A 56,576-nucleotide genomic window follows, 5' to 3' on the forward strand; every position below is an offset into this window, starting at 1 on the left:
GAGCAACTCGCGGAACTGGTCGACTGGCTGGCCCTCGGCCTGGTCAACGTGGTCAACATGCTCGGCCCCGAGCTGGTGGTGCTCGGGGATCTGTTCACGTCCCTGCCCGCCGCGCTGATCGCCGACGTCGGCCGCGAGGTCCGGACCCGCAGCCTGGTCAGCAGGGCCGTTGGCGGGACTCGAATCGTGCCTTCGGTGCTCGGCGGTGACGCGAAACTGATCGGGGCGGCCGAACTGGCCTTCGAACCGGTGCTCGGCAAGATGTGAGCCGTCCAGGCGGTGCTTGTCCTCGCTTGGACAGCAGTAGGGGCGGGACTCACGCTCAGAGTCCCGCCCCGCACTACGTCTTGGCTGTGATCGTGGTCTCAGCCCTTCTGCAGCTCTGCCTCCAACTCCTTCAGGCGCGCCTCGTGCTCGCGCGCGTGGTGACCGCAGAACAGCAGTTCTCCTCCTGAGGGCAGGATCGCCCGAACCTGCGCGGCTGCCCCGCAGCGGTCGCAGCGATCGGCGGCTGTCAGTTCGGGGCGGGTGAGCGTGGTGTTCATGGTAAATCTCCCTCCGTCCCGGCACCGTGGTCGGTGCCCTCGTCAGGCTGCGACCACTGGGTCTCCCCTGGCTTCGGTTGCCGGCGGGATACCCGATGTTCGCTACCTCTACTCTTGCAGACGTTTTGGCGATCGTCAGTGTTCCCGCGCCCGAGAGAGACAGCCGTAACAATTGGTTCGCCCGGTTGCCGTAGTGGCTGTCCCGATATTCAGGATCTTGTGGTGTCCCGGCCGAGTGGCGTGGTACAAGCGCGCGCTTCGCCGCGGCGATGGGCCTTCGCCCAGCTCAGCTTGGCGTGGCGAGGCGGGGGACACGGCGGGCTGACACGTTCGTGTCGACTTACACGCTCAGTGAGGGCGATGGTGTGATGTACGTCGCTTTCTTGGCCGACGGGTATGCGTGCGGTGCTCGTTGCTCCCGGTCAGCGTGGCGATGATCGGTTCGCTGGCGGGCTCACCCTCCGAGTACGTGAGCCCGCCTGGCGACTCGGCTAGTTCACGCCGAGCAGGTCGACCACGAAGACCAGGGTCTCGTTCGGCTTGATCGCCGCGCCCGCGCCGCGTGCGCCGTAGCCCAGGTGCGGCGGGATGGTCAGCTTGCGACGGCCGCCGACCTTCATGCCCGCGACGCCGCGGTCCCAGCCCTGGATGACCCGGCCGCCGCCGAGCGGGAACTGGAAGGTCTCGCCGCGGTCCCATGACGCGTCGAACTGCTTGCCGGTCGAGTGCGAGACGCCGACGTAGTGCACGGTCACCGTGTGGCCTGCCTGGGCCTCGGGGCCGTCGCCGACGGTGATGTCCTCGATCTCCAGCTCGGCAGGCGGGTTTCCAGTGATCGGGCCGATCTCAGGCTTCGTCGCCACGAGGTGTCCTCCATAAAGCGTGCTCCTGCAAGTACCAGGACAACGTACTCAAGCGCCCTGGTCAGCGCTGAACAGGCTCGTCGAACGCGGCCAGTCCGGTGTGCCAGGCGCGGTCGAGGTCGGCTCCTGGCGGAAACCGGCCCTCGAGTTCGAGGATCACCATCCCGTGTGCGAACGCCCAGATCGCTCGTGCGCGATGTTCATCGCCGCCGACGACACGAACCAACGGCAGTGCGGCCCGGTCTTCCACACCATCGGGTAGCAGATGCCGGGGGAGTGGTCCGGAGTTCATCAGCCGGTACAGGTGCGGGTGCGCCAGTGCGTAGGCCCGGTATGCGGCTGCGAGCTCGGTCAGCGAACTCGTCGATTCCAGCGAGCGGGCGACCTCTTCCATGGCGACCGCGATGACCTGGGCTTCGACCGCGAGTTTGTCCGGGAAGTGCTTGTAGAGCGAGGGTGCGCGGATGCCGAGGCGGTCGGCGAGCGCACGCATGGTCAGCGAGGACGTTCCGCCGTGCTCGATCAGCGCGCGGGCCGCTTCGACGATCTGCGTGCGCCGTTCAGAGACGCCTGCTGCCATCGAGGTTCCTCAATCCATACCCGAACGTGCGATCCATGGCGATGTGGAGCAGCCACGCCAGACCGGCGGCGAACAGCGGGACCATATCCAGATCCGAGAAGCTGTAGCCGACCAGCACCACCAACGGGATCCACGGCCGGTGCACCGCGTTGTAGAACGGCACCGCTTTGGGTGAAAGTCTGCCGTCGCCGCCTGACCGCATGTCGATGAACATCGTCAGATCGGGTGCGATGAACAGGGCGAGCGCCGTGGCCCATGACCAGCCGCCGTGCTTGACCACCTCGAAGATCAGGAACGCGAGTAAGAACAGCGCCAGCGCCGCCCAGGCGACGCGGTGGGCGATCGGGCGGACGGGTGCGAGTACCTGCGACATGGCAACTCCCCAGATGGCTAACGTTGTTAGCTTCACGATAAGGCTAACAACGTTAGCCGTCAAGGCGATGAGAAAGCCCCCGGCCGCGGCCGGGGGCTTTCTCGGAAAAGAACGCCGATCACTCGAGGTAGTCGCGCAGCACCTGGGACCGCGACGGGTGACGCAGCTTCGACATGGTCTTCGACTCGATCTGCCGGATGCGCTCCCGGGTCACGCCGTAGACCTGGCCGATCTCGTCCAGGGTGCGGGGCTGGCCGTCGGTCAGGCCGAAGCGCAGCCGCACCACGCCCGCCTCGCGCTCGGACAGCGTCGCCAGCACCGACTGCAGCTGGTCCTGCAGCAGCGTGAACGAGACCGCGTCGACCGCGACAACGGCCTCGGAGTCCTCGATGAAGTCGCCGAGCTGGCTGTCGCCCTCGTCGCCGATGGTCTGGTCGAGCGAAATGGGCTCCCTGGCGTACTGCTGGATCTCCAGCACCTTCTCCGGGGTGATGTCCATTTCCTTGGCGAGCTCTTCGGGCGTCGGCTCGCGGCCGAGGTCCTGCAGCAGCTCACGCTGGATCCGGCCGAGCTTGTTGATCACCTCGACCATGTGCACCGGGATACGGATGGTGCGGGCCTGGTCGGCCATGGCGCGGGTGATGGCCTGCCGGATCCACCAGGTGGCGTACGTGGAGAACTTGTAGCCCTTGGTGTAGTCGAACTTCTCGACCGCGCGGATCAGGCCCAGGTTGCCTTCCTGGATCAGGTCGAGGAACGCCATGCCGCGGCCGGTGTAGCGCTTGGCCAGCGACACCACCAAGCGGAGGTTGGCCTCCAGCAGGTGGTTCTTGGCGCGCTCACCGTCACGCACGATCCAGCGCAGGTCGCGCCGCATCTGCGGGGTGAGCTTCTCGCTCTCCTCCTCGGCCTTGCGCACCCGCTCGGCCGCGTAGAGGCCTGCCTCGATCCGCTTGGCGAGTTCGACCTCCTCCTCGGCGTTGAGCAGGGCGACCTTGCCGATCTGCTTGAGGTACGCACGCACCGAGTCGGCCGAGGCGGTGAGCTCGGCGTCCTTGCGGGCCTGGCGGAGGGCCTCGGACTCCTCCTCGTCCCAGACGAAGTCGCCGCCGCCCTCCTTGGCGTCCTTGGGGAGCTTCTCTTCTTCCTCGTCCGGCTCTTCCTCGACCACCGGCTCGTCGACGAGTTCGGCGTCGTCGGCCTCGAGGTCCTCGAGGTCTTCGAGCTGGACGTCCTCGAGCTCGCCTGGCTCGTCGGGATCGCCTTCGCCGGACTTCTTGGCCGTGGCCGGGCTCGCCTTGGCCGCCGGCGCCTTGGTCGCGGTCTTCTTGGCAGCTCGGGGTTTGGCTGCGGTCTTGCGACCCGCCGACGCCTTGGCCTTGGCGCCCGCCGTCGCGGGCTCTTCGGCGTCGGTCTTGCCGGCAACCGAAGCGGTCTTGGTCGTCTTCGCCGCGCTCGCGGTGCTCGGGGAGCGTCGGGTTGCGGTCTCTGCGGCTGCCACGTACGCCCTTTCGAAACGGTCGACAACGGCAACACGGCGGGGGTCGAGTTGCCGGGAGTTCGGGGAGAGCCTCCGGGCTTTGCCGAAGGCGCTGTTCCATTGTAACGACGCCCGGCGAGTGCGGTGACACAACAAGGGCGTGAAGCCAGTTCCTACGGGTGCGAATAACCCGCGAATCAGTGCTGGACGCCGATATCCGCCGCCACGGCGGCGCCGACAATCCCCGCGTCGTTGCGCAGTTCAGCGGCCACTACTTTGGTACGAACGTCCAACAAAGGCAGCCACTTGTCCGCCTTCTTGCTCACCCCGCCGCCCGCGATGATCAGGTCCGGCCAGATCAGGTCCTCCAGCCTGCGCAGGTAGCGGGTGACGCGCTTGGCCCACTCCTCCCACGACAGGTCGTGCTCCTCCTTCACCGAGGCCGCGGCCTTGGTCTCGGCGTCGTGCCCGTCCACTTCGAGGTGGCCGAACTCGGTGTTCGGGACGAGCTCGCCGTCAAGGAAAACCGCGCTGCCGATGCCGGTGCCGAAAGTCAGCAACACCACCACACCACTGCGGTCGATATCTGATCCATAACGGATTTCCGCCATACCGGCCGCGTCCGCGTCGTTGAGAACCACGATCTCGTTCGGTTGCCTGCCGAGTCGTTCGGCGAACAACGCGTGCGCGTCAGTGCCGATCCATTTCTTGCTGATGTTCGCGGCCGACAACGCCTTGCCGTGCTTGACGACGGTCGGCAACGTCACGCCGACCGGTCCGTGCCAGTCGAACTGCTCGACGGTCTTGGCGACCACGTCGGCGATCGCGTCCGGTGTCGAAGGCTGCGGGGTGTTCGTCCTGACCCGCTCACCGACGAGCGATCCGGCCTGAAGGTCGACCACGCATCCCTTGATTCCGGAACCGCCGATGTCTACCCCGAAGCCGCGGGTGCCAGCCATCCCCGTGGTCCTTCCTTCTCGATTCAGTTCCCAGGTGATGGGGGGACCATAACCGATGTGGTCGGATGTACCCATGGTCCATCTGCGGGACACTTTGCGCCAAGTTGCCGTCCGGGTGGCGCGCGAGGCGGGCGAATTGATCGAGACGACGCGACGCTCCGCTGTGCGGGACGTGTCGACCAAGTCCAGCGCCACCGATCCGGTCACCGCGGGTGACCGCGCCGCCGAGCGACTGATCCGTGACCGGCTCGCCGAACTGCGACCAGGTGAACCGGTGCTCGGCGAGGAAGAAGGCGGCGCCGTGGCCGTCGACGGCGTGCGCTGGGTCGTGGACCCCATCGACGGCACCGTGAACTACCTCTACGGCTTCCCGTGGTACTCCGTGTCGGTTGCTGCCCAGTTGGACGGCATCACCGTCGCAGGGGCCGTTGTGGAGCCCGCAAGCGGCCGCGTGTGGTCGGCCGCGCGGGACGGTGGCGCCACGCTCGACGGCCAGCCGCTACGAGCCAGCGCGGTCGAGGACTTGGAGCTGACCCTCGTCGCCACCGGGTTCGCCTACCGGCCGGAACGCCGGGCCAGCCAGATCGAGGTGGTCCGCAACGTGCTCACCCGGGTGCGCGACATCCGGCGGACCGGATCGGCCGCGCTGGACCTGTGCATGGTCGGCGCCGGATGGGTGGACGCCTACTTCGAGGCCGGCCTCAACCCGTGGGACTGGGCCGCCGGTTCGCTCATCGCCGAGGAAGCGGGCGCCGTCGTGGAGTTGCCGGGCACGGGCGAGCTGGGCGACGCCGTGCTGGCGGCAGCCCCGGGCGTGGCCGCCCAGCTGCGCAAGCTGCTGATCGAGGCGGGCGTCTAGCAGGGTGCCCGGCGGATCGCGTCGATCCACGCCTGGTCGAGCTGCGGGCCCGCGCCCTCGACCGACTGCAGCCCACCGGACTGCGGCGGGTGCTGTGCGCCCCACTCGGTCAGCACACGCAGGATCTGCCGGGTCTCGGCCTTGATCGGCAGCTCGTCGAACTTGCGCCCGACCACCAGCTCCACCGACGCGTCCTGGCGGTTGTCCTTGACCAGTTCCATGCACGGGTCGAGCAGGCTCAACGTCCGCGCGGCGGCGACGCCCTGCGGGCCGAACCGGATCTGGCCACGGCACGTCATGTCCCGCGACGGGTACTGCGGGTCCTCGGCCGGTGCCCCGACCTGGGTGAAACCGAGCTGCTTCAAGCCTTCCGAGACCAGTGCCGCCTCGCCGCGCTGTGTGCTCGCGTTCAGCACCCTGACGCTGACCTGGTCGGGCGGTGCCGCCGAAGTCTGGTCAAGGCCGGTCTGATCGACGTGTTCCCCGGGTGGTGGTGGTGGTGCTGGCGGGGCGGATTCGCCGGACGCCGCGGTCACCGGCGCCCCGGGATCGCATCGCACCCCCTTGGCCTCCGGCTCCTTGCTGGCCACGTTGAGCCAGACCACGGCCGCCCCCAAACCGAGTAACAACAGCATGATCAGCGCAGGAAGAGGCCGCCGCTTGCGATATCTGGGGGCCTGCTCACCCCCGTTGAAGCTCCCCGCCGTCACGTGTGCCCGCCCTCCATCGCCGGCCAGATTCCCCTGCTGTATCTGTCGACTGGCTGTTGACTTTTGTTGCTGTGATCAGCCTAGGCGTTTCCGCCGGACTACGGGCATCGGGTCGAGTACATCCAGTAGCCGTTGCCCGATGCGACTTCATGATCGCGGACAGTGAGACACTGCAGGTATCCGACCATGACCGGGCTTTGGCGGCAAGTCCGTGCCGTCCCCCGATCGCCTGGTCGGACCGGTCCGGACGTGTGCGGCAGGGCCGCTGCGCGCAACCGGGAACACACCCGGATGGGTGATGCGTTGACTGAACGGGCGTGAGATGGGCTACCCTCTGCGCGCTCCGGTCGCCGAAGACTGAAGGCCGAATCGATTCGGTTGGCCAGAAATCCTCCCGCGACCAGGGGAGACGTCCGTCACTCCAATGGCGGGCACAAAATCGGGCCCTGGAACGTTGTCCAGCGGCACGAGTGCATGGTGATGATATGACCGCAGGGGTGAAACAAGATGGCGACCGACTACGACGCTCCTCGCCGCAGCGAGGCTGACGACCTCGCCGAGGACTCCCTTGAGGAGTTGAAGGCGCGCCGCAACGAGACGCAGTCCGGTGTTGTCGACGTCGACGAGTCGGATACCGCTGAGAACTTCGAGCTCCCCGGTGCCGATTTGTCCGGCTTGTCCGGCGAGGACCTGACCGTCAAGGTGATTCCGAAGCAGGCCGACGAGTTCACGTGCTCGCACTGCTTCCTGGTCCACCACCGCAGCAGGCTGGCCGAAGAGCGCGACGGCCTGTACGTCTGCCGCGACTGCGCCTGAGACCGGGCGTCGACCAAGAAGAACGAAGAGATATCCGATCCGGGTACCTGGCCTCGTGAGCCAGGTACCTGGCTGTGTCTGGATCGGCTGTCTGGGCAAGCGGGGCGTCCCGCTATGTCTGGGTGGCGTGCTGCCGCAGCAGCGCGGCGAGTTTCTCGGGGGAGCGGGTGGAGAAGATCCAGTACGGCGTGGGGTCGTCCGGGTCGGTGAGATGAACCCGCAGAGCGGTCGGTATCCAGCCGCGGTGCAGTACGAACGCGGCCGGGTCGAGATCACGTCCCAGCGCGCGGCGCTTGTCGTGCACGCCGAGCACCTCCACCTCGCCGACGAACTTCAACGGCAGGTGCGCGTCAGCGACCCACAGTTCGCCGTCGGCCACCTTGACCTTGGCGCGGCCCGCCCAGAACAGCAGGAACGCCATCAGCGGCAGCAAGATCACGTACGGCAGCCAGGACCGGATTCCCTGGTAGCCCAGGTGCACGGTGGCCGCCATCAGCGCCGCGCCGATCATCGGCATCGGCCAGCTCCACCAGGAGACCGAGAGCCGTTCGGAATGGGCAAGCGAGGTGTCCGGCACGCCACCAGGGTAGTCTCGCCGCTCGTGCCCAGCGTGCAGGTCCTGATTTCCCGGCTCGACCCGGGTGTGCCCATCCCGTCCTATGCCCGGCCCGGCGACGCCGGGGCTGATCTGGTGACCACGTCGGACGTCGAGATCGCGCCGGGTGAGCGCGCCATCGTCGGCACCGGGGTGGCCATCGCGTTGCCGGACGGCTACGCGGCTTTCGTGCACCCGAGGTCCGGCCTCGCCGCCAGAGTGGGCCTGAGCGTGGTGAACACGCCGGGCACGATCGACTCCGGGTACCGGGGCGAGATCAAGGTCTGTCTGATCAACCACGACCTGCGTGAGCCGATCCGGCTCAGCCGGGGCGACCGGATCGCACAACTGGTCGTGCAGCGGGTCGAACATGCGGTATTCCAAGAGGTGGAAGAACTGGGCGACTCGGCGCGCGGCGCGGGCGGGTACGGGTCGACCGGTGGGCATGCGGTTCTCGCGTCCACACGCGGGAAGACGGAGGAATAGTGGCACTTTTCGGGCGGCGCCGAGCCAAGAACGACGAGCCTGCCGAGGACTATGACGACTTCGACGGCGAGGACTACGCCGAGGAGGACTCGGCGGAGGGGGCCGTCCAGGGCGATTTGGCGTCTATGTCCGGACCGTTCGACGAAGAGCCGCCGGACGACGGCCTGCCGCGACTGGACCTCGGCTCCGTGCTGCTGCCCGTGCCGGACGGCGCGCAGCTGCAGGTGGAGATGGAGCAGCCAGGCGTGGTGAAGGCGGTGCACGTCATGACGCCGAGCGGCCAGATGACCGTCACCGCGTACGCCGCACCGAAGTCAGGCGGTCTCTGGGAAGAGGTCTGCGGCGACCTGGCCAACGAACTGAAGGCCAACGGCGCCCAGGTGCGCAGCGCGTCAGGCGAGTGGGGCCAGGAGCTGATGGCCAACCTGAACGAGATGTCGTTGCGGTTCGTCGGCGTGAACGGACCCCGGTGGATGCTGCGCGGCGTCGTCGCGGGCCCGCCGGAGCAGTCCGCGCAGGCCGCGCACGGCCTGCGGTCGCTGATCCGCGGCGCGGTCGTGGTCCGTGGCACGCAGCCGATGCCCGTCGGCCTGCCGTTGCCGATCGAACTGCCCGACGAGATCGCCCAGCACATCGCGGCCCAGGGCGGCTGACTCTCCGGCTCGCGCGCCGAGCCGGCCTTGGCGCGCGGGGGCTTCATGTTCCCGTCATGCCGGTTTCCGACAGCCGCGGATCTGTCCATCATGGCCACCAGCTGCTGATACTGGCCGCACCTTGTCCACGGGGGCGGGAGTTCAGGAGCCAGTGTGAGAACGTTGAAACAAGCGCTGCGCGGGATCGTCTTCGCCGTAGTGCTCGGCGTCGGTGTGACAGCGGTACCGGCGCACGCCACCCCGGCCGACCAAGCCCGGCAGACCGTCGAAGCGCTCGACTGGGCGCGGGTCGACGACTTCGCCGCCCGTCTCGGTGTCGACCACGACGAGTTGACCGGCGACGTGATCAACCCGGACGACTACCAGTGTTCGGCTGCGACGCCGGTGCGGACCTGGCTCGCCGGCCAGGTCGCGGACTGGACGTCGGTGGATCGCGGGTACGCCAACCTCGGGCAGCAGTTGGTCGTGCTTGACGCGGTGCTGTTCCCCGCGGGCACGAGCTTCGGGCTCAACGGCGAGTACACACAGGACATCACGACCGTCTTCCGCGATCTGAAGACGTTCTGGGACATCGACGGCAGCACGATCAAGGTCGCCCCGCTCAACAGCACGATCCTGCTCAGCCAGCCCCGGCTGTCCAGAGTGCTGCAACTGCTGTTCGGCCTGCCGCCGCAGACGATCGACCCGGTGGCCGCCGCGTTGGTCACCATCTACGACCAGCCGCAGTTCGACCACGGCAGGCATCCGTTCTTCAGTTTCAACGCGTTCGCTCAGCAAGGCGGACTGGAGATCCCGGGCGTCGGAGTCATCCCCGACGAGATCCTGATGGGTGACGGCGTGCTCGCCGGGTTCGCCGCCGTGGGCCTCGGCGACGTGAGCGCGAAGGCCATCTTCGCCCACGAGTACGGCCACCACATCCAGTTCAGGCGCAACCTGTTCGAGTCGGATCTGACCGGCCCGGAAGCCACCCGGCGGACCGAGTTGATGGCGGACGCGTTCGGTTCGTACTACCTGACGCACGCCAGGGGCGCGACGATGCAGTGGAAGCGGGTGCAGCAGTTCGAGCAGATCTTCTTCCAGCTCGGTGACTGCGGGTTCGCTGCCGTCAGCCACCACGGCACGCCCAGCCAACGGCTGCGCGCCGTCGAGTGGGGGTACAACGTGGCGGACAGTGCCCACAAGCAGGGGCATGTCCTGCCCACGTTGACCTTCGCGGACCTGTTCGACCGCACACTGCCGGAGCTTGTGGCGCCGGACGCCTAACGGTGTCGTGCGGCTGCCGCGACCGCGGCGCTGGCGCCGATGATCAGCACCACAGTGGTTATCGCCCAGCGCCGCTTCTTCTCCGTGTCCGGTTTCCTCGGCGCCGCAACGGGTTTGGCGGACGGCGGCGGGCTCTTGCGAGTCTTTGTCGTCGTCGGTGCCGGGGGCGGTGATGGCGGTGGCGGCGGCTGGATCACCTGCCGCACAGGCGGTGGCGGCGGAGTGGTCGTCGTCGGACGCGGGGTGCTTGTCCTTGGCGGAGTGGGCCGTTGGGACGGGGGTGGCGGGGGCGGAGGCGGTGGTTGGGGTGGCGGGGCTGGTGGCTCGACAACGGGCGGCGGGGTCAGGCAGCCGGCCGCGTCCGTGGTGTCGGCGGGCGCGAAGGCCGCCACCTCAACGGTGTTCTTCGGTGCGTTCAACGGAATCCGGTACAGCCGGCTCTTGCCGTGCGACCGGTTGACGATCGCGTACAGGATCCGGCCAGGAGCCATCAGCACCGCGCCGTACGTCCCGACCGGCAACCCGGAAGGCTTGGCCACCACACGGACCTTGCCGGTCAACGGATCGACGCTGACGACCATGCCGACGCTTGTCACGCCGTACAGCAACGCGTCCGAACCGAAATCCCAGTCGTCGACGTGCGCGAGCCACGACAGCCACTTCGTCCTGGTGATCTGCAAGTACGTCGGGCTCGCCGGGTTGATGTCCAACGACACCAGCTTCAGGCCGTCACGCAGGAACAGGGTCGACCCCGAGATGGCTCCCGCGGTCGCGTCGCCGATGCCGCGCACTTTGCCCCGGTCGACCGCCGTACCACCGCGATCGAGCGTCACCACGTGCGAACGGGTCGATACGCCGTACAACAGGTTCTGGCTTCGTGAGTAACCGATCGCGTTGAGCTCGTTGGAGAACTTGCGCAGCTCCGCCCCTCGGCCCTCCGGCAGCGCGAGCCTGACCAAAGTGGACATCGAGCCGTGTTTCGGGGTGTACACCTCGAAGGCGTCGCACTCGCCGTCGGCCGCGCGGGCGGAACCGGAGCCGGTCAGGCCACTCGCCATCACGATCGAAGCGGCCAACGCCAGACTGGGCAGTCGCATCAGTTCAGCCGGTCCAGCACGGCGGTGAACGCGTCCGGGCCGACCGCGGCGCCGCCGCTGAACGGGTTCTGCAACTGGTAGATCGCGAACAGCAGCAACGTGATCGCGGCCGCGAGGGTGCCGGAGATCAACGCGTGCGAGAGCACTTTCGGCCCGCCGTGCAAGTAGATCAGGCCCATCACCATCACGCTGCCGATCAGCAACGCGAACCAGACCACCGTGCTCACGCCGCCGCCCGCGGCCGCGTCCAGCCGGGCCTGCCTGGCTTGGTAGACCTCCCATAACTGGTCGGTGGCCGCGGCCTTACGGCTTTCCTGCCATGGGTCGTCCGGTGTGGTCGGCGCGTGGGCGATGGTGTCGCGCAATTGCTCGAGCTGCTGCCAGCCTGCCGTGCTGTTGACCGTGCCCCGGTCGCTCATCTGCGGCCATTCCTGGCTGACGACCGTGTTGGAGTACTCCATCGTGATCTGGCGGACCTTCGTGCTCACCGGTTCCTGCAGCGCTTCGGCCGACCAGGACACCGCGACCAGGTTGTTGGCTTCCCGCTGCGAATCGCCCTGCGCCGCGCTCACGCCGTCGAATAAGGAAATCAGCACGAACGCCAGCAGCACCGCGTGCAGACCCGCGACGATCGTGAACACCTGTCCGGCGACTTCGTTGTTCCCGCTCAGCCCGACGGTTGCCGGTATCCGGTGGACGAGGACCGCGACCAGTGCGGCGACCACACCCGCGCCAATGATCCACAACGCGCCGCTCAGGTAGATGCTCACGCCGCGGAAGGCTCGTGCAACACAGTGTGGCCGGACAAGACCTGCGCGTGATTACCACTCTTCGACCACTCCGGTTTCGCCGATTCGGAGCAACGCCGGTTAGCTCGGCTGCTCCAAACGCGTGATGCCGATGGCCCTGAGCCACGCGAGAACCGTCGCGCGGCCAAGCGATTCACGATCATTCCCCAAGGCGCGCAACGTTGTTGTGCACAGCCGGGCGTTGGGGATGGTCGATGCCCAACGCTGCGCGACACCGATCGGGTGGACCGGGTCGTCCGAACACCCAGCAATTCCCGTCGGCACGGTGATCTGGGCCAATTCGGTCAATTCGGGTGCGGGTCGCGTCGCCGCCACGTCCAACGAATCCGCCAAGCCCGGTTCGGCCCGTCGCCACGCACGGGACAACTCAGCCGCCAGCCACGGCTCGGCGTCAACTGTGGCGAGGGTCGCGTCGACACCGTACTTACGTACCGCCTGCGCGCTCAGCCGCGCCGAGACGGCAGCGGGTGCATTCCCGGGTGACCCATTCCACGCCGGGAGGGCGAGCAGCAACCCGGCGCATCGTCCTGGGTTGGCCAGCGCCCACTCCACCGCGAGGTGTGCTCCCAGCGAGATCCCCCCGGCGAGAACCGGCTCGCCAGAAAGGTCATCCAATGCCTTCAGATGCGTTTCGGCCAGCGTTTTCCCGGGTACCGGGCGGGGCGCGACCAACTGAATACCGATCGTACGAAGCGGACCTTCGAACACTGACCGGACAAAAACCTCATCCGAGGCCGTACCTGGCAGAAGAATCGCGGTCTGAATCGTGTCCGACAGGGAACGCCCAACCCCCACCTGACGTTGGTGTACTGACACGGTTCCGGCCTCCTGCCTACGGTTACGCTTGATTGTGCACGGGTCGGAGTCGGGGCCGATCCCACCATTGAGGAGCAGGCATGGGTGTCGACAAGGGGGACGGATATTTTCGCCGTCTTGTCCGCAAGCTGACCAGCGACGTCGAAGAGCTGGACGCCGATGACCTGTCCGCCAGCGTTGAGGCGAGCGGCGCCATCAAGGCGTGCGACTGCCGCTCCGGCCAGGAGGTGACGGTGCTGGGCAGGCTGCGCAGCGTCGAGCTCTCGCCGGGTGACGCGGTCGCCACGCTGGAGGCCGAGCTGTTCGACGGAACCGAGGGTGTGACATTAGTCTGGCTCGGCCGACGGCGGATTCCCGGTATCGAACCGGGCAGGACGGTGAAGGCGAAAGGCCGGATCGCGGTGCGGGACGGCCGCAAGGTCCTCTACAACCCCTACTACGAGCTGCAGACGACTACATGACTGATGAGACGCCCAAGCCAGAGTCCGAGAAGGCCGCGCGGGCTGAGCAGGTAGACCCGGCCGAGAAGCCGATGCCGACGCTCTGGGAACAGATGGGCGGGATGGTCGGGTTCATCTCGGCCTCCATCCCGGTCGCCGTTTTCGTGATCGTGAACTGGGCGACCAGCATGGGTCCGGCGATCTGGAGCGCGGTGGGCGCCGCGGTGCTGATCGCGGTGATCCGGATCATCCGCAAAGAGCAGTTGATGCCCGCGGTCTCGGGCATCTTCGGCGTGGCGATCGCGGCCTTTATCGCCTACCGGGTCGGCGAGGCCAAGGGCTTCTTCCTGTACGGCATCTGGGTCTCCGGCGTGCTCGGAGGGTCGTTCCTGGTCTCGATGTTCGTCCGGTGGCCGCTGGTCGGCGTGATCTGGTCGACGCTCAACGGGCACGGGCTCGGCTGGCGCAAGGACCCGAAATCACGGCGGGACTACGACATCGCGACCGCGGCGTGGACGCTGGTCTTCGCCTCGCGCGTGGTCGTGCAGCAGTGGCTGTACAACGCTGACGAGACGACGTTGCTCGGCGTCGCGCGTATCGCCATGGGCTATCCGCTCACCGCGATCGCGTTGCTGGTGACGGTCTGGGCGGTGCGCCGCGTGGACAAGCGCGACAAGGCTCGTGAGGAAGCCGAGAAGGCGGAGAGCGAGACCGTCGAGCGTGAGCTACGCGCGAAGTACGACACCCCGGCCCAAGAGTCCCCCTGAGGTATTACGGGATTAATCGGAGCCTCACCGGATGTGGCCGGGGCGGTGACTCCGCGACGCTGGCGCCATGAGGAGATCAGCCAGCAAAACCGTGGCCGGCCTGGTTGTCGTCACCGGCTTGCTCGCATCCGGTGCCGCCGAGGCGAGCACCGGCTTCGAGTACCAAAGCCTTGACGGCAGCGGGAACAACCGCGCACATCCGGATTGGGGCAAGGCAGGCGGGGCCTATCTGCGGGTGGGGCCCGCGCACTACACCGACGGGATCGGGGCGCCGTTTGGTGGCCCGAATGCCCGCTACATCAGCAATCGCGTGTTCAACGACGCCGGTCAGCGGTTGTCGTCCCCGCGTGGCGTGAGCCAGTGGGCGACCGCGTGGGGCCAGTTCGTGGATCACACTTTCGGTTTACGTGTGGGCGATCCGAGCGCTCCGCCGGGAGGCATTCCGTACGACCAGAAAGATCCGTTGGAGAGTTTTCCGAGTGGTCTGGATGTCGTGCCGTTCGGGCGAAGCAAGCCGATCGATGGAACTGGCGTGGACAAACCACGCGAACAGGTGAACGCGCTGGGTTCATACATCGACGCGTTCGCGGTCTACGGCACGGCCGACCGCCTGGAGTGGATGCGCGAGGGTCCGGTCGACGGCAACATGGCCAACAACAGTGCGAAACTGTTGATGCCAGGGGGAAATCTGCCGAGGCGGGACGCGCGTGGCGACATCAGCACGGCTCCTGGGGCGGACGACGGCGCCGGGCGGATGCGTGGCAACGGCATGGTCGCGGGCGACGGACGAGCCAACGAGAACACTGGTCTGCTGGCCGTGCAGACGCTGTTCGCCCGTGAACACAACAGGATCGTGGACCGGTTGCCGAAATCTCTACCCGAAGAGGTGAAGTTCCAGATCGCCCGGCGCGTGGTGATCGCGACGCAGCAGTACATCACCTACAACGAATTCCTGCCCACGCTCGGCGTGCACCTCAAGCCGTACCACGGGTACAAGCCGGACGTGAACGCGACGCTGGGCAACGAGTTCGCGACCGTCGGATATCGCGGCGCGCACAGCATGATCCACGACGACATCCGGCTGAAGGTGCCCGCTTCGCGCTACACCCCGGCGCAGCTGGATGCGTTGCGGGCCAAGGGAGCCGTGGTGAAACTGGTCGGTGACACCGTCGAGCTCACGATGACCGCCGCCGAGGCACCGTTCAACCCGGACCTGTTCGAGGAACTGCGCCTCGGGCCGGTGCTGCAAGGGCTCGGCCGGTATCCCGCCGCCGCGTCGGACGAGCAGATGGGGGAACTGATCCGCAGCATCCCGTTCAGCGTTCCGGGAACCACGATCATCTTCGACATCACCGCGGTGGACATCGAGCGCGGTCGTGACCACGGCATGCCGACGTACCAGCAACTGCGCGCGACATACGGCCTTTCGCCGAAGACTTCGTTCCAGGCGATCACCGGGGAAGCGACCGAGTCGTTCCCCGCCGACCCCGAGTTGGATCCCGGCAACGAGATCAACGACCCGGACTCGTTGGATTTCATCCGATTGCGCGACAAGAACGGACGCGAAGTCCCGGCGGGTAGCGAAGAGGCCGTGACCGGTGAGCGCAGGACCACCACGGCCGCGCGGCTGAAGGCCTTGTACGGCGACGTTGCCAAGCTGGACGCCTTCGTCGGCATGGTCGCCGAACCGAAGGCGCCCGGCCGCGAGTTCGGTGAACTGCAGACCGCCATCTGGCAAAAGCAGTTCGAGGATCTGCGAGACGGCGACAGGTTCTTCTACGGCAACGATCCCGTGCTCACGATGATCAAGCACAAGTACGGCATCGACTACCGGCAGAACCTCGGCGACGTGATCGCCCGCAACACCGACGTGCCGCGCTATGACTTGGCGGCCAACGTGTTCAGGGTGTCCTGAGCCCAGTCCTTGAACGTGGCTGGTGGCCGGCCGAGGACACGCTCCACGTGGTCGGTCACCACCGCGTTGCCGCCGTTGCGGACGATCTCGAAACCTTTGAGCATGAAATCGACCGATTCGGGGGACATACCCTGCGCCAGCATCGATACACGTGCCTGATCGGGTGAAATGTCGATGGTCGTCAGTGTTGTGCCAAGGACCTCGCTGAGGATTTCGACCTGTTGCGGGGTGCTCAACAGCTGCGGGCCGGTCAGCGTGTACGTCTGTTTGTCGTGGTCGTCGGTCAGCAACGCCTTCGCGGCGACCGCGGCGATGTCCCGGGGATCGACCACGCCGTTGGTGCCGTCGCCGCAGTAACTCGGAATCGGTTCACCGGCTTCGATTTGCGGCAGCCAGACCAACGCGTTCGACGCGAACGTCGTCGGCCGCAGAATCGTCCACATCAGACCGCTCGACCGCAGTGCCTCCTCGCCAGGCAGGTGCCAGCTGCTGGTCAGCTCGAAGCCAGGAGTGCCGGTGTGGATCGCGGAGATCTTCACGACCTTGCGGACGTGCTGTGCCACGTCCAGCAACGCCAAGTCGTGCTCGGCGGTCTTGCCAGGAGCGGACAACAGGAAGACCGTGTCGACGCCGTCGACGGCTCGTTTCAGCGAGTCGGCGTCTTCGAAGTCCGCACGAAAGCCTTGTCGCCGTGACATCACCCGGACTTCCGCGCCGCTGTCGACCAGTAGCGGTACCAGGTGACTGCCGATGGTGCCTGTCGCACCGGTAACCAGAATCATGGGTCTCACGGTGTCAAGAAGTCCGATCAGGACCTAGGAAGATTCGGCTATCGTCGCGAGCGTGAAGCCCTGGGACATCCACGCCGCGTGCGAGTTCTCCGGCAGACGGACGACGCTCACCCGGCTGCCGAGCACGAGTACATCGTTGGTCTTCGCGCTGTTGCCCAACGGCGAAAGTCAACTGGTCGTGATGGGTCCGCGCACCCGCGCGTCGTACTTCCCGCACAAGGACATCCCGCTCACCGTCAACGCTCAGTTCCACGCTGGCTGGGCAGGCATGTTGACCGGCGTGCCCGTCAACGAACTGACCGATCGTGTGATTCCGCTGAGCGATTTGTGGGGCGCGGACGGCACACGACTACACGATGAGCTGACATCCGACCCGCGAAATGCAACCGATCGGATGGAAAAAGCCCTAGCCGCCAGGATGTCTGACAACCCGGCGGGCTTGCTCGTCCGGGAGGCGACTCGATGGCTGGACCGGGAACGACTGCCGGAAACCGCGCGCCGCCTGAACATCAGCGAACGACACCTGCGCACATTGTTCACCGGTGCGGTTGGCGTGTCACCGAAGCGGTACGTCCAGGTGAACCGCGTGCGTTCGGTGCTTTCCCGTGCTGGGGCACGCAAAGGCGCGCAGCTCGCGGCCGAGAGCGGCTACTACGACCAGTCCCACATGACCGCGGAGTTCCGCGCCACCATGGGCGTTCCGCTGAGCACGTACCTGAAGGGCGACGTGCCCGCGACCTCAGCGTGCTGATCCCCTGATAGCCCGGGGCTGCCTATCGGCCACGGCGGCCGCGACCTAGGCCGGGCCCGTGCTGTCGGTGCGTGGCCTCCGGCCCGGATCGGTCGACGTGGCTTTCAGGTCCGGTTGGTCGACGTGGCCTCCGGCCCCCGATTCCACGCTACCGGACGGGTCGGACAAATCGCCCTCCGCAAGATCCACAACGCCGGGATTGTCCACAGAACGAGGTTGTCCACAGCCAAGCTCCCGCCGCGCTTCCCCTTCCCGAATCCCCACCAGTAGCGTTGAAAACAGGGGGTCCCCTCGCGGGCGGGCTCTGATTGGTGTGCGCAGGAAGGCTGGCGGTCTAGCCACTCGGATGGGCTCTGGTTGACGTGCGCGCCGAAGCGCTGGCGGTACCGCCACTCGAGGTGGTGTGCGCAGAAAGGCTAGCGGTCTGGCAACTTGCGGACGGGCTCTAGTTGGTGTGCGTGCAGGAACGCTGGTGGTCAGGCCACTTGGGGCGGCTCCGGTTGGTCTGCGCGCGAAGGTGCTAGCGGTTTGGCCACTCGGATGGGCTCTGGTTGATGTGCGTGCCGAAGCGCGGGCCGTCTGGCAACTTGCGGGCGGGCTCTGATCGGTGCACGCAGGAAGGCTGGCGGTCTGGTCACTCGGGGGCTCTAGTTGGTGCGCGCGCAGAACGTTAGCGGGCTGGCCACTCGAGGGCGGGCTCCGGTTGGTCTGCGCACGGGAGTGCTAGCCGTCTCGCCATTCGCTGGCGAGGATGGCGAACACGATCTCGTCGGTCCACTCGCCCTTGACGAACTCGTTCTCCCGGAAGTGCGCTTCCTGGCGCATCCCGAGTTTGGTCAGCACCCGCGCGGACGCCGTGTTGCGGCCGTCGATCCGGCCGATCACGCGGTGGACCTTCAGCTCCTCGAACGCGATCCGCAGCAACGGCCGCGAAGCCTCGGTCGCGAAGCCTTGGCCGTAGTGGTCCGGGTGCAGCACGTACCCGATCTCGGCCTGCTGGTGCTCGCCCGGCAGCCAGTTGAGCACCACGTCACCGATCATCGCGTCGGTGTCCTTGCGCACGACCGCCAGCATCAACGAGTCGCCCGGCGCCGTCAGCCTGGACATCTTGGCGATCCGTTCGTCCAGTTTGGCCTGGACCTCCACCCGGCTGAGCGCCTCGGTGTAGAGGTACCGGTTCACCACCGGCCGTGACCGGATGTCGTAGAGCTCGTCGAAGTCGGCCGGGGTGAAGACGCGCAGCCAGAGCCGGTCCGTCTCGATCTTGCCGGAAGGGGCGAACACCCTTCCGACATTATCCGATCATGCGCCCAGGGCAGTGCGGATTTCGTGTTCGACGTTCGCGGCCGCCACGAACAACAGCTCGTCGCCCGGTTCGAAGGTGTCCTCCGGCTGCGGCACGATCACGCGGCCGCCGCGCAGGATCGTCACTAGCGCCGCGTCGCGGGGCAGTGAGATCTCCTGGACCGGTTTGCCCGCCAGCGGGGTGTCCTCCGGCAGGGTCATCTCCACGAGGTTGGCCTGGCCCTGGCGCAATGTCAGCAGCCGCACGACATCGCCGACGCTGACCGCCTCCTCGACCATGGCCGCGAGGATGCGCGGTGTGGACACTGCCACGTCCACTCCCCACGCCTCGGTGAACAGCCATTCGTTGGCCGGGTCGTTCACGCGGGCGACCACTCTGCGGACCGCGAATTCGGTCTTGGCCAGCAGCGAGACCACGAGGTTGACCTTGTCGTCGCCGGTCGCGGCGATGACCACGTCGCACAGCTGCAGGCCTGCGTCCTCAAGGGACGACAGCTCACACGCGTCGGCCAGCACCCACTCGGCCTGCTCGACGGTGTGCGGCTCGAAATGGGAGGCCTGCCGCTCGATCAGCATCACCTGGTGCCCGTTCGCCACGAGCTCGGCGGCGATGGACCGGCCGACGGCGCCCGCGCCCGCGATCGCGACCCGCATCAGTTCTCCTCCTCCGGTGGCTGCGCCGCCGCGTTCGTGGCGTCGCTGACCGTGCCGGACAGGGCCGCCACGTAGATCACGTCGTCAGCCTGCACCACTGTCTTGGCGGCGGGAAGCACACCCGTGCCGAACCGCATGATGAACGCCACACGTGCGCCGGTGGCTTCCTCAAGGGCGCTCACGCGCTTGCCCGCCCACGACTCGTGCACAGGCAGCTGCAGCACTGCGACCTTGCCCGATGGCTCACGCCATGCGGACGCGACACCGTCCGGAAGCAGCGTTCGCAGGAAACGGTCCGTGGTCCACGGCACCGTCGCGACGGTCGGGATGCCCAGCCGCTCGTAGACCGCGGCACGCTTCTCGTCGTAGATCCGGGCCACGACGTGCTCGACGCCGAATGTCTCCCTGGCCACTCTGGCGGAGATGATGTTTGAGTTGTCGCCGCTGGAGACCGCCGCGAACGCACCCGCCCGCTCGATCCCCGCCTTGATCAACACGGTCCGGTCGAAGCCGATCCCGACCACCTGCGAGCCGTGAAAATCCTGGCTCAGCCTGCGGAAGGCTTGCACGTCCTTGTCGATGACGGCGACCGTGTGGCCAAGTCGCTCAAGCGCGGCCGCGAGCGACGACCCGACCCGGCCGCAGCCCATGATCACGACGTGCACGACCAGCCTCCTCGAAGATCTCTCGCCTCGTCGGGCAAGAACCTACCGTCCGGTGCTCCACCTGGGTGACGGGAGGACATACTCTGTGACCCCGTGTCGAAGTTCTCAACCGCAGCGAAGCGCCTCCTGGTCGGTAGGCCCTTTCGCAGCGACAGCCTTGGCCACACGCTGCTGCCCAAACGGGTGGCGTTGCCTGTGTTCGCCTCGGACGCCCTGTCGAGCGTCGCGTACGCGCCGCAAGAGATCTTTCTGACCCTCAGCATCGCCGGGATCGCCTCATTCGTCTACGCGCCGTGGATCGGTCTTGCCGTCATCATCGTGCTCCTGACGGTGGTCATGAGCTATCGGCAGAACGTGCATGCTTATCCCAGCGGCGGCGGCGACTACGAGGTCGCCACGGTCAACCTGGGGCCCAAAGCGGGCCTGACGGTCGCCAGCGCACTGCTGGTGGACTACGTGCTGACGGTCGCGGTGTCCATTTCGTCCGCTGCTGAGAACCTTGGTGCGCTTGTGCCTTGGATCGGGCACAACAAGGTGCTGTTCTCGGTCATCGCGATCGTGCTGCTGACCGCGATGAACCTCAGAGGTGTCCGTGAGTCGGGCACCGCGTTCGCCATCCCGACGTACGCGTTCATGATCGGCATCTTCGCGATGCTCGGCTGGGGCTTTTTCCGGACCCTCGCCCTCGGCGACGACGTCAGGGCGGCCAGTGCGGGCCTTGAGCTGCACGCCGAGAACGACCACCTGATGGGCTTCGCGTTGGTGTTCCTGGTGCTGCGGTCGTTCACCCAGGGATGCGCGGCGCTGACCGGTGTCGAGGCCATCTCCAACGGTGTCCCGGCGTTCCGCAAGCCGAAGTCCCGCAACGCGGCCACCACGCTGCTCCTGCTCGGCATGATCTCGGTGACCATGTTCATGGGCGTGATCTACCTCGCTCAGCTGACCGGTGTGGTGCTGGCCGAGCACCCGGAGACCCAGCTGGCCAACGCGCCTGCCGGATACCAGCAGCAGACCGTGATCGCGCAGCTGTCGCAGGCGGTGTTCTCCGATTTCGTGCCCGGGTACTTCTTCGTCATCGTGTTCACCGCGCTGATCCTGGTGCTGGCCGCGAACACGGCGTTCAACGGCTTCCCGGTGCTCGGGTCGATCCTGGCGCAGGACCGCTACCTGCCGCGCCAGCTGCACACCCGTGGCGACCGGCTGGCGTTCTCCAACGGCATCCTGTTCCTGGCCGGGTTCGCCATCCTGCTGGTGATCGCGTTCGAAGCGGATCCGACGAAACTGATCCCGCTGTACACCGTGGGCGTGTTCGTTTCGTTCACACTGAGCCAGAGCGGGATGATCCGGCACTGGAACCGCCTGCTGCGCACCGAGACCGACCCGAACGAGCGGCGCAAGATGCGGCGTTCGCAGGGGATCAACGCGTTCGGCCTGGCGATGACCGGGACCGTGCTTGTGATCGTGCTGATCACCAAGTTCCTTGTCGGTGCGTGGATCGCGATCGCCGCGATGACGGCCATCTTCGCGTTGATGACCGGGATCAAGAAGCACTACGACCGGGTCGCCGACGAACTGCGCGAAGCCGAGGAAGGCCGGCCGACCGTGATGCCGTCGCGCAACCACGCGATCGTGCTTGTGTCCAAACTGCACCTGCCGACCCGGCGCGCGCTGGCTTACGCCAAGGCCACCCGGCCGGACGTGCTGGAGGCGGTGACGGTCAATGTGGACGACCGGGACACGCGGATGCTGGTGAAGGAGTGGGAGTCCAACGGGTTCAAGATCCCGCTGAAGGTGATCGAGTCGCCGTACCGGGAGATCACCAAGCCGGTGTTGGACTACGTCAAGCGGATGCGCACCAAGAACCCGCGCGACGTGGTCACGGTGTTCATCCCGGAATACGTTGTCGGTAGGTGGTGGGAGCATTTCCTGCACAACCAAAGCGCGTTGCGGCTCAAGGGGCGGTTGCTGTTCCAGCCTGGGGTGATGGTCACCAGCGTGCCGTGGCAGCTGGCGTCCTCCGAGAAGGTGCACGACAAGGCCGTGATCGCGCCCGGATCAGTGCGGCGCGGACTGCACGGCGAGGACAACAAGTGACCGCCAGGGAAAAGCTGAACTGGAAGGGCCGCAGGCTCGACGTGGAAGTCGGGCCGGTAGCCCACGGCGGGCACTGCGTCGCCCGGTACGAAGGGCGCGTTCTCTTTGTGCGTCACGCGTTGCCGGGCGAACGCGTGACGGCTGAGGTAACCGAGGACAAGGGCGGCTCGTACTGCCGTGCGGACGCCGTGGAGATCATCACCGCGTCACCTGATCGGGTAGAACCGCCGTGTCCGTTGTCCGGGCCCGGAGCCTGCGGTGGTTGCGACTGGCAGCACGCTTCCGGTGAAGCACAACGGAAATTGAAGGCCGCTGTGGTGTCCGAGCACCTCAGCAAAGCGACCAACCGGGACATCCCGGTCGTCGTCGAGGAACTCACCGGTGGGCTGCTGGGCTGGCGTACTCGCGTGCGGATGGCCGTCGGCTTCGACCAGCTGCCCGGTTTCCACCCGCACCGCAGCCACGCGGTGATCCCCGTCGGGCATTGCCCCATCACGGTTCCCGGCTTGGTCGAGTCGGTCGCCGGCCAGGAGTTCGCCAAGGACAGCGAGCTCGAACTGGTCCGTGACGGCAGCGGGCGGATCCACGCCCGCCAGCTCAAGCTGGTGCGCGGCTACCGAGGCCGGATGCACTACCAGCGCAAAGCGGTCGCCGGGAACGGCGAGCCGGCGGTCGAGTTCGCCGCAGGCAGGCACTGGGAGATGAACGCGTACAACTTCTGGCAGGTCCACCCGGCGGCCGCGGACACGCTCGCCGCGGCGGTCGGGGAGTGGGCACAGGCCTCGCCGGGCGCGTGCGCATGGGACTTGTACAGCGGTGTCGGGATTTTCGCGTCCGTCCTGGCTGCTCAGGTCGGACCGGAAGGCCGGGTACTGGCCGTCGAGCAGGCCGGCCAGTCCTCATTGGACTCCGAACGGCTGCTCGCCGACCTGCCGCAGGTCACGGCGGTGTCCCGGAAAGTCGAGTTCGCGCTGCGGGAAGGGCTGCTCGACGGGCCGGACCCGGAGGTGGTCGTGCTCGACCCGCCCCGAAAAGGCGCCGGGCATGAGGTCGTCGACACCATCGCGGGGCGGCATCCCGCGCGCGTTGTCTACGTCGCCTGCGACCCGGCAGCACTAGGCCGGGACGTGGCCCGGTTCATGCTGCACGGGTACAAGTTGGAGTCGGTGCGTGCCTTCGACGCTTTCCCGATGACGCACCACGTCGAGGCAGTCGCTTTGCTTACTCCGGGCGACTGAACCAGTACTGCGGCCCGGGCTTCAGGTTCTGGTAGATGTGCTTGGCTTCCTGGTACTCGGCCAAACCGGCGCGGCCGAGTTCCCGGCCGACGCCGGAGCGCTTGAAGCCGCCCCATTCGGCCTGCGGCAGATACGGGTGGTAGTCGTTGATCCAGATGGTGCCGTGCCGCAAACGTGAAGCCACGCGCTGCGCCTTGTCACCGTCCTTGGTGAACACTCCACCCGCCAAGCCGTAGTGCGTGTCGTTGGCGATGCGGATCGCGTCGTCCTCGTCGGTGAAGCGCTCGACGGTCAGCACAGGGCCGAACGCCTCCTCACGCACCGCGTAGCTGCCCTGCTTGACGTCGGTGAGGATCGTCGGCAGGTAGTAGAAACCGTCCTTGAGACGCTCTTCCTCCGGCCGCCAACCACCCGTACGCAAAGTCGCGCCCTCGGTCATCGCCGCCGCGACGTAGTGCTCGATCTTCTCCAGGTGAGCGGCGGAAATCAGCGGGCCGGACTCGGCCTCGGGGTCGAACGGCCCGCCCAACCGGATCCGTTCGGTGCGCCGGACGATCTCGTCGACGAACTCGTCATGCAACTCGTTCTGCACGATCAACCGGGCACCGGCCGAGCACACCTGGCCGGAGTGCAGGAACACCGCGGTGATCGCGTAGTCGGCGGCGGTCTCGAAGTCGGCGTCGGCGAACACGATGTTCGGGTTCTTGCCGCCCAGCTCCAACGCGACCTTCTTGACCGTGGCCGCCGCCGCGGCGGCGATCCGGGTGCCTGTGGTGAGCCCACCGGTGAAGGACACGAGGTCGACGTCCGGATGCTCCGCGAGCGGCGCGCCGGCCATCGCCCCAGCGCCGAGCACGAGGTTCGCCACCCCATCCGGCAGACCGGCCTCCTGCAAGGTCCGCATCAGCATGATCGCCGTGCTCGGTGTGAGCTCGCTCGGCTTGAGCACGAACGTGTTCCCGGCGGCGAGCGCGGGCGCGACCTTCCAGACAGCCTGCAGCAGCGGGTAGTTCCACGGGGTGATCAGTCCACAAACACCAACCGGCTCGTACACGATCTTGCTGGCGATGTTCGGGTTGCCGGCGTCCACGATCCGGCCGGACTCGTTGGCGGCCAGCTTGCCGAAGTACCGGAAGCACGAGATGACATCGGCCATGTCGTACTCGCTCTCGACCAAGCGCTTGCCCGTGTCGAGCGACTCAGCGCGGGCGTAAGCGTCCTTGTCCCGGCTGATCAGATCGGCGACGCGGAGCAGCAGATCGCCGCGTTCACTGGCCGGAGTACTGGGCCACGGGCCGCTGTCAAAGGCACGCCGCGCGGCGTCGATCGCCGCCTCGGTGTCGGTGCCGTCCGCCTCGTCGACCGTCGCGACCAACGATCCGTCAGCAGGGCACCGGATCTCCCGCGTCGCGCCGGCGAACGCGGAAACCCACTCTCCGCCAATGAACAGCTCGGCCATGCAGCACTCCGATCTTGTCTCGCAGTGCATCCACCCTACGGGGTTTCCCAGCGATTCCCAGAACTCGCGAAGCCCAGTGCCGCCATCCGCAACAGCTAGTTGCCGTAGCCGAATTCAGCCTCATGGAACACGTCGGAGCCTTCGGTGCTCTCGTAAGTGACGCCGCACTCCTGGCTGAGCATGGCGTGGCCGAGGTTCGCAAACGTCAGCCACGCGGTGATCAACCCCCCGATGAGCAGGAAGACGCCCACAGTGCCCGCCCCCGCCCGAAACGCCCAAGCCACCAGCATGGCCACAGCCAAGGTGATCGCAGCGGTGAGTACGGCACGGATGAGGTACGTGCGCCGTTCGCGAGCCACGTCCTTGCGGGACGCGGCGTAGATCGCCACCGTCGCCCCGCACTGCCAGCACTTCACGGTCATGATGGCCGGTTCGGTGTCGTGCCGCTCAAGCGCGTAGACATCACCGCCCGGCGCGCTCAGATGCGTCACCCGCGCGGACACGTGCGTCGCGATCCGGAACAAGCCCCACCCTCGAATCTCCCCCAAACCGGACAATGGCCAGCAGCAGGATCCTCCGCCTGACCGCGCCGAAAGGGCAAGCGGCCAGCCGGCGGACTACTGCTGCCCTGGATGCGCAGGTGGCGGCGGCACGACGCCTTCCGGCGGCATGCTGCTCACCAGCCCACCCGCCTCAGCTTGAGCGGACAACGGACCTGGCGGTGGCGTGGCGGCAGGGGGAGCGCCTGGAGGCCCGCCGAAGGGACCACCTGGGCCGAAGCCTTGCGGACCGCCCCCGAAACCGGTGGGTCCAGGAGATCCGAGTGGGTTCCCACCCGCAGGTGTCCCCGGCCCGAACCCAGTTGGCCCGGGTTGAGGTGTTTCTCCTGGTGAGGTGGGTCCGAATCCGGTAGGTCCGGGTGGTGGCAGTGGGGTTCCGCCGGGTGGCGTGCCCGGACCGAACCCGGGCGCTCCTGACTGCGGCATTTCATCTGGTGGTGTGCCCTGGCCGAACCCGGTCGGGCCGGACTCGCTTGCTGACGTGGCACCGAATCCGGGTGGCGGCAAGGGCGTTCCGCTGGGCGGAGTGGGTGGTCCGAAGCCTGCTTGGCCTGGCCCTCCGGGCACTGGGCCACCCGCGAAGCCTCCAGCCGCGCCTCCTGCGAAGCCAGGTGGCGTGGCTGCGGGGCCTGGTGGCTGCATGGGCGCACCGGCCGGGCCATGTGGTGGCGTGAACTGCGACGCCCCTGAAGGCGCTGGGGCTGCTGGTCCGGGCGCGGCTCCGGCGGGCGCGGCGCCTTGTGGCGGGGGACCGCTTGGCGCGGGTGTTCCAGCAGGTGCGGCTGGCCCAGCTCCAGCTGGTCCGCTGCCTGGTGCTTGGTCGGCGGCCGGTGGCAGGCCCGCGCGGGCTCGTAGCCACTCGGGGATGTGGGCATCCTCACGGGGGAATTGCCGCAGCTCGTCCTGGAACCCGATCGGCGGCGGCATCCTGCGCCAGCGGGGCTCGGTGTCCGGTTCGAACTCCGCGCTGAACTTCGACGGGTGATCCAGCAGGTAGACGCCGGAAAGCCAGGTCCCTCTGCCCGGCCTGTACATCGCCGCGCGCAGCTCGCCGAACAGCTCGACCACGTCCATCGGCGGGCGGATCGGGAACGTCTGCTCGTCGTTGGTCGTCACCGCCACGTCGGCCTCGATGTGCCGGCCAGCCGACCGGTACTCCGCGCGGATCTGCTTCCAATTCGGCGGCGCCGCCCCAAGTAGCGCCCGGCCGATCCGCCTGATCAGCTGCTGCTGATCAACTTCTGGCACGCTCATCTCCCCCGGTCCTCCCTGACCCAGCGTTCCTGCAGGGACCTTACAACTTACGGGCTGGCCATAAGGCCACGTTCGTGCCGCCGGGGCCGCATTGCCGAGCCGTCCGTAGACTGGCTGGAAGCCGGTTGGGGCGGGAAGCCGGGCACACGAGTACGGAGTGGAGCGACTCAGACGAGGTGGAAGCAGTGACTCTGCTGGAGAACCTGCACGGACCGACCGACTTGAAGCGCCTCACCGACGAGGAGGTGATCCGGCTCGCCGGCGAGATCCGCTCGTTCCTGGTCGAAAAGGTCGCACGGACCGGTGGGCATCTCGGGCCCAACCTGGGGGTCGTCGAGCTCACCCTCGCGGTGCACCGGGTCTTCGACTCGCCGAGTGACGCGATCGTCTTCGACACCGGTCACCAGAGCTATGTGCACAAGATCGTGACCGGCCGTGCCGGGGGCTTCGACACGTTGCGCCAGCGCGGTGGCATGTCGGGCTACCCGTCGCGTGCGGAGAGCGAACACGACTTGGTGGAGAACAGCCACGCCTCCACCGCACTGTCCTATGCCGACGGTCTGGCAAAGGCATTCCAACTTCGTTCCCAGCGGCGGCACGTAGTCGCGATCGTCGGCGACGGCGCGCTGACCGGCGGTATGTGCTGGGAGGCGTTGAACAACATCGCTGCGGACCGCACCCGCCCCGTTGTGATCGTGGTCAACGACAACGGCCGTTCGTACGCGCCGACCATTGGCGGTCTGGCTGATCACCTCGCGTCGCTGCGCCTGCAGCCCGGATACGAGAAAGCCCTCGAGGGCGGCCGCAAGGTGCTGCAGAACACGCCGGTCGTCGGCAAGCCGATCTACGCGGCGCTGCATGCGGCGAAGCGCGGCATCAAGGACGCGCTGAGCCCGCAGATGATGTTCGAAGACCTCGGCCTGAAGTACGTCGGCCCGGTCGACGGCCACGACATCCACGCGATGGAAGCCGCGCTTCGCCGGGCCAAGGAGTACGGCGGCCCCGTCGTCGTGCACGCGGCGACGCGCAAGGGCAACGGTTACGCGCCTGCCGAGAACCACGAGGCCGACCAGATGCACGCCACCGACGTGATGGACCCCATCACCGGTGAGCCGGTCAACCCCAAGAAGGCGACCTGGTCGTCGGTGTTCTCCGAAGAGCTCGTCCGGCTCGGCGCGGACCGCGAGGACATCGTGGCGATCACGGCCGCGATGCTCGGACCGACCGGCCTCGACAAGTTCGCGGCCCGGTTCCCCGGGCGCTGCTTCGACGTGGGCATCGCCGAGCAGCACGCACTCACCTCGGCCGCCGGTCTGGCCATGGGTGGCCTGCACCCAGTCGTCGCTGTGTACGCGACGTTCCTCAACCGAGCGTTCGACCAGTTGCTGATGGACGTCGCGCTGCACAAGCAGCCGGTCACCGTCGTGCTGGACCGCGCGGGCATCACCGGTCCGGACGGCGCCAGCCACCACGGCATGTGGGACATCTCGATCCTGGGCACCATCCCCGGCATCAGGGTTTGCGCGCCACGGGACGCCAGGACGCTGTCCGAGCTCCTGCGCGAAGCGACGGACGTCAACGACGGTCCGACGGTGCTTCGGTTCCCGAAGGCCGCGGTCGGCGCCGAGATCCCGGCGGTCGAGCGGGTCGGTGGCATCGACGTGTTGCGTCGGCCGACCGAAGGCGAAGACATCCTCCTTGTCACAGTCGGTGTGTTCGGCGAACTGGGCTTGGCCGCCGCCGAACGCCTCGCGGACCACGGGATCGGCGTTACGGTCGTCGACCCGCGGTGGATCACTCCGGTTCCGGCCCAGCTCGTCGAGATGGCCGCACGGCACCGGATGGTCGTGACCGTCGAGGACGGTGGCAGGCACGGCGGCTTCGGCTGGGCGCTCGCCGCTGCGATGCGTGACGCCGAAGTGGACGTTCCGCTGCGCGACCTCGGTGTGCCACAACAGTTCCACGACCACGGCACCCGCGCGGAGGTGCTCGCCGACCTCGGGCTGACCGCGCAGGACGTGGCCAGGCGGGTCACCGAATGGGCCGCTGGACGGCTCGGCGAACCCGCCGCCGACGAAGTCCGAGCGTCCACAAAGGACTGATAAGTGCGAGTTCTGGTAGTCGAGGACGAAGAGGCGCTGGCCGAGGCGATCGCCCGCGGCCTGCGCCGGGAAGGCATGGCCGTCGACGTCGCGTTGGACGGTGACGCGGGCCACGAGAAGTCCACGATCACGCGGTACGACGTGGTCGTGCTCGACCGTGACCTGCCGGGCATGTCCGGCGACGAGCTGTGCCGCGAGATCGTCTCCTCCGGCGCGCTCACCCGCGTGCTGATGCTGACCGCGAGCGGCACAGTCGAGGACCGCGTCGAGGGCTTGTCTCTCGGCGCGGACGACTACCTGGCGAAGCCGTTCGCCTTCCCCGAGCTCGTTGCCCGTGTGCGGGCACTGGCCCGCCGGGCCACACCCGCGACACCGCCCGTGCTCACGGTCGGCGACCTCGAGCTCGACCCAGCCAAGCGCACTGTCAGCCGGGCCGGTCGCGCCGTCGAGCTGACCCGCAAGGAGTTCGGCGTCCTCGAGGTGTTGCTCGCGGCAGGCGGATCGGTGGTGAGCAGCGAGGAGCTGCTCGAACGGGTCTGGGACGAGAACGCCGACCCGTTCACCACCACGGTCCGCGTGACCGTTATGACGTTGCGCAAGAAGCTGGGCGAACCCGGCCTGATCGACACCGTGGTCGGCTCCGGTTACCGGGTCCCGGTGGCCGGCTCCGAAGAGGGGTGACCACCAGGCGCGGGCTCCGCCTGCGAGTCCGCATCACGTTGCTGGCCACAGGTCTGGCCGCAGCGGTCAGCGTGATGTTGTTGTGGCTCGGCTGGTTGCTCGCCGGTGACGTGGTCGGCTCGGTGCCGACGCTGCCTGGGGACACACCCGTCGTGGTGAACGGCAGGCAGATCGACGCGTCCGAGCTCGCCAAGATCATGCAGGATGACGTTCGCGACCGCATCCTGCTGTTCGGTGGCATCGCCTTCGCTGCTGTGGTCGCTGCCGCGGCCCTCCTTTCCTGGACCCTCACGGGTCGCATACTCCGGCCCTTGCGGGAGGTCACCATGACCGCCCGCCGACTGTCGGCCGAGTCGCTCAGTTCGCGCATCGCCTACGACGGTCCCCGCGATGAACTCGCTGAACTGGCCGACACCTTTGACGCCATGCTCGCCCGCCTGCAGGCGGCTTTCGAGTCACAGCGCCGGTTCGTGGCCAACGCGAGCCACGAACTGCGCACGCCGCTGTCGGTGATCCGCACCGAACTGGACGTGACCCTGGCCGATCCGGACGCCGACGTCGCCGAACTGCGCCGGATGGCGGGCGTGGTGCGCACCGCGACCCTCCGGTCAGGTCAGCTCGTGGACGCCCTGCTGCTGCTCGCCCGCACCGACGGCATGGGCTTGGGTGTCCGCGAACCGGTCGACTTGGCCAGTACGGTCGCCACCGCCTGGCACGGTGTCCGCGCCGAAGCCGAACCACGCGGCATAACCCCGACATTTCATGCCGCGCCGGCGCCGGCCATCGGCGATCCGGCCTTGCTCGAACGTGTCGCTGGCAACCTCCTTGAAAACGCCGTCCGCCACAACGTGGACGGTGGATGGATAGATGTCCGTACCTCAGCGACCCCGGAATGGGCGACGCTGCGCGTGAGCTCCTCGGGCCCGCACATCGACGCCACCCGCGTCGGCGAACTCTTCGAGCCGTTCCGTCGCGGCGGCGTCGATCGCACAGCCCAGTCCGGCACCGGCCTGGGCCTGTCGATCGTGCGAGCCGTTGTGATCGCCCACCACGGCCAGGTCAGTGCCTACCCTGTGCCCGAGGGCGGCCTGTCGGTGGAAGTCCACCTCCCAGCCAAGCTCTGATCCGTCGTTGTCCACGCGAGACGACAGGGGCGGCCGCTGCCCGCGTGCGTCCTATGAGGACGTGACGTCACCACATCCGGATCGTGGTCCGCATGCGCGACTCCTTTCGCAGGATGCGGGGAAAATCCATGCCTACTCCCAGATCTGGATGGCTCTCACGACGAACGGCGCGTCGGGGACGAACGTGCCGCCCTTGGGGTAAGTCGTGAACTCCGCTTCGGTCGAGCAGGTTTCCCCTTGATAGACAGTGACATCTTTGGTCAGGCGATTGGCGATCGACTTGGCGACGAGGCCGCCGAGCGGGACGCACTCGCCCGGATTGGCCGTCTCCAGGTTGTGTCTGACCGCGGTGCCCGCGTAGTTTTCCTTTGCCCAGGCACAAAACTCGCCACGGTCGCACTTTGGCACGGCTTCCGCGGCGGCCGCGGGCACGACGGACAGGGCGGTACCCGCAGCGAGCAGGCTGGTGAAAACGGCGCGCTGAACAAGCTTTGACATGTGTGAGATCCCCTCGGTGACTGCGGCCGGTTGTTGGCCGCACCACTCCAGGTTCGCGCGTCCCGGGGCCCTTTGTCCGCCGATTTCGGGATTGGTCACCCTATTGTGTTAATGGGAGGCGCTTTCGTAACGCTATGGCGTCGCCGGGTGCCTTCACTTTGATGTCGTTGTCAAAGTAGACATACGTGTCCGTGTTCCACTGCCGGATCCTGTCGGCCCACATGTCAAGCGCTTCATCGGAATACCCGCTGGCGTAGAGCTCGACGTCGCCGTGCAGTCGTATGTAGACGAAGTCCGTTGTGACGTCGTCGAAGTATGGGAACTTGCCGGCAGTGTCGGCGACCACCATGGCAATGTCGTTGCGCTGCAACAGCTTGATGAACGAAGGATCGGCGAAACTTGGATGCCGCACTTCAACGGCGTGGCGGATGGGGCGATCGGCCGATACTTCGGTCCACGAGCGACCGTCCAACCGGGAATCGTGCCCTTGCGCAAGCGTGGCCGCTGAGCACGTGGAGCGCGGCAGCATGTCGAAGAAGCGGCTGAAAAGGTCCTCGTCGTAGGGGAAGTTGCCGGGGAACTGCCACAGAACAGGACCGAGCTTCTCCTCGAGCGCGAGCACACCGGACGCGAAGAAGTTGGCAAGCGGTGTCTCGACATCCCTGAGACGCTTCATATGGGTGATGAACCGCCCGCCTTTCACGGCGAACAAGAAATCGTCCGGCGTCTCGGCGGCCCACCGCTGGTAGCTGGCCGGCCGCTGCAGCGAGTAGAAGGACCCGTTGATCTCCACGGAGTCGACCTGCCGGGAGATGTACTCCAGCTCCCGCCGGTGTGGCAGCCCTTTCGGATAGAACACGCCACGCCACGGCGGGTACAGCCAACCCGAGGTCCCAATCCGGATCACAGATCAGATGTACCCGCCAACGGGCGTCACCACACGTCGACGAACACCGGGTTGGTGTAGCACCACAGGTCCTTGAAAGGATCGGAGTCGCCGATGACGTCGGAGACCGGCTCGATGCCGCCAGGGGAGTGGCGATTGCCGTCCGTACCACGGACCCGCGCGTAGAAAGGTGCGCGGACATCGCGGAAAGTATGCTGGAACACGACGGTGTGCCCGGGCCACCAGCGAGGCGCGAAGGATTCCGCTACGATGGTGCCAGGGGCGGACATAGCATCCGGTGAAGCGGTTCCAGTGGTGTGGCCTGTGATCAGGTCGAGACGACGTAGCTTGGGGATCGAACCGCTTCCGTTGGGGCGATAGGCCAATCGAGCCGCGATGACCACGGTGACTGAGGAACCTCGGCGAACCCGGATGCGCTCGCCGTATGTGGCGAACTGGCCGTCGCCATAGGCGGCGAATTCAAGGTTGTCGACGAGACCGCCGTGGGTAACCCAGATTCGACCGGCGCGGAGGGCGGACGCGACGGCGGAGTGGGTGCGTGCGGTCGCGCCGACATAGGTCCGGCTGAACTCGCCAGGGTAGAAGTCGGCATAGGGCGCGAGTAGTTGTGGCACACCGGAGTTGACCGGGTCCGGATACTTCCCGGTCTTGTCGTAGTAGTCGCCGGGCACGGCTGGCCGGGTCAGCACGTCGCCCCTGTTGTAGTGGGAGTCGGAATTGCTCGTGATCCAGAAACCCTTGCCCTCGGACAGAAGGGAGTCCCAGACGCCGCCTAGTTTCGCGGTCATCCAGTCGAACCCGCCGTAGGTCCGGTACGCCTCGGCCGGGTATCCGGGCCACGAATCGGAACCGGGGTTGTTGACGTAACCGCCGCGCGCGCCGCCATTCCCGTTCGGCTTAGGGAAACCGTCGGCTTGTGCGCCGGGTGCGCCTTCCATACCGATGACGAGACCGGTGTCGCGCATGGCACGTAGCTCGTGCGGGGCAACGCGACCGTTGCGGCTGGGGTGGTTCACGACGACGATCGGGTCGCGCGTGTTCTGCCGCAACCAACGGACAGCTGCGAGTGCTTTCGCCTCATTCTCGGGCGACCCCGACCCCGAGTTGGTCAGGCGAGAGTCGTGGTCGCGCTCGAACGTGCGCAGCAGCGTGGCCTCGTGGGTTCCTGGGGCGAAGAAGACAGTGGCGTGCTCGGCACCGGGCACATTCCACTCGATTCCTTGCCACAGCAGGACCTCACGGTGCTTTCGGCGAGCGGCTCGAACGTCCTCGTTGGTCGGCTCGACCGAGGACTTCTCGTGCGCCTGATACCCGTGATCGGTGATCACCAGCCAGTCGACACCGTGCAGGCGGGCACCCGCCACCACGTTGTCCACGGTGTACATCGCGTCATACGAGTACTGCGTATGCGTGTGGTGATCGCCGATGAGCCAGCGGTACCGATTGCGGCCGAGCAAACGCCCCAGCTCGCTGGTGATGTCGGCGGAAACCGGTGGCGCGGCAGCCAAAGAGGTGCCCGCGACCGCAGCGCCCAGCATGAGAAAACGTCTTCGGGAGGAGCTCATGCGCCGGACGCTAAGTGTCCAACATGGCCACAACATGACCAACAGGTGGCCCCTGACGCCAGATGGAGGTGGGTGCCCAGGGCCAGGGTGAAGGCAAAGTCGTGATGATCGCGGACGGGATGCAGCCAGGCGCGGCGACGTCCCCAGTTGGTTAATCGACTTGTTTCTGCTCAGCGGCGGCGTAGGCGGCGCTGAGTCGCTCGAACGCGCCCGGGCCATCATGCGGCTTCGGCGGGGCGCCGAGGTGGCGAACGCGGAGCTCGTCCATGAGCTCCTCGATGAACGCCGGACCCTCGTCGCGCATGAGCTGCTGCCGGCTCCGGAGCTCGGCGCTGCCCGGGCGCCAGTCAAGGCCCCAGTTGCCGAGAGCGTAGATGATCGGCAGAGTCTGGATGCCGGCTTCGGTGAGGCTGTAGCGGGCGCGCTGCCCGCGGGCTGCGGTGCCGCGAGTGAGGATGCCTGCTTCGACGAGTCGCACGAGGCGGTCGGCGAGGATGTTCGACGCGATGCCCTCAAGCGACCCGGTGAGCAGCGCCCGGAAGTAGCGGCGGTCGCCGAAGATGACGTCGCGCAGCACGAGCAACGACCAGCGATCTCCGAGCACCTCGACGGCGGCGTTGATCGGGCATCCGGACCGAGGTTCCACGACTCCTCCTTGACACCTAGTTCGACCCCAATATAGTGATTGCAGATTGCAAGCACTACGGGGAAGAGCGGCGATGGGCAGGTTCGTGTATTCGATGAACGTGTCCCTCGACCTGCGGATCGAGCAGGTTCCGGGGGACAACGGCGCGGGCGAATGGCTGCGCATCAGCGAGGAACTGCACCGCGAGTGCAACGCGCGGACGCGCACGCTCGCGTTGATGGTCCACGGTCGGGTCATCTACGAGACGATGGAGGAATACCAGCCTCGGGCGTGCGGGGACTCGTCGCTGCCAGACGTCCTTCGTGAATACGGCGAGATCTGGACTGCCAAACCCAAGGTGCTCGTCTCGCGTACCCGCTCCAGTGCCGATCACAACACCCGGATCATCGGCGGAGACAACGCGATCGAGCAGCTCGCCGCCGTCCGCGCCCAGACCGAAGGCATCATCAGCGTGGGCGGCGCGGCGCTTGCCACCCAGCTGCTCCGGGCAGGACTGCTGGACGAGCTGATGCTCTGGACCCATCCCGCGATTCTCGGCTTCGGCCGACCGCTGTTCGACGACTACGACATGCCGATCGAGTTGGACCTGCTCGAGCAGCGCTCGTTCGCGCATGGCGTCACGATGCACCACTACGCCATCCGGGATGCAAGGGAGACGAGCTCATGCTGAAGCAGGTCGCGGAGGGTGTGCTGGTCCACCAGAGCGAGTTCGTGCAGACCAACGCCGTTGTGGTGCAGGGCAGGGCCGGTGTGTTGCTCATCGACCCCGGGGTGACCGACTCCGAGATCGACTGCCTCGCGAACGACCTTCACGGGCTGGGTCAGCCCGTCGTGGCAGGGTTTTCCACGCATCCGGATTGGGATCACCTGCTCTGGCACGACCGGCTCGGCTCGGCGCCCCGTTACGGCAGCGCGCGCGGCGCGGCCGCTGCCCGAGAGCAGCTGTCGGACCCAGGCGCGAAGGAACGCATCGCCGACCATCTACCGCCGGAAATCGCCGGGCAGGTGCCGCTGGACCTACTCGGCCTGATCACCGGCCTGCCCGCCGAAACTGCGCAGATTCCTTGGGATGGCCCGAAAGCCCGGATCATCGAGCATCAAGCGCATGCCCCGGGCCATGCGGCGCTGCTGATCGAGGAACGCGGGGTTCTCGTCGCCGGCGACATGCTTTCCGATGTCCTGGTCCCGATGCTCGACTTGGACGACACCGCCGACCCGATCGAGGACTACCTCACCGCGCTGCAGCTGTTCGAGAACGTGGCAGGCGAGGTCGATGTTGTCGTCCCGGGTCACGGTTCAGTCGGCGGATCCGACGAGGTACAGGTTCGGATCGACCTGGATCGCGCGTACGTACTCGCGTTGCGCCACGGCCAAGTCCCCTCCGACCCACGCGTCGGCCCGTCGGCCAAGCCTGGCTGGGAGTGGGTGAGCGACGTGCACGAAGGACAACTCCAACGCCTCGCCCAAAGAACCGAGCGCGACGGGACGCCCCGCTAGCGTTGTCCTCATAGGACGGTGCGGAGCGTCGACGACGCGCCTGCCGATACGGAGAAACAAACACAGGTAGCCCCTGGCAAAGCAGGGGCCACCTGAGGAAACGAGAAACTAGCGGGGAACGCTCGCCACGCCGGGCTCGAGGAACCGCTTGCCAGTGACGCGCTCGGACACACCCGAGCGGTCGAGGTACGGCGTGATGCCGCCGAGCCAGAACGGCCAGCCTGCGCCGAGGATCAGGCACAGGTCGATGTCCTGGGCTTCGGCCACGACGCCTTCGTCCAGCATGCGGCGGACCTCGTCGGCCAGTGCGGCCAGCGTGCGGTCGAGCAGTTGCTCGGCGGTGGACGGCGAGTCGCCTGCCTGCCAGAGCGCCGCGACCTCGGGGTCGAGGGTCTGGTTGCCTTGCGCGTCCCACTGCCACACCGCGGTCTTGCCTGCTTCGACGAAGCGCTTCATGTTCTCGCTGACGCCGAACCGGTCCGGGAACGCGTTGTGCATGATCTCCGCGACGTGCAGGCCCACGGCTGGGCCGACCAGCTGCAGCAGGATCATCGGCGTCATCGGCAGGCCGAGCGGGTCCAGTGCGTGATCGGCCACGTCGAACGGCGTGCCCTCGTCCAGTGCCGCGGTGATTTCCCCGAGGAACCGGGTGAGCAGCCGGTTGACCACGAACGCGGGCGCGTCCTTGACCAGCACCGACGACTTCTTCAGTTCCTTGCCCACCTTGAACGCGGTGGCCAGGGTCGCGTCGTCGGTCTTGTCTGCACGGATGATCTCCAGCAGCGGCATGACCGCGACCGGGTTGAAGAAGTGGAAACCCACAACCCGTTCCGGGTGCCGCAGCTTCGCCGCCATGTCCGTAATGGACAGTGAGGAGGTGTTGGTCGCCAGCACGCACTCGGCCGAGACGTGCTCCTCGACCTCGGCGAAGACCTGCTGCTTGACTTCCAGGTTCTCGAAGACCGCCTCGATCACGAAGTCGGCGTCGGCGAACGCGGCCTTGTCCAGCGAGCCGGACACCAAGGCCTTCAAGCGGTTCGCCTCGTCCGGGGAGATCCGCTTCTTGCCCTGCAGCTTGTCGACCTCGGTGTGCACGTAGCCGACGCCCTTGTCCACGCGCGCCTGGTCGATGTCCGTCAGCACAACGGGAACGTGCAACCGACGGGCGAACAGCAGCGCCATCTGCGACGCCATCAACCCTGCGCCGACAATGCCCACCTTGGTGACCGGGCGCGCCAACGACTTGTCCGGTGCACCTGCTGGGCGCCGGGCGCGCTTCTGCACGAGGTTGAACGAGTACAGCCCGGCGCGCAGTTCATCGCTCATCACGGCGTCGGCCAGCGCCTCGGTCTCGGCCGCGTAGCCGCGGTCCAAGTCGTTGTGGCGAGCCAACTCCAGCAGCTCGACGGCCTTGTTCGGGCCGGGTGCCGCGCCGTGCGTCTTGCCTTCGACGATCGCGCGGGCCCGGGCGATCGCGGCGTCCCACGCCTCGCCACGGTCGATTTCCGCGCGCTGCACGGTGGTTTTGCCGTTGACGACGTCCGCCAGCCACAGCAGGGACTGCTCGAAGTAGTCCGGCGAGTCCAGCAGCACGTCCGCGATGCCCAGCTCAAGCGCCTGCTTGGGCTTGAGCATCTTGTTCTGGTTCAACGCGTTCTCGATGATCACGGTCACCGCGCGGTCGGCGCCGATCAGGTTCGGCAGCAGCTGCGTACCGCCCCAACCCGGGAACAGGCCGAGGAAGCACTCCGGCAGCGCGATCGCGGCCACGTTCGACGCGATGGTCCGGTAGTGGCAGGACAACGCCAGTTCGAGGCCACCGCCCATGACCGCGCCGTTGATGAACGCGAACGTGGGCACCTTCGAGTCGGTGAACTTGCGGAACACGTCGTGTCCCTGCTTGCCGATCTCCAGCGCGGTGGCGTGGTCGGTGACCTGGCCGACGCCGGTCAGGTCCGCGCCGACGGCGAAGATGAACGGCTTGCCGGTGACCGCGATGGCGGCCGGGTCGGCCTGCACGGCCGCGTCGAACGCGGCGCTGAGGCTGGCGAGGCCCTCCCGGCCGAAGGTGTTCGGCTTGGTGTGGTCGAAGCCGTTGTCCAAAGTGATCAGTGCGACCGGCTTGCCGAGGCCGGGTACCCGGATCGTCCTGGTGAACGCGTGAGTCACAACTTCGTCAGTCACTTGCCGCTCCAGTGTGGGTTCTCCCAGATCACGGTGCCGCCCATGCCGATACCGATGCACATGGTGGTGATGCCGTAGCGCACCTCGGGGTGCTCGGCGAACTGGCGCGACAACTGCGTCATCAGCCGCACACCCGACGAGGCGAGCGGGTGGCCGGTGGCGATCGCGCCGCCCCACTTGTTCACGCGTGGGTCGTCATCGGCGATGCCGAAGTGGTCGAGGAACGCCAGGACCTGCACGGCGAACGCCTCGTTGATCTCGAAAAGGCCGATGTCCTCGATGGTCAGACCGGCCCGCTTGAGCGCCTTCTCGGTCGCAGGGACCGGACCGACGCCCATCACCTCGGGCTCGACGCCCGCGAAGGCGTAACCCACGAGCCGCATCCCGATCGGCAGACCGAGCTCACGCGCGGTCTCCTCGTCAGCCAGCAGCGCACCGGTCGCACCGTCGTTCAGACCGGCGGCGTTGCCCGCGGTGACCCGGCCGTGCGGGCGGAACGGGGTCTTGAGTTCTGCCAGGGCTTCGACCGTGGTGCCAGGCCTCGGTGGCTCGTCTTCGGTCGCCAAGCCCCAGCCGAGTTCGGCGGACCGGGTCGCGACGGGCACGAACTCGGGACCGATCTTGCCGGTCTTCACGGCCTCGGCGTACTTCTCCTGCGAGGTGGCGGCGAACTTGTCCGCGCGCTCCTTGGTCAGGTGCGGGAACCGGTCGTGCAGGTTCTCCGCGGTCTGGCCCATCACGAGCGCGGAGGGGTCGACGAGCTTGTCGGCCAGGAACCGCGGGTTCGGGTCGACGCCTTCACCCATCGGGTGACGGCCCATGTGCTCGACACCGCCCGCGATGGCGATGTCGTACGCGCCGAAGGCGATACCGCTCGCGGTGGTGGTGACGGCGGTCATGGCGCCCGCGCACATCCGGTCGATCGCGAAGCCCGGGACCGACTTCGGCAGCCCGGCCAGCAACGCGGCGGTCCGGCCGATGGTCAGGCCCTGGTCGCCGATCTGGGTGGTCGCGGCGATCGCGACCTCGTCGACGCGCTCCGGCGGCAGCTGGGGATGCCTGCGCAGCAGTTCGCGGATGACCTTGACGACCAGGTCGTCCGCGCGGGTCTCGGCGTAGATGCCCTTCTTGCCTGCCTTGCCGAACGGCGTGCGGACGCCGTCGACGAAGACGACGTTGCGAAGGGCTCGCGCAGCACTGGTGGGTGCTGGTGCGGCCACGGCAAGTCCTCCCTCGTGTCTCTGGGTTACCCGCCGGTAGGGGCAGCCGTGCCGTCAACTCTAGCCCTTGTTACCCGCCGGTAACTACAGTGGTCCCCCTGTCGTGTGTGTCACGCCTGCTGTCAAGTCCCAATGGGCGAATCGCGCCGACTTGTCCACAGAAGGCCGTTGTCCACAGCGGCTCGCGCACACGTCTTACCGAACCGCATCCCCGCCAAATAGCCTGGAATCAGGGGTCCCCCTTGAGGGTAGGGAGTGATTTCGGGAGGGCTGGGAGCGATTCCAGGGTGTGCCTGGGCGGTCCTGTGGTTGCCTTGGTGAGGTCTGGCGCTGATGGCAGGGCAGGCCAGAGAGATCGGCTCGGTGGCGCCTGTGATTACTCCGCGGGCGGTGTGGCGTGCAGCGCTTTGCTCAGCAGTTCCGCCACCAGGCCGACCTGCCATTCGCGGGCGCCGCCCGCGCGCAGGGCCGCCGCTGTCCCGTCAACGTCGATCGAGGCCGGGGGTGTCCAGCAGATTCGGCGGATCAGGTCGGGCTGGACCATGTTCTCCACCGGCAGCCGCAGGGACTCGGCCAGTGCCGAGAGGCTTGCCCGGGCCGCGGAGAGCCTGGCCGCCGCCGCTGGGTCCTTGTCCGCCCACCTGTTCGGCGGGGGAGGGCCGTCCTGCTGTGGGGATGGGTCTGGCAGTTCGTTACGGGGCAGCTGTGCCGCTGTCTTCAGCGCACGCGCCCACGTGCCTGCCAGGCGTCGTTGGGAACGGCCGCGGAAAACGGGGAGCTTGATCAGTGCGGTTTCGTCGATGGGCGCCGCTACCGCCGCGTCCACGATCGCGCTGTCGGGCAGCACGCGACCAGGGGCCACATCTCGTTCCCGGGCGATGGAGTCCCGCACTTCCCACAAAGCACGTACGAAGGCCAATGCACGGGCCCCACGAGCCCGATGAATGCCTGAAGTACGCCGCCACGGCTCCTTGCGTGGCTCAGGCGTCGGAGCGTCCCTGAGAGCCGCGAATTCCTGCAGCGCCCAGTCGAGTTTTCCCTGGGAGGCCAGCTCGGCTTCCAGTGCGTCGCGCAGCTCCACGAGCAGTTCGACGTCCAGCGCCGCGTAGTTCAGCCACTCGCGCGGCAGGGGACGGCGCGACCAGTCCGCGGCGCCGTGGCCCTTTTCCAGCCGGTACCCCAGGACGCGCTCGACCAAGGTGCCGAGGGCGACACGGTCGAAGCCCGCAAGGCGTCCGGCCAGTTCGGTGTCGAACAGCTTGCTCGGCCGCAGGCCGAGCTCGGCAAGGCATGGCAAATCCTGGGATGCCGCGTGCAGCACCCACTCCGTGCCGTCCAGCGCCTCGATCAGCGGGTCGACTTCGTCGTTCAACGCGACCGGGTCGACCAGCACTGTTCCCGCGCCCTCGCGGCGCAGCTGAACGAGGTACGCCCGTTGTGAGTACCGGTATCCGGATGCGCGCTCGGTATCGACCGCGACCGGCCCATGACCCGCCGCCAGAGCTGCGGCCGCGCGCCGCAGCTCTGCCGGCTGAGTCACCACTGGTGGCGTGCCACCCGCTGGTTCGACCAGAGGAATTGGTTCCGGCTGGTCGCTTGTGGGAGATCCGGGTGTGCTCACGGCGGGAAACCCTACGTCAGGGTCACCCGCCGATCGCACGTTTTCGGGCGAACAGCGTTTCAGCGGATCACGCCGGCACGCATGGCCAGCGCGACCATCTGAGCCCGGTCACCGGTCCCGAGCTTCCTGCCGATGCGCGACAGGTGGCTCTTAACAGTGAGTGCGGACAGGTTGAGCGCCTCGCCGATCTCCTTGTTGCTCTGGCCATCGGCGACCAATTGCAGCACTTCAACCTCACGGGCGGACAGCTCACGGGGTGTGTTGTCGGTCCCTGGAACCCGGGTTCCCGTCGCGAGTACGGGAGCGACACTCGGGTCGGCGTACACGCCACCCTCGAGCACTCGCCGCACTCCGTCGGTCACCACCACCGGCGATGCGGACTTCAGCAGGTAGGCCTGGGCCCCTGCCTGGAAGGCCGAACGCACGGCATACGGGTCGTCGGACGACGCCAGCACCACGATCCTGGGCCACCCATGGCTACGGAGTTCCGTAACCAACTCGATGCCGGAGCCGTCGGGCAGCCCGAGGTCGAGGATCGCCAGGTCGCATGGCCCTGTGGCCAACGCCCGTGCCCTCGCCTCGGCCACCGAAGCGGCCTCGTGCACCGTGCCCGCGCCCATCTGGGTCAACCGGGCAGCTATCGCCTCCCTCAACAACGGATGGTCATCGACCACCAACACCGAGAACAACTCTTCCCGCGGGTGCGGGACCATGTTCGCCGGCAACGCGCCGGCTGGCGTGGTTCGAACGGCCTGACCTAAGCCGACGGCAGCCACGTCACTACCTCCCTGGAGTCGGTCGTGCCCCCCGACCGGCACCGGGACTTTCCGCCAATCAGCCGCGCCGCTGATGGACCGAAAGTGGTGTCGACGAGGGCAGCCTAGCCGCCCAAGCGGGTCAACGGGACGATCAATCGGGTATGTATCCGATCGGGTTGTCACTTTCTGGAGGAGTTGTCACACGATCAGGTGACTCCGGTATTGGTGACGTAACGGATGCACGCCCCAACGCGATGGAACGAGGTCATGGGTAATGAAGTCCGCAGGATTTGACCGTGCGGTCGCTCTTCTGGAAGCGACCCAATTGGCCGACGGTCACAACGATCTGCCGTGGGCTCTGCGCGCGATCGCCGGCCCGGATCCGGCTGCCGCGGTCGCCGCGACCGACCTGACAATCCCGCAACCGGGGTTGCATACCGACATCCCCCGTCTGCGCGCGGGCGGAGTCGGGTTGCAGCTCTGGTCGGTCTACGTTCCGTGTCAGTTCGAGGGCCATTCCGCCGTCACCGCCGTGCTCGAGCAGATCGAGGTCGTGTACCGGCTCGCGGAACGCTACCCGGACGATCTGGCGATCGCCACGACCGCCGACGAAGCCGAAGAGGCGTTCCGAGCAGGCAAGATCGCCTCGATGCTCGGCGCGGAGGGTGGCCACTGCATCGCCGAGTCGCTCGGCGTGCTGCGGGCGCTGCGGCGCCTGGGGGTCCGCTACATGACCCTCACCCACAACCTGAACACCACGTGGGCGGACTCCGCGACGGACGAGCCGGCGCATGACGGGCTGACCGATTTCGGCCGCGAGGTGGTCAGGGAGATGAACCGGATCGGCATGATGGTCGACCTCTCCCACGTCGCCCCGGCGACCATGCGGGACGCCATTGAAACGTCACAAGCCCCGGTCATCTTTTCCCACTCGTCGTGCCGGGCGGTCAACGATCATCCGCGCAACGTTCCGGACGATGTCCTCGAGTCACTCGCCGCGAAGGACGGTGTGTGCATGATCACGTTCGTCCCCCGATTTGTATCGCCTGCATTGTCCGAGTGGGATGAAGCGCTTCAGCAGGCGATGACGGCGCAAGGTCTCGATCACCGGGACGTGGATGTCCGGGAGAAGTTCGCCGAATCGTGGGATGGGCCGAAGTCGCCGGACGCGACTCTTGACGAAGTCGTGGCGCACATCGAGCACGCCCGTGAGGTCGCCGGCATCGACCACATCGGCCTCGGCGGCGACTACGACGGCGTGGGCTCGTTGCCCATCGGCCTTGAGGACGTCTCGAAGTACCCGGTCCTGCTCGGTGCGCTGCTCGATCGCGGCTGGAGCGAACAGGACTGCGCCAAGCTCGCCGGGCGCAACACCTTGCGGGTGATCCGGGCGACCGAGGACGCGGCTGAGAACTAGGGCTTGAAGAGGGTCACCCCGACCGGCGGCAGCCCCACCACACTGGCCAACAGATCGCAGAAGGCCTCGCCGTGTGGCTGGAGCTCCGCCGTGCGGGGCGTCCATGAGGCGCGCAGTTCCAGGTCGTCGGTCCTGGCCGGGCCGGCGATGTCACCGAAGCGGGCGGACGAGGTCTCCGTGACGGTCCCGCCCAGCGCGGCGAACTTGGCGCCGGACGCCTCGAGCGCGTCGGTCAGCCATGACCAGCCCACGGCGGGCAACAGCGGGTCGGAGGCCAGTTCGGCGTCCAGTTCGGCACGCACGTAGGTGACCACTCGCAGCACGCCGTCCCACGCTTCCTGGCCCTGGGGGTCGTGCAGCAGCACGAGCCGTCCGGTGGCCAGTACCTCGGCCGGTCCGTTCACCTCGGCTGTGATCGCGAAGGCCCATGGCGCCAGCCGCTGCGGCGGCCGGACCTCCTCCAACTGGACCTCGGGTCGCGGCCGGACCGACCGCAGCGCCGCGACGGCCTGGCGAAAGACCTCGGGAGCTTCGGGAGCCTTGGACGCAGTCACGACAGGTAACTGTAGGACCACCCGAGTCGGTGAGCCTGGATGGCGCGCCGAGCAACACCGCATACGTTGGGTCGATGAAGTTGATCAGTGTTCGTGACCTTGTCCGGACGTGCGACCCCGAACGGTGAACCGGCGTCCTCGCGGTCAGAACCGAAATGACCCGTTCGGCGGTGTGGAACGATAGGTGAGGTGACCACAGCCTCGTCTGCACAGTCGGTCCGTCGCGACCTAGCCAACGCTCCTCTGCTCGCCGCCGCTCGCGGTCAGGACCCGGCCCGGACGCCGGTGTGGTTCATGCGGCAAGCGGGCCGCTCGTTGCCGGAGTACCGCAAGCTCCGCGAGGGCACGCCGATGCTGCAGGCGTGCTTCACGCCGGACATGGTCGTCGAGGTCACCATGCAGCCGATCCGCAGGCACGGCGTGGACGCGGCGATCTTCTTCAGCGACATCGTGGTGCCGCTCAAGGCCGCCGGGATCGACTTGGACATCGTGCCGGGCACCGGGCCGGTGGTGGCCTCGCCGGTGCGCGACGAGCAGGCCGTGACCGCGTTGCCGGAGCTGGACCCGGCGAACCTCGACCCGATCGCCGAGGCGGTCGGTGTGCTGGTCGGGGAACTGGGTGACGTGCCGCTGATCGGCTTCGCCGGTGCGCCGTTCACGCTCGCCTCCTACTTGATCGAAGGGGGTCCGAGCAGGCACCACGAGCGCACCAAGGCGTTGATGAAGGCCGAGCCGGACGTGTGGCACGCGCTGCTCGGCCGGATCGCCGACTACACGCTGGAGTTCCTCAAGGCCCAGTTGCACGCGGGCGTCGACGCGATCCAGCTGTTCGACTCCTGGGCGGGCGCACTGTCCGAAAGGGACTACCGGGAGTTCGTGCTGCCGCACTCCCAGCGGGTGCTGGCCGGGCTGGCGTTCGCCGGTGTGCCCCGGATCCACTTCGGTGTCGGCACGGCCGAACTGCTGCCCGCGATGCGCGAGGCCGGTGCGGACGTGGTCGGCGTGGACTGGCGGCTGCCGCTTGACGAGGCCGTGCGCAGGCTTCAGGCCGCCGCGCCGGACGCGCCAAAACCCGTCGTGCAGGGAAACCTCGACCCTGCCGTGCTTTTCGCGGGATGGGACGTCGTCGAGCGCGAGGTCCGGCGGATCGTCGCGGAGGGCAAGGCCGCGGCCGGGCACATCTTCAACCTCGGGCACGGCGTCATGCCGGACACCGACCCGACCATGCTGACCAGGGTCGTCGAGCTGGTCCACAGCATCCGCTGATGGCTGCGAAGGTTGTTGTCGTCGGTGGCGGCATCGCCGGGCTGGCAGCCGCCTACCGGCTGCGGACGCTGCACCCGGCCGCCGAGATCACGATCATCGAGTCCGCGAAGGAACTCGGCGGCAAGTTGCGGACCCGGGAACTCGCGGGCAGATCGGTCGACGTGGGCGCGGAAGCGTTTGTCACCCGCAACCCCGCCGCGGTCAGGCTCGTCGAAGAGCTTGGCCTGACGGAAAATCTCGTACATCCGGTGCTGTCGGCAGCGACCGTGCGTGCTGCTGGGCGCACGGTCGCCTTGCCAAAGCGGACCTTCCTGGGGCTGCCCGTCAGCGCTGACGAGGTCAGGGACGTGCTTTCGCCTGATGGCGTGGCGAAAGTAGCGGGTGAGCGCGACCTGCCGCCGTTGCACGTCGAGGCGGATCCTGATGCCCCGGACGTTTCGGTGGGCCAGGTGATCGGTGAACGGTTCGGCCGCGAACTGGTGGACCGCCTGGTCGAGCCGTTGCTGGGCGGTGTGTACGCGGGCCGCGCCGACATGCTCGGACTACGCGCCACGATGGCTCCCCTGGTGGGCAAAGCACAGACGTTGACTGAAGCCGTTGGCAAAGTCCTTGGCCCGCCACGACAAGGCACGCAGCCTCCGGTGTTTGGCGCGCTGCGCGGCGGTATGGCGTCGATGGTCGACGAGTTGGCCAAGCGCGCGGCGGCGAGAATTCGCCTCGGCTTGCCGGTCCGGGCACTCACGAGAACCGCGCGTGGCTGGCGGCTGGAAATCGGCAGCGCGGCGGCACCGGAGTTCCTGGACGCCGACGCGGTCATCCTCGCGGTGCCCGCACCGGCCGCTCGCAAGCTCCTGGAAGATGAAGTGCCAGCGGCATCTGCCGCGTACGGCCAGGTCGAGGTGGCCTCGATGGCGGTCGTGAGCCTGGCGTTGCCACCGGACGCGGTGTTGCCGGAGTCGACGGGCGTACTGCTGGCGGTGGGGGAGCGGCACGCGGACGGAACTCCCTTCACTGCCAAGGCTTTCACTTTCACCAGCCGGAAGTGGGGGCGTGCGGACGGCGAACCGGTTCAGTTGCGCGCGTCAGTCGGCCGGTACGGCGAAGCTGAGGCGCTGCAACGGGACGACGACCAGCTGGTCGCCGCGGTGGTGTCCGATCTGTGGGAACTCACCGGAGTCAAGATTGCGCCAGTCGAGCGAATCGTGACCCGTTGGGGTGGTGGCCTTCCGCAGTACGGAGTAGCCCACACCGCCGCGGTCGCCTCGATCATCGACGCGGTCAATAAAATGCCTGGTCTCGCCGTTGCGGGCGCGACTTTGCGCGGTGTCGGTATCCCCGCGACGATCGACTCGGCCAACACCGCGGCATCGGCGATTGGCGCTTACCTGACGTCGCGATCGGGCGAAATTAGTGCGCCGAGTGGCCTAGTGGGTGACTAACCGCCTGTGCTACAGTGCGGCACCGTTGTGGTCGTTTATCAGGTGACTCACAAAAGAGTATCGTGCGTCGATCTCTTGCGGGTGTCGCGAATTATTTGAAAAGTATTCGACACCGGTGGAGTATCGTGAGATTTCTGGGTGACCGGCACCAGGGCCACGGCTCTATCCGGACGCGACTGACCGCGGTCGTGGTGTTTTCCGCAGTCGCTCTGGTTGTCATGTGGCTGGCTGTGAGCATGCCTCGGCTGTACGACGCGATCTACTTACGCGCGGTCAGCGAAGCGATGCAGGAGACCATGCCGAAGGCGGTCCGCGCGCTCGCCGCCGTGCAGGCGGAACGCGCGCAGAGCTTGTCCGCGTCAGGTTCCGGAGCCGAGCTGGCCGACAAACGCAACCAGACCGACGTGTCCGTGCGCGACGTCCGCACGTTGGTCGAGCCGCTGCTGCCGGACTCGCCGCAGGTGGTGCGGGATCGCTACGCCGACTTCACCAGGGCGCTCGACGAACTGGCCGACATCCGCGGCAAGGCCGACACCAAGGCGATCGGCCGGCCGGAATTGTACGGTTTTTACAACAAACTCGCCGACGTCAGCATGACGGTTTTCGAGACCATGGCCCGTGCGGTGCCCGATCAGCAGACCGCGTTCAGTGGTGTCGAGGTGACTTCGCTGTTCCGCGCGGCGGACCTGATGTCACGAGCGGGCACGGTGGTCGGCGGCGCAATTACTACCGGTGTACTGAATCAATCCGACCACATCGAATTCACCCGGCTATCGGGCGCTTATCGGCAGCAGCTCGAATTGTCCACAGAAAACGGTTCGGAAGAGGTGCGGACCGCCTACCAGGAGATACGCGCCGGCGAGGACTGGAAACGGCTGACCGCCGCAGAGGACGGCTTGATCAATCAAGGCCCCTGGACTGTGGTCACTGGCCGCAACCGGACCGAGGGACAGCTCGCCGCGCCTCCGGTGAGTGATCAAGAGTGGCGGGACGTCACCGGAAAGGTCTACGCCGATCTGGAGCAGCTGGGCGTCCGGCAATTCGCCGACTCGGCCAGGCTGGCCGACGAGAAGTCCAGCGCCAGCCTGACTCAGGCGATCATCGGTAGCGCCATCGCGTTGCTCGTCGCCCTGATCGTGATCATCGCCGCGCTGCGCATCATGCGCTCCACCGCACGCAGGCTGACCAGGCTGCGGTACGAGACGCTTGACCTGGCCGTGGAGAAGCTGCCGCCGATCGTGTCCCGGCTGCGCACCGGCGAGCAGGTCGACGTGCACAACGAACTGCCGCTGCTGGACTTCGGCAAGGACGAGATCGGTCAGGTCGCCAGGGCGTTCAACGCCGCGCACGCCACCGCGGTCGAGGCGGCCGTGCAGGAGTCACAGGCCCGTGCCGGTGTCCGCAACGTCTTCCTCGGTATCGCCCACCGCAGCCAGGCGCTGGTGCACCGGCAGCTGAAGATCCTCGACAAGCTGGAGCGCGAGCAGGAGGACCCGCAGCAGCTCGACGCGCTGTTCACGCTGGACCACCTGGCCACCCGCGCCCGGCGCAACGCCGAGAACCTGATCATCCTCGGTGGTCAGCAGCCCGGCCGTGCGTGGCGCAAACCGGTTCTGCTGGCTGACATCCTGCGCGGTGCGGTCGCGGAAACCACGCAGTACAAGCGAATCCGCTTGCAAGGCGTGCCACGCGTGTCATTGGTCGGTTCGGCGGTCGCGGACACCATGCACCTGCTGGCGGAGTTGCTGGACAACGCCACGTCGTTCTCGCCGCCGCAGGCGCAGGTCAGGCTGTCCGGTGAACCGGCGGCCAAGGGCATCGTGGTCGAGGTCGAGGACAACGGCCTTGGCATGGACGACGACGAACGCGACCGGCACAACCTGGTGCTGGCCGACCCGCCGGACTTCGAGGCGATGGCGCTGAAAGGCGACCCGCGGCTCGGCCTGTTCGTGGTCGCCCGGCTCGCGGCCAGGCACGGCATCAAGGTCGAGCTGCGCTCGTCCTCCTACGGCGGCACCAGGGCGATCGTGCTGATCCCGGCGACTCTGCTCGTCGAGGCCGACCAGGACGACACCTCGCCGTTCGAGCCCGTGCCCTCCGCCCGGGCCGCGTCGCCGGATCCGGACTACGTCGACGACGTGCTGCCGTTCCGGGTTTCGTTGTTCCAGCCCGCGGAAACCCCCGCTGAGAACGAGGCGGAGGAAGCCGGCCAGGTCGCGACCGGGGAACACGACTGGATGCGCGGCTGGGCGGAACCCGAGCCAGCGTGGCCAGAAGAAGACATGGTTGAACCAGCACAGCCCGAGCCGAGTGTGCAAGATGTGCAGCACATGTCAACCGGGCAGACGTCGCCAGGGATCATGCCGGTCGCCGCACCTGACGCGGGCACACCGGAGAAGCCGGCGTTGCCCCGTCGCCGCAGACAGGCCAGCCTGGCGCCGCAGCTCAGAGAGATGACGCCGATGCGCCCGGAGGACGACGACCCGGCAGGAGGTCGGTCGCCCGAGGAGATCCGCAGCATCATGTCGGCTTTCCAGTACCAGACCCGGCGCGCTCGTGATGAGGATCAGTAGGGGAGAACTGAATGAAGAAGGCGAACTCAGGGGCGGACCTCGACTGGCTGCTCGAAGACCTGGTCGGCCGGGTGGTCGGGGCGCGGCACGCGGTCGTGCTGTCCGCGGACGGGCTGCTCGTCGGCCGGTCAGCCGCGTTGTCCAAAGAGGACGGTGAGCACCTCTCGGCGGTCGCGTCGGCGTTCCAGAGCCTGGCCCGCGGGACCGGCAGGCAGTTCGGCGGCGGCAAGGTCCGGCAGACCATCGTGGAGATGGAACACGCCTTCCTTTTCGTCACCGCAGCGGGCCAGGGCACGTGCCTCGCGGTGCTCGGCGAGGAGGACGCCGATGTCGGCCTGATCGCTTACGAGATGAACCTGCTGGTCAAACAGGTCGGCTCGGTGCTCAACGCGTCACCGCGGGTCGAGCACCTCGGCGTGCCGACGTCATGACCGCCGGCCGCGACAACTGGGTGGACGACGAGGCCGGTCCGCTGGTCCGTCCCTATGCGATGACGCGTGGACGGACCCGGCCGGCGAACCGTGATCTGAACATGATCACGCTTGTGGTCGCGGCGAAGGATGTCATCGACACGGTCGCGTTGGACGCCGACTACGTGGCGATCCTCGAACTGTGCCACCAGCCGCTGTCGATAGCCGAGCTCGCGGCTCGGATGAACGTGCCGATCGTGGTGGTCAAGGTCCTGGTGTCGGACTTGATCGAGCAGCGTGAAGTAATAGCCCGCAACCCCACACGCGATGTCAGGGTGCCAGACATGAAACTACTGCAGGCGGTGCTCGATGGTGTCCGACGGCTCTGAGGAGATGCCCAGCGCGGTCAAGATCCTGATCGCCGGTGGGTTCGGTGCCGGGAAGACCACGATGGTCGGCGCGGTCAGCGAGATCGCCCCGCTGTCGACCGAGGAGCTGCTCACCGAGGCGGGGATCGGCGTCGACGACCTGGTCGGGATCGAGAACAAGCGGACGACGACGGTCGCGCTGGACTTCGGCCGGATCACGCTGAACGACCAGGCGATCCTGTACCTGTTCGGCACGCCGGGGCAGGGCCGGTTCTGGTTCATGTGGGACGAGCTGGCCTACGGCGCGCTCGGCGCGGTCGTGCTCGCCGACACCCGGCGGCTGGACACGTGCTTCCCGTCGATCGACTTCTTCGAGAAGCGCGACGTGCCGTTCGTGATCGCGGTGAACTGCTTCGACGGGGCCGCCCGCTACGAGCTGTCCGAGGTGCGCGAGGCGCTGGACATCGGCCCGGACGTGCCGATCGCGATGTGCGACGCGCGTGACCGGGAATCCGCCAAGGAGGTCCTGGTCACATTGGTGGAGTACGTGCTGCGCAGGCAACCCCTCGCCCGTGCCACGATGTAGGCATGGCTCGCCTGAACTACGCCGAACTCAACGACACGATCCGGTACACGATGTGGTCGGTGTTCCGGATCGAACCGGGCAAGCTGCCCGACGACCGCGGCCCGGCGGCCACCGAGGCGCAGAACTACCTCGACGCCCTCGAAGGCAAAGGTGTCACGGTTCGTGGCGTGTACGACGTGGCGGGCCTGCGGGCGGACGCGGACTACATGATCTGGTGGCACGCCGAGGAGATCGAGCAGGTGCAGGCCGCGTACACCGGGCTGCGCCGCACCGCGCTCGGCCGGGCGTCCACACCGGTCTGGAGCCAGGTCGCGCTGCACCGGCCCGCGGAGTTCAACAAGAGCCACATCCCGGCGTTCCTGGCCGGTGAGGAGGCTCGCAAGTACGTCTGCGTGTACCCGTTCGTCCGGTCCTACGAGTGGTATCTGCTGCCGGACGAGGAGCGTCGCAAGATGCTGGCCGAGCACGGCCAGATGGCCCGCGACTACCCGGACGTGCGCGCCAACACCGTCGCGTCCTTCGCCCTCGGCGACTACGAGTGGATGCTGGCGTTCGAGGCGGACGAACTGCACCGGATCCTGGACCTGATGCGCCACCTGCGCGGCAGCACCGCACGTCGGCATGTGCGTGAGGAGATCCCCTTCTACACCGGTACGCGGCTGCCCGCGGCCGAGCTCGTCGCCAACTTGCCTTGATCGGCACAGGGATCGACGCGTCGCCGTGGGCGGCGCACGATCCGGTGCTGCCTGGGCGATTCCGCGTCGGTTCAGCGGCTGCGGCTTGCGTGCACGCGACGACGCAGGCCGCGGCTGACCTTTTCGCCGCACGTGGCGGAGATCCAGGGCCGGTGAGCGTGGATGTGCGGCACGCGGCCGCGCATTTCCGCAGCGAGCGATACCTGCGGGTGGACGGTGAACCGGCCGGCGGCGAGGACCCGTTGACGGGCAACTACAAGGCCGCGGACGGCTGGGTCCGGCTGCACTGCAACTACCCGCATCACCGCGACGCGGCCATGCAAGTCGTGGGGACTGACTTCGCCGCCGGAGTGGCCTCCCGCAAGGCGATTGACGTCGAGCAGGCCGTTGTGGCCGCCGGAGGCGCGGCCGCGGCGCAGCGTTCCCGCGAGGAGTGGGCGGCTCATCCGCAGGGTATTGCCTTGCGGCGGTTGCCTTTGCTGTCGATCGAACAGATCGGCGACGCGCCGCCGATTCAACTGTCCAAAGCAGACCGGCCGCTGTCTGGCGTGCGGGTGCTGGACATGACGCACGTGATCGCCGGACCGGTCTGCGGCCGGACGTTGGCCGCGCACGGGGCTGACGTGTTGCACGTGGGCGCCGAGCATTTGCCCGTGGTGCGGCCGATCCTGCTCGACACCCAGTTCGGCAAACGGTCGACGTTCATCGATCTGCGTACGGCCGAAGGAGCGGACACGTTACGCGCCTTGGTGCGTGCCGACGCGGACGTGTTCATCGAATCGTTCCGGCCGGGTTCGTTGGCGGCCAAGGGCTTCGGCCCAGCGGACCTGGCGGCGATGCGGCCGGGGATCGTCGTCGTGGAGATCTCCGCGTGGGGCTGGGAAGGGCCGTGGCGAACGCGCAGGGGCTTCGACAGCCTGGCGCAGCTGGCCAGCGGGATCGCGGCCGGAGATCCGCCGGTGCCGTTGCCTGCGCAGTTCCTTGATCACGGCACCGGCTGGCTGGCGGCTTATGGCGTGCTGACCGCGCTGCGCAGGCGGATGGAAACCGGCGGCTCGTGGCTGGTGAAGGTGGCGCTCGCCCGGACCGGGTTATGGCTCGATGAACTCGGGAAAACAGAAGTGAACGGCAAGCGGCTGATTGTCGACGATCTGCTGACCACAACGCCCAGCCCATTTGGACTGCTCACTCACATTCGTATGCCCGGCTCGCTTCCTGGGGCGCAGCCGAATTGGGCGCACGGTTCGCCTGTTCCGGGCAGCGCGAAGCCCGAATGGTGGTGAAACCATTCGGGCTTTATCGCTTGAGTCGTGGTCGATCAGTCGTAGCCCATGCCGTCTGTGCTGGTACCGCAGTCGTAGCCCATCCCGTCTTCGCAGGCCACGTCATAGCCCATGCCGTCGGGGCCCGGTGCCGCGATGGCGGTGGCCGCGCCGGAAATCGCCAGTCCCGCGACGGCTGCCGCACCCGCCAGCACCATCGCGATACGAGTTTGTGTCCGCATGATTCCTCCGCACGCCGACTTGTGGAGATCGGACGAAATAGTGACTACAGAGTGGCAGTGCGTCAGTAATCGGCGGTGGAGCGCGCAGTAAATAATTGCCCAACGATTGGTTGCGCGCCGGAAAGGTGAACAGAGCTGAGCGGTGCGAACAATTCTATGACTGTTCTTAGGCTGGCTAATGAGCATTGTTAAGATCGTGTTCACCCAGTATTATTCCGATCATGTCGCGGCCAGGAGCACTCGTCGGCCGGGGTGCGGAGCTGGCCCGGCTTTCCGGGTGGCTGCGTGCCCTGTCCACCGGTCGCGGTCAAGCGGTGCTCGTCGAGGGTGAACCGGGCATCGGCAAGTCCATGCTGGTCCGGACCGCTTGTGCGGCAACACCTTTTCCCGTGCACTGGGGTTCGGGTGACGAGCTCGGCCAAGACCTGCCGCTGATGCCGCTGCTGGACGGCATGCGGGTGCACAGCGCAGCGGATGCCCGGCGGCAGGACATCGCACGGCTGTTGCGCGGTGAGACCACGATCGGCCATGGCATGGACGTCGCCACTGCCATCGCTGAGCATTTGTTGGCACTGTTGGAAGAACTGTGCACGGATGGTCCGGCCATCCTCGTGGTCGACGATCTGCAGTGGGCGGATCGGCACACCGTCTCGCTGTGCGGCAGGTTGGCGCGGCTGGTCCAGCAGATCCCGTTGCTGTTCATCGGGATCATGCGACCGGTGCCCCGGCGTGCCGAACTGATCTCGCTGCGCCGGACCATTCCGGCGGCCGACCGGATCCGCCTGAGTCGCCTGGCGGACACCGAGATCGAGACGCTGCTGACTGAGCTGGCCGGTGGCACACCCAGTGAGAGGCTGCGCAGACTGGCCGCGGGCGCGGCTGGAAACCCGTTGTACCTGACGGAATTGGTGGGCTCGCTGGAGCGTGGCGGGCGTTTGTACACGACCGAATCCGGGTTGGTTGAAACAACGGTCGAACGCACACCGCGGTCGTTGTCGGCCGCGATCACCGAGCGGCTCGGTTTCCTGCCGGCGCAGGTGCTCGAGGTGCTACGGGTGGCGGCCTTGCTGGGCACGGACTTCTCTGTCGGCGACCTGGCGGTGGTATCCGGCCAGACCACCGCGCAGCTGGTGCCCGCGATCGAGGACGCACGAGCCTCGGGGATCCTGACCGAAGCGGGCGATTTGCTGGCCTTCCGGCATCCGCTGATCAGAATCGCCCTGTACGAACAGCTTCCGGTCGCTGTGCGAGCCGCGTGGCACCGGGACGCCGCGAAGGCATTGGTCGAGGCCGGTGCTCCGGTCGACCGCGTCGCCAGGCAGATGCTGCCTGCCGCCGTCACCGATGAGCAGTGGGTGGTTCGGTGGCTGGACAAGGCCGCGCCCGCGCTCGTCGGTCACGCTCCGAAGGTCGCTGTTGAACTGCTCCGGCGTACGAACACGTGTCCGGAGTTGTTGGCTGACGCGCTGTACCGGATGGGAGAGCCCGCTGAGGCTGCCGTCGTCGCCGATCGTGCGCTGAGCGACGATCCTCCGCCGGATCGGCTGGTCGAGCTGCATCGGATCATGACCCAGTGCCGGTCACTCGCCGGGCGGCCCGCGGAAGCACTGGAGGCGTTGCAGGCCGCCTTGCAGACGCCCGGTCTGCCGTCGGTGCACCGGGCGAGGTTGCTTGTGCTGGCGGCCCGCGCGAACAGAGGGCTCGGCCGAGTCGACGAAGCGGAAGCTCTCGCGACCGAGGCGTTGGACCAGACCGACGACCGCTGGGCGACGGCGTGGGCGTTGCACGTGCTGGTTCTCGTGTCGATGATGCGCGGTGCGAGCGATGAAGCGCTTGCCTTCCTGGAACGGGCTCTCGTGGTCGCGGGCGATGATCCGGAACTGACCGATCTGCGGCTGCTGGTGCGGATCAACCAGGCTGTCACGCTCGGCGATCTCGACCGGTACGACGAGGCCATCGAAGTGGCCGGCCAGATGCGCCAGGAGGCCGAACGCACCGGCAGTCTGGTCAGGCTGACCCAGGCACAGAGCGCGATGGGCCAGCTGCTGCTGGAGACCGGCGGCTGGGACCACGCGCTGGCCGAGGTGGACGCCCTGCCCGCCGAGGTGAAGGACCCGAGCGTGGTCTGCTGCGACCACGGCATCGCGGCCACGATCTGCTTCCACCGCGACGACCCGGAGACCGCACGGCGGCATCTCGCCACTGCGGCGCCCTATGCCGACCAGGTCGGGTTGCGTGCGGTCGCCCAGCTTTGCCTGGCCCGCAGCCTGGACGCGGAGTACTCCGGTGATCCCGTGGCGGCCCTCGCCGAACTGGTCGACGGGCTGGCGGACAAGACCGAGATCGAGGACATGCTCCCGGACGCGGTCCGGCTGGCCGTCCAGGTCGGCGACCTTGGCACGGCGACCACTGCCACCGCCCGCATCGAGTCGCTTGTGGACTCTTCACCGCGCTGGCACGCGGCCGCGTTGTACTGCCGTGGCTTGGTCGACCAGGACTCCACGATGCTGCTCGCGGCCGCGGGGGAGTCCGAGCGGCCGCTGTTCAAGGCCAAGGCGTTCGAGGCGGCCGCGACGGCCTTTGTCGCCACCGGGGACTCGAGTTCCGCGCGTGCCGCCTTCGCCAGAGCGACCGCTGTCTACGAGGACCTGGCTGCCGCGTGGGACATCGCGCGGCTGGCGGCGGTGCAACGGGCGGCCGGGATCCGGCGAGCGCCGAGGGTCGCGCACAAGAAAGCCACGCACGGCTGGGAAAGCCTCACGCCGACCGAGTCGAAGATCGCCGCACTCGTGGTGGAAGGCTTGACCAACAGGCAGATCGCGGCCCGGTTGTTCCTGTCACCGCGGACTGTGGGCACGCACGTGTCACACATCTTGAACAAGCTTGGCGTGAACTCGCGGACCGACATCGCGCGGGAGGCCAGCCGTCGCGCGTCCGGCTGAGTTGGCCGGAAACTTGCGGATGTCGGCAAACCGGCTACTCGTCCGGCGCCGACTGGCACACGAAGATGCACGGATGATCGTCGAACTCAGGCAGTACACCCTCAAGCCAGGTGCCCGTGACACGCTCGTCGACATCTTCGAGCGGCACTTCATCGACACCCAGGAGGCCGTCGGCATCACGCTGATCGGTCTGTTCTACGACCTCGACAACCCCGACAAGTTCGTGTGGCTCAGAGGTTTCCCCGACATGGACAGCCGCAAGGCCTCCCTGATCGCGTTCTACGAACAGGGTGAAGCCTGGAAGACGCACGGCCGCGCCGCGAACGCGACCATGCTCGACTCGGACGATGTCCTGCTGCTTGAGCCCATCGGTGATTTGCCACCGGCGTCGGCGTGCGGGCAGTACACCGCCGTGATCTCGCCGACGCCGGTGGATGTGGCGGAGCCGGTCATGCGCTTCAAACCTCTTGCCGCCCAGAACACCTACCCGCGTTTGCCGGTACGCGAGGACCAGATGTTCGTCACGGTGTTCGCTGGCGACGGTCAAGGGCTGAGGCTGAAGCCCACTGCTGCGTCCGCGATGCGGTAGGCCACGGATCCGGGTGCGGATTTCACCTGATCAAGAGCGTCGGGGGCACGACCAGGGGGCTGAAACCCGCGCCCGGATCCGGGCTGCGGTCAGTGTTCTACCGGCGGGAACGCACCCGGTGCCACAAAGGAAGCACGTACCAGAAGAACACGAACCACGCCAAGGCGCCGCCGGCCAGCCACGAACCCGCATGCATGCCGAGCACGACGGTCAAGATGAGCAACAGAGCCGAGGTCAGCGCCAGCATCAGCAGGCCGAGCCCGCACAGCGCGAACCTGTTGGAATACCGGACCAGCTGTTCTTTCAGCCGTTGCCGGAACACCACGCGGTGGAAGGCCGCAGGCGCGATCAACAGCGCGTTGGACGCCGCGCCGAGCACCAGGCTGGCGACGTAGATATCGCGCTGGAAGTCCGTGAAGCTGGCGAACCGGGGCGTGAAGGCAACGGTCAGCAGGAACGCCAGCAGTAACTGCACCCCAGTCTGGGCAACACGCAGCTCTTGCAGGATCTCGCCGTAGTTGCGGTCGAGCCGCTGGATCCGGCTCTCGCCGCGCATGGCGAAGTTCCAGCGTTCGTGCTCGATGTCTTGGATGCTGTGTCGGGGTTGCATGAATACACGATGTCCCGAAGGTG

57 protein-coding genes (1 of these 57 only partly in view) are annotated in these 56,576 nt (G+C 67.3%); 28 read left to right on the plus strand and 29 right to left on the minus strand.

Annotated features, from left to right (window positions below):
• A protein-coding gene (locus tag B9C43_RS39800) for an ROK family transcriptional regulator (protein ID WP_084432559.1) crosses the window boundary here: on the plus strand, window positions 1-267 show its end. Its footprint begins 909 nt before the window's first position; the window shows 267 of its 1,176 coding nt (coding positions 910-1,176); its start codon lies off the left edge, out of view; the stop codon is at window positions 265-267.
• 98 nt (window positions 268-365) lie between these two features.
• Here B9C43_RS39800 and B9C43_RS39805 read toward each other — a convergent pair whose 3' ends face one another.
• The 6 genes from B9C43_RS39805 to ppgK all read right to left on the minus strand — a co-directional run bounded on the left by B9C43_RS39805 (window position 366) and on the right by ppgK (window position 4,800).
• Complete coding sequence (locus B9C43_RS39805) at window positions 366-545, minus strand: DUF7455 domain-containing protein (RefSeq protein WP_033391384.1); 180 nt, start codon at window positions 543-545, stop codon at window positions 366-368.
• Between the two features lie 491 nt (window positions 546-1,036).
• Complete coding sequence (locus B9C43_RS39810) at window positions 1,037-1,408, minus strand: FKBP-type peptidyl-prolyl cis-trans isomerase (RefSeq protein ID WP_033391383.1); 372 nt, start codon at window positions 1,406-1,408, stop codon at window positions 1,037-1,039.
• A gap of 61 nt (window positions 1,409-1,469) precedes the next feature.
• The gene (locus tag B9C43_RS39815) at window positions 1,470-1,988 is read right to left on the minus strand and encodes a TetR/AcrR family transcriptional regulator (RefSeq protein ID WP_033391382.1); all 519 of its coding nucleotides are present in this window, start codon (window positions 1,986-1,988) and stop codon (window positions 1,470-1,472) included.
• The gene (locus tag B9C43_RS39820) at window positions 1,969-2,361 is read right to left on the minus strand and encodes a DUF4260 family protein (RefSeq protein ID WP_084432562.1); all 393 of its coding nucleotides are present in this window, start codon (window positions 2,359-2,361) and stop codon (window positions 1,969-1,971) included. Before B9C43_RS39820 ends, B9C43_RS39815 begins: the two co-directional genes overlap by 20 nt.
• A gap of 118 nt (window positions 2,362-2,479) precedes the next feature.
• On the minus strand, window positions 2,480-3,862 hold the full coding sequence (locus B9C43_RS39825; protein ID WP_033391381.1) for an RNA polymerase sigma factor: 1,383 nt from the start codon (window positions 3,860-3,862) through the stop codon (window positions 2,480-2,482).
• Between the two features lie 176 nt (window positions 3,863-4,038).
• On the minus strand, window positions 4,039-4,800 hold the full coding sequence (gene ppgK, locus B9C43_RS39830; RefSeq protein WP_033391380.1) for a polyphosphate--glucose phosphotransferase: 762 nt from the start codon (window positions 4,798-4,800) through the stop codon (window positions 4,039-4,041).
• 73 nt (window positions 4,801-4,873) lie between these two features.
• Here ppgK and B9C43_RS39835 point away from each other — a divergent pair, with 73 nt between their 5' ends.
• Window positions 4,874-5,659 carry an inositol monophosphatase family protein gene (locus tag B9C43_RS39835; RefSeq protein WP_084432564.1) on the plus strand — a complete coding sequence of 262 codons (786 nt, stop codon included), beginning with the start codon at window positions 4,874-4,876 and terminating at the stop codon, window positions 5,657-5,659.
• On the opposite strand, the gene cei is transcribed toward B9C43_RS39835, so the two are convergent.
• Window positions 5,656-6,369: an envelope integrity protein Cei gene (gene cei / locus B9C43_RS39840; RefSeq protein ID WP_084432566.1), complete on the minus strand. Its 714-nt coding sequence runs from the start codon at window positions 6,367-6,369 to the stop codon at window positions 5,656-5,658. The genes B9C43_RS39835 and cei overlap by 4 nt on opposite strands.
• Before the next feature lie 507 nt (window positions 6,370-6,876).
• Between cei and B9C43_RS39845 the strand changes: the two genes are divergently transcribed.
• Window positions 6,877-7,185, plus strand: coding sequence for a DUF4193 domain-containing protein (locus B9C43_RS39845; protein ID WP_033391377.1), 309 nt, complete (start codon window positions 6,877-6,879; stop codon window positions 7,183-7,185).
• A gap of 112 nt (window positions 7,186-7,297) precedes the next feature.
• Here the strand turns inward: B9C43_RS39845 and B9C43_RS39850 are convergent, their stop codons facing one another.
• Window positions 7,298-7,762 carry a DUF3093 domain-containing protein gene (locus tag B9C43_RS39850; protein WP_084432569.1) on the minus strand — a complete coding sequence of 155 codons (465 nt, stop codon included), beginning with the start codon at window positions 7,760-7,762 and terminating at the stop codon, window positions 7,298-7,300.
• A gap of 24 nt (window positions 7,763-7,786) precedes the next feature.
• Between B9C43_RS39850 and dut the strand changes: the two genes are divergently transcribed.
• The 3 genes from dut to B9C43_RS39865 all read left to right on the plus strand — a co-directional run bounded on the left by dut (window position 7,787) and on the right by B9C43_RS39865 (window position 10,182).
• Window positions 7,787-8,266 (plus strand): dUTP diphosphatase, encoded by a 480-nt coding sequence (gene dut, locus B9C43_RS39855; protein ID WP_033391375.1) that lies wholly within the window; start codon window positions 7,787-7,789, stop codon window positions 8,264-8,266.
• Window positions 8,266-8,919: a DUF3710 domain-containing protein gene (locus B9C43_RS39860; RefSeq protein ID WP_084432572.1), complete on the plus strand. Its 654-nt coding sequence runs from the start codon at window positions 8,266-8,268 to the stop codon at window positions 8,917-8,919. Before dut ends, B9C43_RS39860 begins: the two co-directional genes overlap by 1 nt.
• Window positions 8,920-9,072: 153 nt before the next feature.
• Window positions 9,073-10,182 carry a hypothetical protein gene (locus tag B9C43_RS39865; protein ID WP_084432574.1) on the plus strand — a complete coding sequence of 370 codons (1,110 nt, stop codon included), beginning with the start codon at window positions 9,073-9,075 and terminating at the stop codon, window positions 10,180-10,182.
• Here B9C43_RS39865 and B9C43_RS57035 read toward each other — a convergent pair.
• The 3 genes from B9C43_RS57035 to B9C43_RS39885 all read right to left on the minus strand — a co-directional run bounded on the left by B9C43_RS57035 (window position 10,179) and on the right by B9C43_RS39885 (window position 12,796).
• On the minus strand, window positions 10,179-11,279 hold the full coding sequence (locus B9C43_RS57035; RefSeq protein WP_160097020.1) for a DUF6923 family protein: 1,101 nt from the start codon (window positions 11,277-11,279) through the stop codon (window positions 10,179-10,181). The two genes, B9C43_RS39865 and B9C43_RS57035, sit on opposite strands and share 4 nt — an antisense overlap.
• The gene (locus B9C43_RS39880) at window positions 11,279-12,049 is read right to left on the minus strand and encodes a bestrophin-like domain (protein ID WP_033392687.1); all 771 of its coding nucleotides are present in this window, start codon (window positions 12,047-12,049) and stop codon (window positions 11,279-11,281) included. The genes B9C43_RS57035 and B9C43_RS39880 overlap by 1 nt, the downstream gene beginning before the upstream one ends.
• Window positions 12,050-12,148: 99 nt before the next feature.
• Complete coding sequence (locus tag B9C43_RS39885; RefSeq protein WP_327224378.1) at window positions 12,149-12,796, minus strand: alpha/beta fold hydrolase; 648 nt, start codon at window positions 12,794-12,796, stop codon at window positions 12,149-12,151.
• 188 nt (window positions 12,797-12,984) lie between these two features.
• On the opposite strand from B9C43_RS39885, the gene B9C43_RS39890 reads away from it, so the two are divergent.
• From B9C43_RS39890 to B9C43_RS39900, 3 genes are all read left to right on the plus strand, one after another.
• Complete coding sequence (locus tag B9C43_RS39890; RefSeq protein WP_033392686.1) at window positions 12,985-13,365, plus strand: OB-fold nucleic acid binding domain-containing protein; 381 nt, start codon at window positions 12,985-12,987, stop codon at window positions 13,363-13,365.
• Window positions 13,362-14,111, plus strand: a complete 750-nt coding sequence (locus B9C43_RS39895; RefSeq protein ID WP_084432583.1) for a DUF3159 domain-containing protein — start codon at window positions 13,362-13,364, stop codon at window positions 14,109-14,111. Before B9C43_RS39890 ends, B9C43_RS39895 begins: the two co-directional genes overlap by 4 nt.
• Window positions 14,112-14,178: 67 nt before the next feature.
• Entirely contained in the window at window positions 14,179-16,026 is a 1,848-nt protein-coding gene (locus B9C43_RS39900) for a peroxidase family protein (protein WP_084432585.1), read from the plus strand.
• Here B9C43_RS39900 and B9C43_RS39905 read toward each other — a convergent pair.
• Window positions 15,990-16,808, minus strand: coding sequence for an SDR family oxidoreductase (locus tag B9C43_RS39905; RefSeq protein WP_084432587.1), 819 nt, complete (start codon window positions 16,806-16,808; stop codon window positions 15,990-15,992). The genes B9C43_RS39900 and B9C43_RS39905 overlap by 37 nt on opposite strands.
• Before the next feature lie 61 nt (window positions 16,809-16,869).
• On the opposite strand from B9C43_RS39905, the gene B9C43_RS39910 reads away from it, so the two are divergent.
• Complete coding sequence (locus B9C43_RS39910) at window positions 16,870-17,568, plus strand: helix-turn-helix domain-containing protein (protein WP_084432589.1); 699 nt, start codon at window positions 16,870-16,872, stop codon at window positions 17,566-17,568.
• Window positions 17,569-18,291: 723 nt separating this feature from the next.
• Here the strand turns inward: B9C43_RS39910 and B9C43_RS39915 are convergent.
• From B9C43_RS39915 to B9C43_RS39925, 3 genes are read right to left on the minus strand one after another with little or no spacing between them, the layout of a single operon-like run.
• Window positions 18,292-18,852 carry a GNAT family N-acetyltransferase gene (locus B9C43_RS39915; RefSeq protein ID WP_084432591.1) on the minus strand — a complete coding sequence of 187 codons (561 nt, stop codon included), beginning with the start codon at window positions 18,850-18,852 and terminating at the stop codon, window positions 18,292-18,294.
• Window positions 18,853-18,870: 18 nt separating this feature from the next.
• The gene (locus tag B9C43_RS39920) at window positions 18,871-19,527 is read right to left on the minus strand and encodes a potassium channel family protein (protein WP_084432593.1); all 657 of its coding nucleotides are present in this window, start codon (window positions 19,525-19,527) and stop codon (window positions 18,871-18,873) included.
• Window positions 19,527-20,192, minus strand: coding sequence for a potassium channel family protein (locus B9C43_RS39925; RefSeq protein WP_033392683.1), 666 nt, complete (start codon window positions 20,190-20,192; stop codon window positions 19,527-19,529). The genes B9C43_RS39920 and B9C43_RS39925 overlap by 1 nt, the downstream gene beginning before the upstream one ends.
• A gap of 93 nt (window positions 20,193-20,285) precedes the next feature.
• Between B9C43_RS39925 and B9C43_RS39930 the strand changes: the two genes are divergently transcribed.
• Together B9C43_RS39930 and B9C43_RS39935 are read left to right on the plus strand one after the other, a co-directional pair.
• Entirely contained in the window at window positions 20,286-22,286 is a 2,001-nt protein-coding gene (locus B9C43_RS39930; protein WP_033392682.1) for an APC family permease, read from the plus strand.
• Window positions 22,283-23,524, plus strand: a complete 1,242-nt coding sequence (locus B9C43_RS39935) for a class I SAM-dependent RNA methyltransferase (RefSeq protein WP_084432595.1) — start codon at window positions 22,283-22,285, stop codon at window positions 23,522-23,524. Before B9C43_RS39930 ends, B9C43_RS39935 begins: the two co-directional genes overlap by 4 nt.
• On the opposite strand, the gene B9C43_RS39940 is transcribed toward B9C43_RS39935, so the two are convergent.
• The 3 genes from B9C43_RS39940 to B9C43_RS57040 form a co-directional block, all read right to left on the minus strand.
• Window positions 23,508-24,983, minus strand: a complete 1,476-nt coding sequence (locus B9C43_RS39940) for an aldehyde dehydrogenase family protein (RefSeq protein ID WP_084432597.1) — start codon at window positions 24,981-24,983, stop codon at window positions 23,508-23,510. The two genes, B9C43_RS39935 and B9C43_RS39940, sit on opposite strands and share 17 nt — an antisense overlap.
• Window positions 24,984-25,078: 95 nt before the next feature.
• Window positions 25,079-25,507, minus strand: a complete 429-nt coding sequence (locus B9C43_RS39945; RefSeq protein WP_033392678.1) for a hypothetical protein — start codon at window positions 25,505-25,507, stop codon at window positions 25,079-25,081.
• Window positions 25,508-25,600: 93 nt separating this feature from the next.
• The gene (locus B9C43_RS57040; RefSeq protein ID WP_160097022.1) at window positions 25,601-26,791 is read right to left on the minus strand and encodes a hypothetical protein; all 1,191 of its coding nucleotides are present in this window, start codon (window positions 26,789-26,791) and stop codon (window positions 25,601-25,603) included.
• Window positions 26,792-26,982: 191 nt separating this feature from the next.
• Between B9C43_RS57040 and dxs the strand changes: the two genes are divergently transcribed.
• From dxs to B9C43_RS39965, 3 genes are read left to right on the plus strand one after another with little or no spacing between them, the layout of a single operon-like run.
• On the plus strand, window positions 26,983-28,899 hold the full coding sequence (gene dxs, locus B9C43_RS39955) for a 1-deoxy-D-xylulose-5-phosphate synthase (protein WP_033392675.1): 1,917 nt from the start codon (window positions 26,983-26,985) through the stop codon (window positions 28,897-28,899).
• Between the two features lie 3 nt (window positions 28,900-28,902).
• On the plus strand, window positions 28,903-29,580 hold the full coding sequence (locus tag B9C43_RS39960; RefSeq protein ID WP_033392674.1) for a response regulator transcription factor: 678 nt from the start codon (window positions 28,903-28,905) through the stop codon (window positions 29,578-29,580).
• Window positions 29,577-30,704 (plus strand): sensor histidine kinase, encoded by a 1,128-nt coding sequence (locus B9C43_RS39965; protein ID WP_235039118.1) that lies wholly within the window; start codon window positions 29,577-29,579, stop codon window positions 30,702-30,704. The genes B9C43_RS39960 and B9C43_RS39965 overlap by 4 nt, the downstream gene beginning before the upstream one ends.
• 132 nt (window positions 30,705-30,836) lie before the next feature.
• Here the strand turns inward: B9C43_RS39965 and B9C43_RS39970 are convergent, their stop codons facing one another.
• The 4 genes from B9C43_RS39970 to B9C43_RS39985 all read right to left on the minus strand — a co-directional run bounded on the left by B9C43_RS39970 (window position 30,837) and on the right by B9C43_RS39985 (window position 34,320).
• Window positions 30,837-31,301: a peptidase inhibitor family I36 protein gene (locus B9C43_RS39970; RefSeq protein ID WP_327224388.1), complete on the minus strand. Its 465-nt coding sequence runs from the start codon at window positions 31,299-31,301 to the stop codon at window positions 30,837-30,839.
• 1 nt (window position 31,302) lies between these two features.
• Window positions 31,303-32,100, minus strand: a complete 798-nt coding sequence (locus B9C43_RS39975) for a DUF72 domain-containing protein (RefSeq protein ID WP_084432793.1) — start codon at window positions 32,098-32,100, stop codon at window positions 31,303-31,305.
• 35 nt (window positions 32,101-32,135) lie between these two features.
• Window positions 32,136-33,674 carry a CehA/McbA family metallohydrolase domain-containing protein gene (locus B9C43_RS39980; protein WP_084432601.1) on the minus strand — a complete coding sequence of 513 codons (1,539 nt, stop codon included), beginning with the start codon at window positions 33,672-33,674 and terminating at the stop codon, window positions 32,136-32,138.
• A 151-nt stretch (window positions 33,675-33,825) separates the two neighbouring features.
• Entirely contained in the window at window positions 33,826-34,320 is a 495-nt protein-coding gene (locus tag B9C43_RS39985; RefSeq protein ID WP_235039119.1) for a winged helix-turn-helix transcriptional regulator, read from the minus strand.
• Between the two features lie 73 nt (window positions 34,321-34,393).
• On the opposite strand from B9C43_RS39985, the gene B9C43_RS39990 reads away from it, so the two are divergent.
• Both B9C43_RS39990 and B9C43_RS39995 read left to right on the plus strand, forming a co-directional pair.
• Entirely contained in the window at window positions 34,394-34,990 is a 597-nt protein-coding gene (locus B9C43_RS39990) for a dihydrofolate reductase family protein (RefSeq protein WP_033392667.1), read from the plus strand.
• Window positions 34,984-35,817, plus strand: coding sequence for an MBL fold metallo-hydrolase (locus tag B9C43_RS39995; protein WP_084432605.1), 834 nt, complete (start codon window positions 34,984-34,986; stop codon window positions 35,815-35,817). The genes B9C43_RS39990 and B9C43_RS39995 overlap by 7 nt, the downstream gene beginning before the upstream one ends.
• 108 nt (window positions 35,818-35,925) lie before the next feature.
• Here B9C43_RS39995 and B9C43_RS40000 read toward each other — a convergent pair whose 3' ends face one another.
• The 4 genes from B9C43_RS40000 to B9C43_RS40015 all read right to left on the minus strand — a co-directional run bounded on the left by B9C43_RS40000 (window position 35,926) and on the right by B9C43_RS40015 (window position 41,618).
• The gene (locus B9C43_RS40000; RefSeq protein ID WP_235039120.1) at window positions 35,926-38,001 is read right to left on the minus strand and encodes a 3-hydroxyacyl-CoA dehydrogenase NAD-binding domain-containing protein; all 2,076 of its coding nucleotides are present in this window, start codon (window positions 37,999-38,001) and stop codon (window positions 35,926-35,928) included.
• On the minus strand, window positions 37,998-39,221 hold the full coding sequence (locus B9C43_RS40005; RefSeq protein ID WP_033392665.1) for a thiolase family protein: 1,224 nt from the start codon (window positions 39,219-39,221) through the stop codon (window positions 37,998-38,000). Before B9C43_RS40005 ends, B9C43_RS40000 begins: the two co-directional genes overlap by 4 nt.
• Before the next feature lie 376 nt (window positions 39,222-39,597).
• A complete protein-coding gene (locus B9C43_RS40010; RefSeq protein WP_407657151.1) occupies window positions 39,598-40,842 on the minus strand; it encodes an HRDC domain-containing protein in 1,245 nt (414 codons plus the stop codon).
• A 59-nt stretch (window positions 40,843-40,901) separates the two neighbouring features.
• Window positions 40,902-41,618 carry a response regulator gene (locus tag B9C43_RS40015; protein ID WP_037262141.1) on the minus strand — a complete coding sequence of 239 codons (717 nt, stop codon included), beginning with the start codon at window positions 41,616-41,618 and terminating at the stop codon, window positions 40,902-40,904.
• A 256-nt stretch (window positions 41,619-41,874) separates the two neighbouring features.
• Between B9C43_RS40015 and B9C43_RS40020 the strand changes: the two genes are divergently transcribed.
• Entirely contained in the window at window positions 41,875-43,017 is a 1,143-nt protein-coding gene (locus B9C43_RS40020; RefSeq protein ID WP_084432607.1) for a dipeptidase, read from the plus strand.
• On the opposite strand, the gene B9C43_RS40025 is transcribed toward B9C43_RS40020, so the two are convergent.
• Complete coding sequence (locus B9C43_RS40025) at window positions 43,014-43,571, minus strand: DUF3000 domain-containing protein (protein WP_033391956.1); 558 nt, start codon at window positions 43,569-43,571, stop codon at window positions 43,014-43,016. The two genes, B9C43_RS40020 and B9C43_RS40025, sit on opposite strands and share 4 nt — an antisense overlap.
• A gap of 189 nt (window positions 43,572-43,760) precedes the next feature.
• Between B9C43_RS40025 and hemE the strand changes: the two genes are divergently transcribed.
• The 8 genes from hemE to B9C43_RS40065 all read left to right on the plus strand — a co-directional run bounded on the left by hemE (window position 43,761) and on the right by B9C43_RS40065 (window position 52,191).
• Entirely contained in the window at window positions 43,761-44,837 is a 1,077-nt protein-coding gene (hemE, locus tag B9C43_RS40030; protein ID WP_084432611.1) for a uroporphyrinogen decarboxylase, read from the plus strand.
• Window positions 44,837-46,276 (plus strand): protoporphyrinogen oxidase, encoded by a 1,440-nt coding sequence (gene hemG, locus B9C43_RS40035; protein ID WP_084432613.1) that lies wholly within the window; start codon window positions 44,837-44,839, stop codon window positions 46,274-46,276. The genes hemE and hemG overlap by 1 nt, the downstream gene beginning before the upstream one ends.
• 125 nt (window positions 46,277-46,401) lie before the next feature.
• Window positions 46,402-48,849, plus strand: coding sequence for a sensor histidine kinase (locus B9C43_RS40040; RefSeq protein WP_143446920.1), 2,448 nt, complete (start codon window positions 46,402-46,404; stop codon window positions 48,847-48,849).
• Between the two features lie 11 nt (window positions 48,850-48,860).
• On the plus strand, window positions 48,861-49,280 hold the full coding sequence (locus tag B9C43_RS40045; protein WP_033391958.1) for a roadblock/LC7 domain-containing protein: 420 nt from the start codon (window positions 48,861-48,863) through the stop codon (window positions 49,278-49,280).
• Window positions 49,277-49,648, plus strand: coding sequence for a DUF742 domain-containing protein (locus B9C43_RS40050; protein WP_033391959.1), 372 nt, complete (start codon window positions 49,277-49,279; stop codon window positions 49,646-49,648). The genes B9C43_RS40045 and B9C43_RS40050 overlap by 4 nt, the downstream gene beginning before the upstream one ends.
• Window positions 49,629-50,213, plus strand: coding sequence for a GTP-binding protein (locus B9C43_RS40055; RefSeq protein ID WP_033391960.1), 585 nt, complete (start codon window positions 49,629-49,631; stop codon window positions 50,211-50,213). Before B9C43_RS40050 ends, B9C43_RS40055 begins: the two co-directional genes overlap by 20 nt.
• Window positions 50,214-50,215: 2 nt before the next feature.
• Window positions 50,216-50,908, plus strand: coding sequence for a hydrogen peroxide-dependent heme synthase (hemQ, locus tag B9C43_RS40060; RefSeq protein ID WP_084432617.1), 693 nt, complete (start codon window positions 50,216-50,218; stop codon window positions 50,906-50,908).
• Entirely contained in the window at window positions 50,905-52,191 is a 1,287-nt protein-coding gene (locus B9C43_RS40065) for a CoA transferase (protein WP_084432619.1), read from the plus strand. The genes hemQ and B9C43_RS40065 overlap by 4 nt, the downstream gene beginning before the upstream one ends.
• A gap of 35 nt (window positions 52,192-52,226) precedes the next feature.
• Here B9C43_RS40065 and B9C43_RS56040 read toward each other — a convergent pair whose 3' ends face one another.
• Window positions 52,227-52,412, minus strand: a complete 186-nt coding sequence (locus tag B9C43_RS56040; RefSeq protein ID WP_143446921.1) for a hypothetical protein — start codon at window positions 52,410-52,412, stop codon at window positions 52,227-52,229.
• 221 nt (window positions 52,413-52,633) lie between these two features.
• Between B9C43_RS56040 and B9C43_RS40070 the strand changes: the two genes are divergently transcribed.
• The gene (locus B9C43_RS40070) at window positions 52,634-55,354 is read left to right on the plus strand and encodes a helix-turn-helix transcriptional regulator (protein WP_084432621.1); all 2,721 of its coding nucleotides are present in this window, start codon (window positions 52,634-52,636) and stop codon (window positions 55,352-55,354) included.
• A 73-nt stretch (window positions 55,355-55,427) separates the two neighbouring features.
• Window positions 55,428-55,943: an NIPSNAP family protein gene (locus tag B9C43_RS40075; RefSeq protein WP_084432622.1), complete on the plus strand. Its 516-nt coding sequence runs from the start codon at window positions 55,428-55,430 to the stop codon at window positions 55,941-55,943.
• Between the two features lie 97 nt (window positions 55,944-56,040).
• Here B9C43_RS40075 and B9C43_RS40080 read toward each other — a convergent pair whose 3' ends face one another.
• Window positions 56,041-56,553 carry a DUF6328 family protein gene (locus tag B9C43_RS40080; RefSeq protein ID WP_084432624.1) on the minus strand — a complete coding sequence of 171 codons (513 nt, stop codon included), beginning with the start codon at window positions 56,551-56,553 and terminating at the stop codon, window positions 56,041-56,043.
• Window positions 56,554-56,576: the final 23 nt, after the last annotated feature.

The sequence above is a fragment of the Kibdelosporangium aridum genome, from assembly GCF_900176515.1.
GTDB classification, from domain to species: Bacteria; Actinomycetota; Actinomycetes; order Mycobacteriales; family Pseudonocardiaceae; genus Kibdelosporangium; species Kibdelosporangium aridum.

Bases quoted from the DNA above. Each gene is read 5' to 3' on its own strand.
- B9C43_RS39805 (WP_033391384.1), bottom strand. From the start codon at position 545: ATGAACACCACGCTCACCCGCCCCGAACTGACAGCCGCCGATCGCTGC.
- B9C43_RS39815 (WP_033391382.1), bottom strand. From the start codon at position 1,988: ATGGCAGCAGGCGTCTCTGAACGGCGCACGCAGATCGTCGAAGCGGCC.
- B9C43_RS39820 (WP_084432562.1), bottom strand. From the start codon at position 2,361: ATGTCGCAGGTACTCGCACCCGTCCGCCCGATCGCCCACCGCGTCGCC.
- ppgK (WP_033391380.1), bottom strand. From the start codon at position 4,800: ATGGCTGGCACCCGCGGCTTCGGGGTAGACATCGGCGGTTCCGGAATC.
- B9C43_RS39835 (WP_084432564.1), top strand. From the start codon at position 4,874: ATGGTCCATCTGCGGGACACTTTGCGCCAAGTTGCCGTCCGGGTGGCG.
- B9C43_RS39845 (WP_033391377.1), top strand. From the start codon at position 6,877: ATGGCGACCGACTACGACGCTCCTCGCCGCAGCGAGGCTGACGACCTC.
- B9C43_RS57035 (WP_160097020.1), bottom strand. From the start codon at position 11,279: ATGCGACTGCCCAGTCTGGCGTTGGCCGCTTCGATCGTGATGGCGAGT.
- B9C43_RS39890 (WP_033392686.1), top strand. From the start codon at position 12,985: ATGGGTGTCGACAAGGGGGACGGATATTTTCGCCGTCTTGTCCGCAAG.
- B9C43_RS39895 (WP_084432583.1), top strand. From the start codon at position 13,362: ATGACTGATGAGACGCCCAAGCCAGAGTCCGAGAAGGCCGCGCGGGCT.
- B9C43_RS39900 (WP_084432585.1), top strand. From the start codon at position 14,179: ATGAGGAGATCAGCCAGCAAAACCGTGGCCGGCCTGGTTGTCGTCACC.
- B9C43_RS39905 (WP_084432587.1), bottom strand. From the start codon at position 16,808: ATGATTCTGGTTACCGGTGCGACAGGCACCATCGGCAGTCACCTGGTA.
- B9C43_RS39920 (WP_084432593.1), bottom strand. From the start codon at position 19,527: ATGCGGGTCGCGATCGCGGGCGCGGGCGCCGTCGGCCGGTCCATCGCC.
- B9C43_RS39940 (WP_084432597.1), bottom strand. From the start codon at position 24,983: ATGGCCGAGCTGTTCATTGGCGGAGAGTGGGTTTCCGCGTTCGCCGGC.
- B9C43_RS39980 (WP_084432601.1), bottom strand. From the start codon at position 33,674: ATGAGCTCCTCCCGAAGACGTTTTCTCATGCTGGGCGCTGCGGTCGCG.
- B9C43_RS39990 (WP_033392667.1), top strand. From the start codon at position 34,394: ATGGGCAGGTTCGTGTATTCGATGAACGTGTCCCTCGACCTGCGGATC.
- B9C43_RS39995 (WP_084432605.1), top strand. From the start codon at position 34,984: ATGCTGAAGCAGGTCGCGGAGGGTGTGCTGGTCCACCAGAGCGAGTTC.
- B9C43_RS40020 (WP_084432607.1), top strand. From the start codon at position 41,875: ATGAAGTCCGCAGGATTTGACCGTGCGGTCGCTCTTCTGGAAGCGACC.
- hemG (WP_084432613.1), top strand. From the start codon at position 44,837: ATGGCTGCGAAGGTTGTTGTCGTCGGTGGCGGCATCGCCGGGCTGGCA.
- B9C43_RS40045 (WP_033391958.1), top strand. From the start codon at position 48,861: ATGAAGAAGGCGAACTCAGGGGCGGACCTCGACTGGCTGCTCGAAGAC.
- B9C43_RS40050 (WP_033391959.1), top strand. From the start codon at position 49,277: ATGACCGCCGGCCGCGACAACTGGGTGGACGACGAGGCCGGTCCGCTG.
- B9C43_RS40055 (WP_033391960.1), top strand. From the start codon at position 49,629: ATGGTGTCCGACGGCTCTGAGGAGATGCCCAGCGCGGTCAAGATCCTG.
- hemQ (WP_084432617.1), top strand. From the start codon at position 50,216: ATGGCTCGCCTGAACTACGCCGAACTCAACGACACGATCCGGTACACG.
- B9C43_RS56040 (WP_143446921.1), bottom strand. From the start codon at position 52,412: ATGCGGACACAAACTCGTATCGCGATGGTGCTGGCGGGTGCGGCAGCC.
- B9C43_RS40070 (WP_084432621.1), top strand. From the start codon at position 52,634: ATGTCGCGGCCAGGAGCACTCGTCGGCCGGGGTGCGGAGCTGGCCCGG.
- B9C43_RS40075 (WP_084432622.1), top strand. From the start codon at position 55,428: ATGATCGTCGAACTCAGGCAGTACACCCTCAAGCCAGGTGCCCGTGAC.
- B9C43_RS40080 (WP_084432624.1), bottom strand. From the start codon at position 56,553: ATGCAACCCCGACACAGCATCCAAGACATCGAGCACGAACGCTGGAAC.